59 protein-coding genes (2 of these 59 running past the window's edge) are annotated in these 56145 nt (G+C 64.8%); 34 read left to right on the plus strand and 25 right to left on the minus strand.

Annotation, left to right across the window (positions count from 1 at the left end):
- The 10 genes from DC363_RS15350 to DC363_RS15395 form a co-directional block, all read right to left on the minus strand.
- Nucleotides 1-7 carry the 5' end (the start) of a hypothetical protein gene (locus tag DC363_RS15350; protein WP_108642037.1) on the minus strand. It extends 977 nt beyond the left edge of the window, so 7 of the gene's 984 nt are visible here — the first part of the coding sequence; it begins with the start codon at nt 5-7; its stop codon lies beyond the left edge, outside the window.
- Nucleotides 8-29: 22 nt separating this feature from the next.
- The gene (locus DC363_RS15355) at nt 30-248 is read right to left on the minus strand and encodes a formate dehydrogenase subunit delta (protein WP_108642038.1); all 219 of its coding nucleotides are present in this window, start codon (nt 246-248) and stop codon (nt 30-32) included.
- On the minus strand, nt 238-1047 hold the full coding sequence (gene fdhD, locus DC363_RS15360; RefSeq protein ID WP_422396415.1) for a formate dehydrogenase accessory sulfurtransferase FdhD: 810 nt from the start codon (nt 1045-1047) through the stop codon (nt 238-240). Before fdhD ends, DC363_RS15355 begins: the two co-directional genes overlap by 11 nt.
- A complete protein-coding gene (gene fdhF / locus DC363_RS15365) occupies nt 1044-3980 on the minus strand; it encodes a formate dehydrogenase subunit alpha (RefSeq protein WP_108642039.1) in 2937 nt (978 codons plus the stop codon). Before fdhF ends, fdhD begins: the two co-directional genes overlap by 4 nt.
- Nucleotides 3981-4068: 88 nt before the next feature.
- Nucleotides 4069-5586 carry a formate dehydrogenase beta subunit gene (locus DC363_RS15370; protein ID WP_108642040.1) on the minus strand — a complete coding sequence of 506 codons (1518 nt, stop codon included), beginning with the start codon at nt 5584-5586 and terminating at the stop codon, nt 4069-4071.
- Entirely contained in the window at nt 5583-6050 is a 468-nt protein-coding gene (locus tag DC363_RS15375; RefSeq protein WP_108642041.1) for a formate dehydrogenase subunit gamma, read from the minus strand. Before DC363_RS15375 ends, DC363_RS15370 begins: the two co-directional genes overlap by 4 nt.
- Before the next feature lie 96 nt (nt 6051-6146).
- The gene (locus tag DC363_RS15380; protein ID WP_196778439.1) at nt 6147-7037 is read right to left on the minus strand and encodes a LysR family transcriptional regulator; all 891 of its coding nucleotides are present in this window, start codon (nt 7035-7037) and stop codon (nt 6147-6149) included.
- A 58-nt stretch (nt 7038-7095) separates the two neighbouring features.
- Nucleotides 7096-8604 (minus strand): tripartite tricarboxylate transporter permease, encoded by a 1509-nt coding sequence (locus DC363_RS15385; protein WP_108642042.1) that lies wholly within the window; start codon nt 8602-8604, stop codon nt 7096-7098.
- Nucleotide 8605: 1 nt separating this feature from the next.
- Nucleotides 8606-9088 carry a tripartite tricarboxylate transporter TctB family protein gene (locus DC363_RS15390; RefSeq protein WP_108642043.1) on the minus strand — a complete coding sequence of 161 codons (483 nt, stop codon included), beginning with the start codon at nt 9086-9088 and terminating at the stop codon, nt 8606-8608.
- Between the two features lie 79 nt (nt 9089-9167).
- Complete coding sequence (locus tag DC363_RS15395; protein ID WP_108642044.1) at nt 9168-10154, minus strand: Bug family tripartite tricarboxylate transporter substrate binding protein; 987 nt, start codon at nt 10152-10154, stop codon at nt 9168-9170.
- A gap of 105 nt (nt 10155-10259) precedes the next feature.
- Between DC363_RS15395 and DC363_RS15400 the strand changes: the two genes are divergently transcribed.
- The 7 genes from DC363_RS15400 to DC363_RS15430 all read left to right on the plus strand — a co-directional run bounded on the left by DC363_RS15400 (nt 10260) and on the right by DC363_RS15430 (nt 18566).
- Complete coding sequence (locus DC363_RS15400; protein WP_108642045.1) at nt 10260-10928, plus strand: response regulator transcription factor; 669 nt, start codon at nt 10260-10262, stop codon at nt 10926-10928.
- Nucleotides 10918-12288 carry a sensor histidine kinase gene (locus tag DC363_RS15405; protein ID WP_108642046.1) on the plus strand — a complete coding sequence of 457 codons (1371 nt, stop codon included), beginning with the start codon at nt 10918-10920 and terminating at the stop codon, nt 12286-12288. The genes DC363_RS15400 and DC363_RS15405 overlap by 11 nt, the downstream gene beginning before the upstream one ends.
- Complete coding sequence (locus DC363_RS15410; protein WP_108642047.1) at nt 12267-13277, plus strand: ABC transporter substrate-binding protein; 1011 nt, start codon at nt 12267-12269, stop codon at nt 13275-13277. The genes DC363_RS15405 and DC363_RS15410 overlap by 22 nt, the downstream gene beginning before the upstream one ends.
- Before the next feature lie 336 nt (nt 13278-13613).
- A complete protein-coding gene (locus DC363_RS15415; protein ID WP_108642048.1) occupies nt 13614-14582 on the plus strand; it encodes a TAXI family TRAP transporter solute-binding subunit in 969 nt (322 codons plus the stop codon).
- A gap of 115 nt (nt 14583-14697) precedes the next feature.
- On the plus strand, nt 14698-17307 hold the full coding sequence (locus tag DC363_RS15420; RefSeq protein ID WP_108642049.1) for a TRAP transporter permease: 2610 nt from the start codon (nt 14698-14700) through the stop codon (nt 17305-17307).
- Nucleotides 17304-17741, plus strand: coding sequence for a universal stress protein (locus tag DC363_RS15425; protein ID WP_108642050.1), 438 nt, complete (start codon nt 17304-17306; stop codon nt 17739-17741). The genes DC363_RS15420 and DC363_RS15425 overlap by 4 nt, the downstream gene beginning before the upstream one ends.
- Nucleotides 17742-17834: 93 nt before the next feature.
- Nucleotides 17835-18566, plus strand: coding sequence for a Crp/Fnr family transcriptional regulator (locus DC363_RS15430; protein WP_108642051.1), 732 nt, complete (start codon nt 17835-17837; stop codon nt 18564-18566).
- On the opposite strand, the gene DC363_RS15435 is transcribed toward DC363_RS15430, so the two are convergent.
- The gene (locus DC363_RS15435) at nt 18557-18772 is read right to left on the minus strand and encodes a DUF1858 domain-containing protein (RefSeq protein WP_108642052.1); all 216 of its coding nucleotides are present in this window, start codon (nt 18770-18772) and stop codon (nt 18557-18559) included. The two genes, DC363_RS15430 and DC363_RS15435, sit on opposite strands and share 10 nt — an antisense overlap.
- A gap of 147 nt (nt 18773-18919) precedes the next feature.
- Between DC363_RS15435 and DC363_RS15440 the strand changes: the two genes are divergently transcribed.
- Nucleotides 18920-20113: an NnrS family protein gene (locus DC363_RS15440; RefSeq protein ID WP_108642053.1), complete on the plus strand. Its 1194-nt coding sequence runs from the start codon at nt 18920-18922 to the stop codon at nt 20111-20113.
- Nucleotides 20110-20778, plus strand: coding sequence for an NnrU family protein (locus tag DC363_RS15445; protein WP_108642054.1), 669 nt, complete (start codon nt 20110-20112; stop codon nt 20776-20778). Before DC363_RS15440 ends, DC363_RS15445 begins: the two co-directional genes overlap by 4 nt.
- Nucleotides 20779-20793: 15 nt before the next feature.
- Here the strand turns inward: DC363_RS15445 and hemN are convergent, their stop codons facing one another.
- Nucleotides 20794-22149 (minus strand): oxygen-independent coproporphyrinogen III oxidase, encoded by a 1356-nt coding sequence (gene hemN, locus DC363_RS15450; RefSeq protein ID WP_108642055.1) that lies wholly within the window; start codon nt 22147-22149, stop codon nt 20794-20796.
- A 166-nt stretch (nt 22150-22315) separates the two neighbouring features.
- Here hemN and DC363_RS15455 point away from each other — a divergent pair, with 166 nt between their 5' ends.
- Both DC363_RS15455 and yczE read left to right on the plus strand, forming a co-directional pair.
- Entirely contained in the window at nt 22316-22897 is a 582-nt protein-coding gene (locus tag DC363_RS15455) for an NADPH-dependent FMN reductase (protein WP_108642056.1), read from the plus strand.
- Nucleotides 22898-22960: 63 nt separating this feature from the next.
- Nucleotides 22961-23632: a membrane protein YczE gene (gene yczE / locus DC363_RS15460; protein ID WP_108642057.1), complete on the plus strand. Its 672-nt coding sequence runs from the start codon at nt 22961-22963 to the stop codon at nt 23630-23632.
- A gap of 72 nt (nt 23633-23704) precedes the next feature.
- Here the strand turns inward: yczE and DC363_RS15465 are convergent, their stop codons facing one another.
- The 3 genes from DC363_RS15465 to DC363_RS15475 form a co-directional block, all read right to left on the minus strand.
- Entirely contained in the window at nt 23705-26227 is a 2523-nt protein-coding gene (locus DC363_RS15465) for a membrane-bound PQQ-dependent dehydrogenase, glucose/quinate/shikimate family (protein WP_108642058.1), read from the minus strand.
- 141 nt (nt 26228-26368) lie between these two features.
- Nucleotides 26369-27250 carry a DMT family transporter gene (locus tag DC363_RS15470; protein ID WP_108642059.1) on the minus strand — a complete coding sequence of 294 codons (882 nt, stop codon included), beginning with the start codon at nt 27248-27250 and terminating at the stop codon, nt 26369-26371.
- Between the two features lie 55 nt (nt 27251-27305).
- Nucleotides 27306-28307: a LacI family DNA-binding transcriptional regulator gene (locus DC363_RS15475; RefSeq protein ID WP_108642060.1), complete on the minus strand. Its 1002-nt coding sequence runs from the start codon at nt 28305-28307 to the stop codon at nt 27306-27308.
- 172 nt (nt 28308-28479) lie between these two features.
- Between DC363_RS15475 and DC363_RS15480 the strand changes: the two genes are divergently transcribed.
- The 13 genes from DC363_RS15480 to DC363_RS15540 all read left to right on the plus strand — a co-directional run bounded on the left by DC363_RS15480 (nt 28480) and on the right by DC363_RS15540 (nt 41301).
- Nucleotides 28480-29538, plus strand: a complete 1059-nt coding sequence (locus tag DC363_RS15480; protein ID WP_108642061.1) for a sugar phosphate isomerase/epimerase family protein — start codon at nt 28480-28482, stop codon at nt 29536-29538.
- A gap of 1 nt (nt 29539) precedes the next feature.
- A complete protein-coding gene (locus DC363_RS15485; protein ID WP_196778440.1) occupies nt 29540-30670 on the plus strand; it encodes a Gfo/Idh/MocA family protein in 1131 nt (376 codons plus the stop codon).
- Entirely contained in the window at nt 30667-31518 is an 852-nt protein-coding gene (locus DC363_RS15490) for a sugar phosphate isomerase/epimerase family protein (RefSeq protein WP_108642063.1), read from the plus strand. Before DC363_RS15485 ends, DC363_RS15490 begins: the two co-directional genes overlap by 4 nt.
- Complete coding sequence (locus DC363_RS15495; RefSeq protein ID WP_108642064.1) at nt 31515-33026, plus strand: sugar ABC transporter ATP-binding protein; 1512 nt, start codon at nt 31515-31517, stop codon at nt 33024-33026. The genes DC363_RS15490 and DC363_RS15495 overlap by 4 nt, the downstream gene beginning before the upstream one ends.
- A 111-nt stretch (nt 33027-33137) precedes the next feature.
- Nucleotides 33138-34016, plus strand: a complete 879-nt coding sequence (locus DC363_RS15500; RefSeq protein ID WP_241963039.1) for an ABC transporter permease — start codon at nt 33138-33140, stop codon at nt 34014-34016.
- On the plus strand, nt 34013-34996 hold the full coding sequence (locus tag DC363_RS15505) for an ABC transporter permease (RefSeq protein WP_108642066.1): 984 nt from the start codon (nt 34013-34015) through the stop codon (nt 34994-34996). The genes DC363_RS15500 and DC363_RS15505 overlap by 4 nt, the downstream gene beginning before the upstream one ends.
- A gap of 40 nt (nt 34997-35036) precedes the next feature.
- Nucleotides 35037-36155, plus strand: coding sequence for a substrate-binding domain-containing protein (locus DC363_RS15510; protein ID WP_241963040.1), 1119 nt, complete (start codon nt 35037-35039; stop codon nt 36153-36155).
- A gap of 219 nt (nt 36156-36374) precedes the next feature.
- Complete coding sequence (locus DC363_RS15515; protein ID WP_108642067.1) at nt 36375-36827, plus strand: c-type cytochrome; 453 nt, start codon at nt 36375-36377, stop codon at nt 36825-36827.
- Nucleotides 36828-36848: 21 nt separating this feature from the next.
- Nucleotides 36849-38198 carry a cbb3-type cytochrome c oxidase subunit I gene (locus tag DC363_RS15520; protein WP_108642068.1) on the plus strand — a complete coding sequence of 450 codons (1350 nt, stop codon included), beginning with the start codon at nt 36849-36851 and terminating at the stop codon, nt 38196-38198.
- A gap of 2 nt (nt 38199-38200) precedes the next feature.
- Nucleotides 38201-38995 carry a CbbQ/NirQ/NorQ/GpvN family protein gene (locus tag DC363_RS15525; RefSeq protein WP_108642069.1) on the plus strand — a complete coding sequence of 265 codons (795 nt, stop codon included), beginning with the start codon at nt 38201-38203 and terminating at the stop codon, nt 38993-38995.
- A 5-nt stretch (nt 38996-39000) separates the two neighbouring features.
- Nucleotides 39001-40887: a nitric oxide reductase activation protein NorD gene (locus DC363_RS15530; RefSeq protein ID WP_108642070.1), complete on the plus strand. Its 1887-nt coding sequence runs from the start codon at nt 39001-39003 to the stop codon at nt 40885-40887.
- 1 nt (nt 40888) lies between these two features.
- On the plus strand, nt 40889-41065 hold the full coding sequence (locus DC363_RS15535; RefSeq protein WP_108642071.1) for a protein NnrT: 177 nt from the start codon (nt 40889-40891) through the stop codon (nt 41063-41065).
- Nucleotides 41062-41301, plus strand: coding sequence for an NnrT protein (locus tag DC363_RS15540; RefSeq protein WP_108642072.1), 240 nt, complete (start codon nt 41062-41064; stop codon nt 41299-41301). The genes DC363_RS15535 and DC363_RS15540 overlap by 4 nt, the downstream gene beginning before the upstream one ends.
- A gap of 42 nt (nt 41302-41343) precedes the next feature.
- On the opposite strand, the gene DC363_RS15545 is transcribed toward DC363_RS15540, so the two are convergent.
- A complete protein-coding gene (locus tag DC363_RS15545) occupies nt 41344-42270 on the minus strand; it encodes a LysR family transcriptional regulator (RefSeq protein WP_108642073.1) in 927 nt (308 codons plus the stop codon).
- A 149-nt stretch (nt 42271-42419) separates the two neighbouring features.
- Between DC363_RS15545 and wrbA the strand changes: the two genes are divergently transcribed.
- The 3 genes from wrbA (at nt 42420) to DC363_RS15560 (ending at nt 44585) form a co-directional block, all read left to right on the plus strand.
- The gene (gene wrbA, locus DC363_RS15550; RefSeq protein ID WP_108642074.1) at nt 42420-43010 is read left to right on the plus strand and encodes an NAD(P)H:quinone oxidoreductase; all 591 of its coding nucleotides are present in this window, start codon (nt 42420-42422) and stop codon (nt 43008-43010) included.
- 97 nt (nt 43011-43107) lie between these two features.
- On the plus strand, nt 43108-44070 hold the full coding sequence (locus DC363_RS15555; protein ID WP_108642075.1) for a pirin family protein: 963 nt from the start codon (nt 43108-43110) through the stop codon (nt 44068-44070).
- 152 nt (nt 44071-44222) lie between these two features.
- Nucleotides 44223-44585 (plus strand): MliC family protein, encoded by a 363-nt coding sequence (locus DC363_RS15560; protein WP_158270893.1) that lies wholly within the window; start codon nt 44223-44225, stop codon nt 44583-44585.
- A gap of 14 nt (nt 44586-44599) precedes the next feature.
- On the opposite strand, the gene DC363_RS15565 is transcribed toward DC363_RS15560, so the two are convergent.
- The 7 genes from DC363_RS15565 to DC363_RS15595 all read right to left on the minus strand — a co-directional run bounded on the left by DC363_RS15565 (nt 44600) and on the right by DC363_RS15595 (nt 50520).
- The gene (locus DC363_RS15565; RefSeq protein WP_108642077.1) at nt 44600-45697 is read right to left on the minus strand and encodes an FUSC family protein; all 1098 of its coding nucleotides are present in this window, start codon (nt 45695-45697) and stop codon (nt 44600-44602) included.
- Nucleotides 45698-45743: 46 nt separating this feature from the next.
- Nucleotides 45744-46463 carry an urease accessory protein UreG gene (ureG, locus tag DC363_RS15570; RefSeq protein ID WP_108642078.1) on the minus strand — a complete coding sequence of 240 codons (720 nt, stop codon included), beginning with the start codon at nt 46461-46463 and terminating at the stop codon, nt 45744-45746.
- A 12-nt stretch (nt 46464-46475) separates the two neighbouring features.
- Nucleotides 46476-47306 carry an urease accessory protein UreD gene (locus DC363_RS15575; protein WP_108642079.1) on the minus strand — a complete coding sequence of 277 codons (831 nt, stop codon included), beginning with the start codon at nt 47304-47306 and terminating at the stop codon, nt 46476-46478.
- Entirely contained in the window at nt 47284-47955 is a 672-nt protein-coding gene (locus DC363_RS15580; RefSeq protein WP_108642106.1) for an urease accessory protein UreF, read from the minus strand. Before DC363_RS15580 ends, DC363_RS15575 begins: the two co-directional genes overlap by 23 nt.
- A gap of 15 nt (nt 47956-47970) precedes the next feature.
- On the minus strand, nt 47971-49680 hold the full coding sequence (locus DC363_RS15585) for an urease subunit alpha (RefSeq protein WP_108642080.1): 1710 nt from the start codon (nt 49678-49680) through the stop codon (nt 47971-47973).
- The gene (locus DC363_RS17000) at nt 49667-49987 is read right to left on the minus strand and encodes an urease subunit beta (protein ID WP_196778446.1); all 321 of its coding nucleotides are present in this window, start codon (nt 49985-49987) and stop codon (nt 49667-49669) included. Before DC363_RS17000 ends, DC363_RS15585 begins: the two co-directional genes overlap by 14 nt.
- A 242-nt stretch (nt 49988-50229) precedes the next feature.
- Complete coding sequence (locus DC363_RS15595; RefSeq protein WP_422396416.1) at nt 50230-50520, minus strand: urease subunit gamma; 291 nt, start codon at nt 50518-50520, stop codon at nt 50230-50232.
- A gap of 204 nt (nt 50521-50724) precedes the next feature.
- On the opposite strand from DC363_RS15595, the gene DC363_RS15600 reads away from it, so the two are divergent.
- Nucleotides 50725-50925, plus strand: coding sequence for a hypothetical protein (locus DC363_RS15600; RefSeq protein WP_108642083.1), 201 nt, complete (start codon nt 50725-50727; stop codon nt 50923-50925).
- Nucleotides 50926-51033: 108 nt separating this feature from the next.
- Nucleotides 51034-52296 carry an MFS transporter gene (locus DC363_RS15605; protein ID WP_108642084.1) on the plus strand — a complete coding sequence of 421 codons (1263 nt, stop codon included), beginning with the start codon at nt 51034-51036 and terminating at the stop codon, nt 52294-52296.
- An 86-nt stretch (nt 52297-52382) separates the two neighbouring features.
- Here DC363_RS15605 and DC363_RS15610 read toward each other — a convergent pair whose 3' ends face one another.
- A complete protein-coding gene (locus DC363_RS15610; protein ID WP_108642085.1) occupies nt 52383-53420 on the minus strand; it encodes a histone deacetylase family protein in 1038 nt (345 codons plus the stop codon).
- Between the two features lie 85 nt (nt 53421-53505).
- Nucleotides 53506-53859, minus strand: a complete 354-nt coding sequence (locus tag DC363_RS15615; RefSeq protein WP_108642086.1) for an acyl-CoA dehydrogenase C-terminal domain-containing protein — start codon at nt 53857-53859, stop codon at nt 53506-53508.
- 23 nt (nt 53860-53882) lie between these two features.
- Between DC363_RS15615 and DC363_RS15620 the strand changes: the two genes are divergently transcribed.
- The 5 genes in view from DC363_RS15620 to DC363_RS16730 are tightly spaced (at most 54 nt apart) and all read left to right on the plus strand, a layout consistent with a single transcriptional unit that may run on beyond the window.
- Entirely contained in the window at nt 53883-54632 is a 750-nt protein-coding gene (locus tag DC363_RS15620; protein WP_108642087.1) for an AAA family ATPase, read from the plus strand.
- A gap of 13 nt (nt 54633-54645) precedes the next feature.
- Nucleotides 54646-54843 carry a hypothetical protein gene (locus DC363_RS16905; protein WP_158270894.1) on the plus strand — a complete coding sequence of 66 codons (198 nt, stop codon included), beginning with the start codon at nt 54646-54648 and terminating at the stop codon, nt 54841-54843.
- A 12-nt stretch (nt 54844-54855) separates the two neighbouring features.
- Complete coding sequence (locus DC363_RS15630) at nt 54856-55845, plus strand: recombinase family protein (RefSeq protein WP_146180801.1); 990 nt, start codon at nt 54856-54858, stop codon at nt 55843-55845.
- Nucleotides 55846-55853: 8 nt separating this feature from the next.
- On the plus strand, nt 55854-56048 hold the full coding sequence (locus DC363_RS15635; protein ID WP_146180802.1) for a hypothetical protein: 195 nt from the start codon (nt 55854-55856) through the stop codon (nt 56046-56048).
- A gap of 54 nt (nt 56049-56102) precedes the next feature.
- Nucleotides 56103-56145 carry the 5' portion of a transposase gene (locus DC363_RS16730; RefSeq protein ID WP_146180803.1) on the plus strand. It continues 362 nt past the right edge of the window, so the window shows 43 of its 405 coding nt (coding positions 1-43); the start codon lies at nt 56103-56105; its stop codon lies off the right edge, out of view.

Here is a 56145-nt window from a genome sequence, read left to right on the forward strand (position 1 = left end):
CAATCATCGGAGGACGCGCGCCGGACCGCTCATACCGTCGCGCCGACCGCCCGTTCGCAACCTGCGCGCGCCAGCGGCGTCAGGCCGTCGCCCCCCGCGGCAAGATGCTCGCCCATCTGCGCAAGCATCCGCGGCTCCCAAAAGGCGCGCAGGTGGTCCGCGACGCATCCGGCCTTGTCCGCGTCGGGCTGGCTTTCGAAGAAGGTTGCGATCTGGTTCGCCATGCGGACGAGCTTGTCATGCGACATCGGTGGCCTCGCTCAGTTGGATGCGGTGGGGATGGGTGAAAATTTCGAACCGGTCATCACGGGCCAGCGCGACCAGCGTGACCTGCGCGGCTTCGGCCGTGGCAACGGCCAGCGTCGTGGGCGCGGATACAGCCAGAATGATCCCGCAGCCAGCAGCCGCAGCTTTCTGGACCATCTCCACCGACACGCGCGAGGTGAGGACGAACGCCCCCGTGGCACACTCCGGCACCGCGCCGATCAGCTTGTCGAGCGCATTGTGCCGGCCCACATCCTCACGCACCGTGAAAAGCCCGCGCCCGGCGCTGTAGAACCCCGCACCGTGAACCGCGCGCGTGCGGTCGTGCAGCGCTTGACCCGCGCGCAGGGCCTCCATCGCGGCCACAACCTGCGCAGAGGTCAAGGACACATCGGCGGTCACGGGCGACACAGGCCGCAGCGCCTGATCCAGACTGTCGATGCCGCACAGCCCGCAGCCGACCGGACCGGCCATCGCGCGGCGCCGCGCGGCGAGCTTCCCGGCCATTGCCTCGGGCAACCACATCCGCACCTCAAGGCCTTGCCCGTGGGGCACCACCTCAACGCTGTCGGGCGCGCCCCAGCCTTCGGTGCGGGTGAAGCCGCGGCCGAAGTCCTCAAGATCGCGGGGCGTGGCCATCATCACCGCCTGCGTCGTGCCGTTGTAGACCAGCGCGACGGGCACCTCATCGGGCAGGCTGCGCGGCTGCACCGTTGCCCGCCCCGCGACCACAACGCGGGCCTGCGCGGTCTGATAGCCCTTGCGCACCGGTGTCACGCTCACTCGGCCGCGGGAAGGATGCGCCGCGACTGCTTTGCCTGCGCCGCATAGTCCTCCTGCCACTCGCTTGGCCCGTTGGACAGCGCCACCTGCACCGCCGTCACCTTGTATTCGGGGCAGTTCGTCGCCCAGTCCGAATAATCCGTGGTGATGACATTGGCCTGCGTCTCGGGGTGGTGGAAGGTCGTATAGACCACCCCCGGAGAGACGCGATCGGTCACCTGCGCGCGCAGCGAGGTCTCGCCCGAGCGCGACGAGAGGCGGACGAACTGTCCGTTCTGAATGCCGCGCACCTCGGCGTCGTGGGGATGGATCTCAAGCACGTCCTCATCATGCCAAGCCACGTTGTCCGTCCGCCGGGTCTGCGCGCCGACGTTATACTGCGACAGGATCCGCCCGGTGGTCAGCAACAACGGGAAGCGCGGGCCGGTCCGTTCGTCCGTGGCGACATATTCGGTGACGATAAACTTGCCCTTGCCACGGGCAAAATCATCGATGTGCATGATGGGCGAGCCATCGGGATGGTCGTCGTTGCAGGGCCACTGGACCGAGCCGCGCGTCTCCAGCATCTCGTAATTCACATTGGCGAAGCCCGGAGTGGTGGCGGCAATCTCGTCCATGATCTGACTGGGGTGCGTATAGGTCCAGTTCGACCCCATGGCATTGGCCAGCATCATGGTGATTTCCCAATCCGCATAGCCGTTCTTGGGCGCCATCACCTTGCGCACCCGGTTGATCCGCCGTTCCGCGTTGGTGAAGGTGCCGTCCTTTTCCAGAAAAGTGGACCCGGGCAGGAAGACATGGGCGTAATTCGCCGTCTCGTTCAGGAACAGGTCGTGCACGATCACGCAGTCCATCGCTTCCAGCCCCGCCTTGACGTGCTTGGTGTCCGGGTCCGATTGCAGGATATCCTCACCCTGACAATAGAGCCCCCGGAAGGTGCCGTCGACGGCAGCATCAAGCATGTTGGGGATCCGCAGGCCCGGCTCGGGGTCGATCTTCGTGCCCCACATCTTCTCGAAAATCTCGCGGGTCGCATCTTCGGCTACGTGACGGTATCCGGGCAACTCATGGGGGAAAGAGCCCATGTCGCAGGCGCCTTGGACGTTGTTTTGCCCGCGCAAGGGGTTCACGCCGACGCCGTCCTTGCCCAGATTGCCCGTCATCATTGCAAGGTTGGCAATGGCCATGACGGTGGTCGAGCCTTGGGAATGTTCCGTGACACCCAACCCGTAGTAGATCGACCCGTTGCCGCCGGTGGCGAAGAGCCGAGCGGCCGCACGCAGCTCCTGCGCGTCCACACCGGTCAGGATCGCGGTCGCTTCCGGGGAATGCCGTGGGTCGCTGATGAACTCGGCATAGTGCTGGAACTCGTCCCAATCGCAGCGCGTGCGAATGAACTCTTCATCCATCAACCCTTCGGTGACGATGACATGGGCCAGCGACGACAACACCGCCACGTTGGTGCCCGGCCGCAGCGGCAGATGGTGCTGCGCCACGATATGCGGGGATTTCACCAGCCCGATGCGGCGCGGATCGATGACGATCAACTTCGCCCCCTCGCGCAGACGCTTCTTCATGCGGCTGGCGAACACCGGGTGCGCGTCTGTCGGGTTGGCGCCGATCACCATGATCACATCCGTCGCCTCAACCGAGTCGAAGTTCTGCGTGCCCGCACTGGTGCCAAAGGCGGTCTTGAGCCCGTAGCCCGTGGGCGAATGGCACACCCGAGCGCAGGTGTCGGTGTTGTTGTTGCCAAAGGTCGAACGGATCAGCTTTTGGACGAGGTAGGTTTCCTCGTTCGTGCAACGGCTTGAGGTGATCCCGCCGATGGCCTTCACCCCGTATTGCGCCTGAATGTCCTTCAGACGCTGGGCCGTATGGGTGATCGCCTCCTCCCACGTGACTTCGCGCCACGGATCGGTGATCTTGTCGCGGATCATCGGGTTGAGGATTCGGTCCGAATGTTCCGCGTAACCATAGGCGAACCGGCCCTTGACGCAGGAATGGCCGCGGTTCGCCTCGCCATGCTTGTAGGGCACCATGCGCACGACCTGATCGCCGTTCAGTTCGGCCTTGAACGAACAGCCCACGCCGCAATAAGCGCAAGTGGTCACGACCGAGCGTTCCGGCGTGCCCATTTCGATCACGGATTTTTCCTGCAGGGTGGCGGTTGGACAGGCCTGCACACATGCCCCGCAGGACACGCAATCCGAAGACATGAAATCGTCAAAGCCCGCCCCCGCCGAAACGCGGCTGTCGAACCCCATGCCTTCGATGGTCAACGCAAAGGTGCCCTGCACCTCTTCGCAAGCGCGCACACAGCGCGAACAGACGATGCATTTCGCCGGATCATAGGTGAAATAGGGGTTGCTGTCGTCCTTGGGAATATAAAGCGGGTTCTCGGCCCCCTCGGGCGCGCGCCATTTTGCCTCCGCCTGACTGCGCGCACCGATGCCCGCCGGATCATAGTGATTGGCCCCGGGTTTGTAGCGCACGTCGCGCAAGCCGACCATTCCGGCCATATCCTGCAATTCGCAATCGCCATTGGCCGCGCAGGTCAGACAATCCAGCGGGTGGTCCGAGACATAAAGCTCCATCACCCCGCGGCGGATTTTCTTCACCTTGGCGGACTGGGTCTGCACCACCATCCCGTCGGCTACGGGCGTCGTGCACGACGCCGGCGTGCCCCGCCGCCCCTCGATCTCAACCACGCAAAGCCGGCAGGACCCGAACGCTTCGATGCTGTCGGTCGCGCAAAGCTTGGGCACCTTGATCCCCGCCTCTGCACTGGCCCGCATGACGCTGGTCCCCGCAGGCACGGTGACGTCGAACCCGTCGATCGTCAGCTGCACCATCTCGTTAGACTTCGACGCCGGGGTGCCCATGTCGATCTCGCCGTTCTCCAGTCGGGTCGGAAGGATGAAATCTTTCATGACGCGGCTCCCTTGTTCTTTGGTTCAAAAATACCTCGGGGGTATGGGGGCTGGCCCCCATGACTGTTTGGCTTCGCTGGCCCCAGGGTCATTCCGCAGCCTCTTCGGCCGGCAGGAACTCCTCGGGAAAGGCCCGCAGGGCGCTCATCACCGGATAGGGGGTGAAGCCCCCCAACGCGCAGAGCGAGCCGTCCTTCATGGTCTCGCACAGGTCCTCCAGAAGCTCCACGGCCCCGGCCTCTCCGGCGGCGATCCGGTCAATGGTCTCGACCCCGCGCACGGCCCCGATGCGGCACGGGGTACATTTACCACAACTTTCGACTGCGCAAAACTCCATCGCGAACCGGGCCATGCCGCGCATGTCGGCGCTGTCGTCGAAGACGACCAGCCCGGCGTGGCCGATCAGCCCGCCCTGCCCGTCGAATTCCTCATAGCCGAAGGGTGTGTCGAAGGCAGCGCGGGGCATATAGGCACCCAAGGGGCCGCCCACCTGCACCGCCTTCACCGGCCGCCCGCTCAGCGTGCCGCCCGCCACCTCGTCCACCAATTGCCCCAAGGGCATCCCGAAGGCCGTCTCATACAGGCCGCCATATTTCACATTGCCGGCAATCTGGATCGGGATCGTGCCACGGGACCGGCCCAGCCCGAAGTCTGCGTAGTGCTGCGCGCCCTTCTCGAGCACGACCGGAACCGTGGCGAGCGATATGACGTTGTTGACCACCGTGGGCTTGCCCAGAAACCCTTCGAGCGCGGGCAACGGCGGCTTGGCGCGGACCACGCCGCGCTTGCCTTCGAGCGAATTGAGAAGCGAGGTTTCCTCGCCGCAAACATAAGCCCCCGCACCGACGCGAATTTCCATCTCGAAGGCCCGGCCCGACCCGAGCACATCCGCACCCAGCATCCCTGCCCGCTGCGCCAGACCAACGGCTTTCTCCATGATATCAATGGCATCGGGATACTCCGAGCGCAGATAGACATAGCCCTGCGTCGCTTCGACCGCCAATCCGGCGATCACCATGCCTTCGATCAGGGTGAAGGGATCGCCTTCCATGATCATCCGGTCGGCAAAGGTGCCGCTGTCGCCTTCGTCGGCGTTGCAGACGATGTATTTTTGCGACGCGGGCGCGGCCAGAACCGTGTTCCACTTGATCCCCGTGGGAAAGCCCGCCCCGCCCCGGCCCCGCAGGCCCGAGGTGGTGACTTCGTCGACGATCTCCTGCGGGGCCATCGCGATGGCCCGGCGCAGGCCCGCCAGCCCGCCGTGGGCCTCGTAATCGGCAAGGTCGAGCGGGTCGATCACGCCGCAGCGCTGGAAGGTAAGCCGCGTTTGCCCCTTCATCCAGTCGAGGTCTTCGACCAAACCAAGCCCCGCCAGTTTTCCGTCCAGCAGCGCGGGCACGTCCTCTACCGCGACCGGTCCATAGCCCACGCGGCCGGCATCGGTTTCGACCTCGACCAGCGGTTCCAGCCAGATCATCCCGCGTGAGCCAGTGCGGATCACCGTCACATCCAGATCGCGCGCGGCGGCGTCCTTAGCGATTGCTTCGGCCACGTCGTCTGCGCCCACGGCTTTTGCTGCGGAATCGAGGGGAACATAGATCTTCATGCCTGCACCTCCGCCAGCAGCCGATCGAGCTTATCCGCGTCCAACCGACCGACCACCTTGCCATCGATCATCGCAGCCGGACCGCACGCGCACAGGCCCAGACAATAGACGGGCTCGACCGTGACGGTGCCATTGGCGGTGGTGCCATGCCAATCCACGCCCAGCTTTTGCAGCGCCGCTTGCGACAGCGCCGCACCCCCGACCGACTGGCAGGCCTCGGCGCGGCACAGTTTCACCACATGTCGGCCCGAAGGCGCATCGCGGAAATCGTGATAGAAGGTGATGACGCCGTGCACCTCGGCGCGGGTGATATTCAGGTCGTCGGCGATGATCTGGATCACATCGGCGGGAATATAGCCGAACTCGGCCTGCACCGCGCGCAGGATCGGCAGCAACGGCCCTTCGCGCCCCTTATGGGCGGCCAGAATGCCTTGCATCGTTTCTGTCGTCGCCGCATTGGCCATGGAACACTCCCTTTGCTCCGGTCAGTCCCCCGAGTTGTCGCGCCGATTGCGCGGGCAATCAATATCGTTTTCTCGTCTATTGATAGGGAATACCTATCAAACACCCGACACGTCTGAAAGCGTCCGTGCGCGATCCAAAAGCGTCGCCAAGACCGGTGTGAGGGGTTCGCGGTGCGGGGCCACAAGCCCGACGATGTGGCTGGCGTCCGGGCTGATGAGCGGAACCGATTGCAGATCGTCACCCTTGAGGAAGATTTCGGCCGCGCGCACAGGCAGAATCGTCGCCAGATTGCTGCGCACCACGTGGCTGACCAGCACCACCACCGAAGAGGCTTCGATCCGCGGCGTGACCTCGACCCCCGCTTCCAGCAGGTGCTGGTTGATGATCCGGCGGTTCTGCATGTCCGGCGTGAGCAGGCACAGCGGCACCTGCTCCAGTTCCGCCCAGCGCACGGGGCCAGACAGCAACGGATGCCCCGCCCGCGCCACCAGCACATAGCGTTCCGCATAGATCGGCACTGTGGTCACGCGGCCCAGCGGTTCGTTGTCGAGGTAGGTCAGCCCGGCGTCGATCTCGAGGTTTTCCAGCATCTGCAGGATCTCGACCGAGGTCTTCGATTGCACCGAGAAGCGCACGTTGGGGTGCGCCTCTCCGTAGCCCGCGGTCAGATCGCTCACCACCGTAAGCGCGGTGGGGATCACGGCCAGCCGCAGATCACCCGACAGCCCCTCTCGCGCGACGCGCATCTCCTGTTTCAGCGACCGCGCGTCGCCCACGATCCGCCGCGCCCAGTCCAGCGCGCGCTGCCCTTCGGGGGTCAGCCCGCGATACCGCGAGCCACGCCAGACCAGCATCACGCCCAACTGGTCCTCAAGCTGTTTGATCGCCGCCGATAAGGTGGGCTGCGTCACGCCTTGGGAAATGGCCGCGCGGCCGAAATGCTCTTCCCGGGCGAGCGCGATGAACATTTCCAACTTGTCGATCATGAGGCAGGCTTTCGATAGGGATGCCCTATCAGACGCCATGCCCCCTGCGGGCGCAAGGCTAGTTCTTCTCCGCCCGTTCGGCGACGCGCCGCGCCCTTTGTGCCTGCAGGATCGGCAGAACGATCAGCGCCACGGCGATCAGCAGCAGCACCAGCGTCATGGGCCGTTCCCAGATGAACCGCACGCCGCCGTAAAGCTGCATCGAGCGCGAGAAGTTGTCCTCCATCATGCCGCCAAGAATGAAGCCGATGAGCAGCGGCGGCAGGGGATAATTGGCAAATTTCAGCGCGATACCGCAGATGCCGAAGCCCACGAGGATCAGCAGTTCGGTCGCGTTGTTCTGCCCGATATAGGCCCCCATGAGGGTGAAGAACAGGATGAAGGGGATGAGGTAATTGCGCGGAATCGCGAGCAATTTCGCGATATAGGGGATCAGAGGCAGGTTCAGGATCAAAAGCACCAGATTGCCGATGAACATGGACATGATGACCGCCCAGAAGATCTGCGGCTCATCCACCATCAGACGCGGCCCCGGTGTGACGTTGAGCGCGATCAGCGCCCCCAAAAGGATCGCCGTGGTGCCCGACCCGGGAATGCCCAAGGTCAGCAGCGGCACGAAGGACCCCGTGCAGGCCGCGTTGTTGGCGGTCTCGGGCGCGGCCAGCCCCTTGACCGAGCCCTTGCCGAATTCGGCCTGCTCTGCTTTCGGTGCGATATTGCGCTCAACCGCGTAGCCAAGGAACGACGCGATCGTCGCCCCCGCGCCGGGCAAGACACCGATAAAGAACCCCTGCACCGACTGGCGACCGATCACGGGCGCGATGGCCCGCGCCTCGGCCCCGGTGATGCGCAGATCCTTGATCTCGCCCCCATCGTCGCCAAGGTTCTTGGGCTTGAGCACAAGGAACACCGCTTCGGGCAAGGCGAACATCGCCATGGCCAGCGTGATAAAGCCGAAGCCTGACTGCAGGTCCATGATCCCCATGGTGAAACGCGGCAGGTTGAACAGTGCCCCCTCACCCACCGTGGCCATGATCAGCCCCAGCACGGTCATCAGCAGCGCCTTGATCACCTGCCCCGGTCCGGCAAAGGCCGCGATGGCCGACAAGCCCACGATCATCAGCGCGAAATACTCGGCCGAGTGGAACAGCAACGCCACCGAGGACAGCATGGGCGCGAAGATTACCAGAAGGATTGCACCGATGGTGCCGCCGGCGAAGCTCGAGATTGCGGCAATGGTCAGCGCCTTGCCCGCCTTGCCCGAGCGCGCCATGGGGTAGCCGTCGAAGCTGCTGGCCACGGTGCCGGCCACGCCCGGCGCATTGAGCAGGATCGAGGAAGTCGAGCCGCCGAAGATCGCGCCATAATAGACGCCCGCCAGCAGGATCAGTGCGGCCGAGGGATCGCCCATGGTGATCGCGACGGGGATCATGATGGCGATGATCGACATGGGCCCAAGGCCCGGCAACATGCCGATAAAGGTGCCGATCAGGCAGCCCCCGATGACCACCAACAGGTTTTGCAGCGACAGGGCCGTTTGCAGGCCGATGAGAATTCCTTCGAGCATGTCAGTTCACCAACGCAAGGGGCCAGGGCCGCAGGAAAATGCCCAGCACCTCTTCCACGAGATACCAGACGGCAAAGGTCGCGATCAGGGCAACGGGCACCATGATGTACCACTTGCGCTCTCCGAGGATGACGCCGCCGATGACAAGGAACGAGGCCGTCGAGATCATGAAACCCACGGGCCGCAGGCAGAGCGCATAAACCACCATCAGCCCCAGCAGCAGCAGCGCCTGGCCGTAGAAATACTGCCCCAGTTTTCGGTGATCGATGTCGCCCACGGTCTGCTCGCCCTTCTCGAGCCCCAGCAGAATGGCGAGCGAGGCGAGGATGCCCAGAACCGACAGGACCTTGGGAAAGGTGCTGGGCCAGATCGGATTGCGGCGCATGAAGGGGGCAAGGGTTGCGTCCATCATGAACCAGGCGGTGTAGCCATAGGCCAGACAGACCCCCAGCAATATCAATGCGATCCAGCGATCCAGCGTCATTCTTTGCCCCTCCCCAAGGCAGATGTGAAAAAATCAGGCGGAGCGGTTGGCCGCTCCGCCCTTGTGTCATGGCGGGGGCCTAGAGGAAGCCCAGCTTGCGCATCAGATCGCCGATGGTCTGTTCCTGCTCTTCCAGGAACGTCAGGAAATCATCGCCTGAGTTGTGGATGTTGACCCAGCCGTTGCGGGCGCGGACCTCTTCCCACTCCTCGGTCTCATACATCTTGGCCAGTGCGTCCTGATAGGTGGCAATCTTGTCGTCGGGCAGGCCCGGCGCACCGAAGAAGCCGCGCCAGTTGACGAAAGAGGTGTCGATGCCCTGCTCCATCATGGTCTGTGCTTCGGGGGCGGCGTCCACGCGCTCTTCAGCGGTGATGCCGATGATCTTCACCTCGCCCTGATTGGCCAGATCGACCGCTTCCGACAGCCCGGTGGAAAGCGCCTTGATCTCACCGGACAAGAGTGCCGCCATGGCCGTGCCGCCCGCGTCATAGGCGATGTAGTTCACGTCGAGTGCATCGCGCCCCGAGGCTTCCATCACCATCGCGGCAACAAGGTGGTCCATCCCGCCGGGGACCGAGCCGCCGCCGATGGGCGTGCCCGCCGGGTCTTCGTCATAGACCGCAAGGAACTCTTCCATGGTGTCGACGTCGCTGTCGGCTGGCACCACCAGTGCTGCATAGTCGCCGATCACGCCCGAGACGAGCGTCAGATCGCGGAAGTTGTGTGGGAACACCCCGGTGAGCGAGCGGATCACGATGGGGGTCGAGTTGACCATCAAGGTGCCGTGGTTGCTGTCCGCGTTCTCGATCAGATAGCCGATCGCCGTGCCGCTGCCCCCACCGGACATATTCTCGTAAGAGGCCGAGCCCACAAGCCCGGATTCCGTCAAAGCCTCGCCCACGCCGCGCGCGGTGCCGTCCCAGCCGCCGCCAGCGCCGCCGGGGATCAGAAAGTGGATGCTGTCCACGACCTGATGGCCCTCTGCGAAGGCCGGTGTGCCCAGACCCAGCGTTGCCACAGCCGTCGCAATCAGGGCCCGTCGGCCCAGTTTCATCGTTGTCATCGTATTCTCCCTTTTGGTAGCCGTTTGCATCACGGCTTGGTGAACACAGACAAGCACGGCAACCTGACATTAACCTGTCACGGGGGCAAAGATGGGGGACGGGATGTGAAATATCTGTTGGTCGAAGACAACGTCGATTTGGCCGACGCCATCGCCGCCCGCATCAAGTTCGACGGACATACCGTTGATCACGCTGCACGAATCGATGAAGCGGTGGCCTTTGTCCAGACCAACGAATACGATCTCATCCTGCTGGACATCATGTTGCCCGACGGCGATGGGCGCAGCTTTCTGCGCCAGCATCGAGCCACCGCGAACACCACGCCGGTCATTGTTCTGACCGCACGCTCGCAGGTCTCGGACAGAATCAGCCTGCTGGATCTGGGGGCCGATGACTATCTGACCAAGCCTTTCGATCACGCCGAGTTGCAGGCCCGCTGCCGCGCGGTGCTGCGCCGCAACGCAGGCGCCGCGCACAGCACGCTGCGGCTGGGGGATGTGGAGTTTGACAGCGTCGGCGGCGTTCTGAAGGTCGGCGGTGCCGTCATCACACTGCGCAACCGCGAGCTGCGCCTGCTCGAATTGCTGATGACCGCGCGGGGGCAGGTGTTTTCGAAGCAGAAACTTGTGGACCGGCTGTTTTCCTATGACGACGACGTCTCGGAGAACGCGATCGAGGTCTATATCGCCCGGCTGCGCAAACATCTTGAGGGCTCGGCGGTGCAGATCACCACCTTGCGCGGGCTGGGCTACAGGCTGGACCATGACCGCTGAGGTCCATGTCCATGGATCGCTGCGCCGCAGGCTGGGGTTGATCCTGACCGGCGGGGCGGCGGTGCTGGCGGTGATCCTGTATCTGGCGGTGCGGACCTTCGCCGCGCAGATCGCGCAACAGGGGCAGGACAGCATCCTGAACGCCTCCGTGACCTCGATCCTCGATACGGCGGTGCTGCGCGACGGTGAGGTGCTGCTCGACTTTCCCTATGCGTCCCTGTCGATGTTGGGAACCTCGGCTGACGACCGCGTGTTCTATGCCATCCACGCCGACGACAGGCTGCTGTCCGGCTATGACAGTCTGCCTGCGCCGGGCGCGTCGCAAGACAGCCTGCCCCGGTTCCGCACCACCGATCACGGGGGCGAGCCTGTGCGCATGGCCACCGATGCGCGGACCCTGATCGGCGCCCAGGGGCAAACCACCGTCACCGTGAGCGTCGCACAGACGCAGGACGCGCTGTCCGAGACCTTGAACGCGATCTCGCGGCGGGTGGCGCTGTTCGGCATCGGCTTTTTCGCCTTGTCCACGGCGCTGGCGCTCTGGGCGGCGGCCACAACAAGCCGCCAGTTGCGCCGGTTGACGACCTCGGTCACGCGGCGCGGCCCGCAGGACTTGCGCCCGGTCGCCCAGCCCGTGCCGTCGGAAATGGGGCCGCTGGTCGCATCGCTGAACACGCTGATGGGGCGGCTGGATCACGCCCTGACCCGGTCGGAAGAGTTTCTGGCCGAAGCTGCGCACCGGGTGCGCACGCCGCTCGCCACCGTGCGCGCCTATGCGGAGACCACGCTGCAGCGGGTGGACAATCCCGACAACCGCAAGGCGCTGCACGCGATGATCCGCGCCATCGACGAAAGCAGCCGCGCGGCCAGCCAGCTTCTGGATCATGCGATGGTGACCTTCCGGGCCGACACGCTGACCCGTGAGGATCTGGAACTGAGCGAGCTCTTGCGCGATCTTGTGGACCGGATGCGTCCGGTGGCCGACATGAAGGACATCACCCTGTCGCTGCGCGCGGAGGGTCCGGCCGTCCTGCACGGGGATGCGATCCTGTTGCAGAACGCCCTTCGCAACCTGATCGACAACGCGCTGAAATACGCGCCGGCGGAAACCCGGGTCGAAGTGGCGGTGCGTTCTGAGGGCGCGGGGCCCGTCGTGACCGTGATCGACGAAGGCCCGGGCTTTGACGCGGCCGAGATCGACACCCTTGCCACGCGGTTTGTGCGCGGCAAGGCCATGGGCCACACCATCGGCTCTGGTCTGGGTCTGACCATCGTGCAGGCGGTCGTGCTGGCCCATGGCGCGACGATGACCCTGAGCAACACAGCGGAGGGCGGCGCATGCGTTACCTTGCAGTTCTGATCGTCGCGCTGTGGCCCGCGCTGCTGGCCGCGGCAGAGTGGGAGGATCACCAGACCTTCGGCGACACCGAGGCATCGGCCCCGCTGCGCATCCTGTCGAGCACCGACACCTCGTTCTTTGCGCCGATCATCGCCGCCTTCGTCGCACGCCAGCCCGGGGTCGCCGTGGAATACCTTGTCACCGGCACCGCCGATCTTGACGCGCGGTTCCGCGATGCGCCCGCAGCCTATGACGTGGTGATCTCAAGCGCCATGGACCTGCAACTCAAGCTGGCCAACGACGGCTTTGCCGCACCGCTGGACATGCCCGAGCATCCCGACCGCGCGCAATGGCACAAACGCCTTTTCGGCTTCACCACCGAACCTGCGGCCATCGTCGTCAACAAGGAGCTTTTCGCCGATCTGCCCTTGCCCCGTTCGCGGCAGGACCTGATCGAGGTGCTGCGCGCCAACCCCGAGCGCTTCACCGGAAAGGTCGGCACCTATGACGTGCGCGACTCCGGTCTGGGCTATTTGTTCGCCACACAGGACGCCCGCTCGTCCGAGACGTTCTGGCGGCTGATGGAGGTTATGGGCCGGCTTGATGCGCGGCTCTATTGCTGCTCGGGCGAGATGATCGACGATCTGGCCACGGGGCGGCTTGCGGTGGCCTACAACGTGTTGGGCAGCTATGCCGAGGCCCGCGCGACCGAGGCTGGGGCGCTGACGGTGATCCTGCCGTCCGAGTTTCCCACCGCGATGATGCGCACGGCGCTTATCTCGCGCGCGGCGCCACAGCCCGAGGTCGCCAAAGCCTTCCTGCGCCACCTGATCCAGATGCAGGCCGGCGGCGGCGACGCGGGCTTTCCCCTGCCCCCGCTGGCCACGTCCAATGATGCCACGGGCGGCACCTCGATCTCGCTCGATCCGGCCTTGATGACCTATCTTGATCGCATGAAACGGCAGATGTTCATTCAGGAATGGGAGAACGCGATCGTGCAGCAGGATTAGGCTTGCCCGGTGCGCGAAACACGCCGCCCAGCCGCCTTTGGGGGATTTTTCTTGGGCGAACCAAACGCTTGCACGGTTGACAACCCGGCACGCAGGCCAGAATGTCGCAGGTGTGTTTCCTGGGGGTAATGCATGACGGAGGATTGTCAGACAGCGAATAACGCCACGAACTGCGCACGGCTGCATGCTGCAGGGCGCTTCGCTGCATGGCCGGAACCGCCTGATGATATCGGGCGGCCTGATGCCTTCCATGCTGCGTCCCACGGGGAAAAATGACGGACCGCGGATGTCATCCCGGTCCGTGATACGTCTGGAACATACAACAAGGAGAGTCCTATGTTCGCGAAATTGAAGTTTACGGCAGTCGCTGCGGCCACCACCGCACTGATGGCCCCGGCCGCCATGGCCGAGGAATTCATCACCATCGGCACCGGCGGCGTGACCGGCGTTTACTACCCCACCGGCGGCGCGATTTGTCGTCTGGTCAACAAGGGCCGCCGCGACCATGGCGTGCGCTGCTCGGTCGAATCCACCGGTGGTTCGGTCTACAACATCAACACGATCCGCGAAGGCGAGCTTGAGTTCGGCGTCGCGCAGTCCGACTGGCAGTACCACGCCTACAACGGCACCTCGCGCTTTGAGGAAGACGGTGCGTTCGAAGGTCTGCGGGCCGTGTTCTCGGTCCACCCCGAGCCCTTCACCGTCGTCGCCCGTGCCGACAGCGGCATCCAGAGCATCGAGGACCTTGAAGGCAAGCGCGTGAACATCGGCAACCCCGGTTCCGGCCAGCGCGGCACGATGGAAGTGCTGATGGAAGCCCTGGGCTGGACGACTGACGATTTCGCCCTCGCAACCGAGTTGAAGGCCGCCGAGCAGTCCGCAGCGCTGTGCGACAACCAGATCGATGCGATGGTCTACACCGTGGGCCACCCCTCGGGGTCGATCCAAGAAGCCACGACGGCTTGCGACTCGGTGCTGGTGAACGTCTCCGGCGATGTGGTCGATGGTCTGGTTGAAGAGAACTCCTTCTACCGCACCGCCACCATCCCCGGCGGCATGTATCGCGGCAACGATGAAGACGTGCAGACCTTCGGCGTCGGTGCGACCTTCGTGACCTCGGCGGATGTATCCGAAGACGTGGTCTACACGCTGGTCTCCTCGGTCTTCGAGAACTTCGACGACTTCACCGGCCTGCACCCTGCCTTCGCCAACCTCAAGCCCGAGGAAATGGCCACCGCAGGTCTGTCCGCGCCGCTGCACCCCGGTGCCGAAAAGTACTACCGTGAGCAGGGCTGGATCGAGTAAACGGTCCGCCTGCACCACTGTCGGGGGCGGCGCGCTGCCCCCGGCGCACCGGTTGTTGGGGACAACCGGACAAATCTGAAAAGATGCGCCGGCCCACCGGCAAAAAGGGGGACAGATGTCACAATCCGAAAGCCGCGCTCTGAGCGAGCAGGAACTACAGGACCTCGTTGCGGCCAGCGACAGCGGAGCCCGCAGCCCGACCGGGGCCGTGGGCCTTTTTATTGCCGCCGTGGCGCTGATCTGGTCGATCTTTCAGGTGCTTCTCGCCTCACCGGTGGCGCCCTACATCCTGCCCGCCGATGCGATCAACAACTCGCGCCAGATCCATCTGGCCTTTGCGATGTTTCTGGCCGCGATGGCCTATCCCCTCTTCAAACACAGCCCGCGCAGCTACATCCCGTGGTATGACTGGGCGCTCGGTCTCGCCGGCGCCTTCCTCGCGCTGTATGGCTATTTCTTCTACGACAAGATCGTGCAGAACGGCGGTCTGGCCGACACGCAAGACGCCTATTTCGCACTCGCGGGCCTGATCATCCTGTTCATTGCCTCCTACCGGGTGCTGGGCCCGGTGATGGTGATCCTCGCCGTGGTGTTCCTCGCCTACGTCTTCTTCGGCGCCTCGGACTATGTGCCCGACCAGATCCGTTGGGCGGGCGCCAGTCTGCGCAAGGCGATGAGCCATATGTGGATCACCTCGGAAGGGGTCTTCGGCATCGCGCTGGGGGTCTCGACCAAGTTCGTGTTCCTGTTCGTGCTCTTCGGCGCGCTGCTAGATAAGGCGGGCGCGGGCAATTACTTCATCAAGATGGCCTTCGGCGCGCTTGGTCACCTGCGCGGCGGTCCGGCGAAAGCCGCCGTTGTCGGATCGGCCGCTACCGGTCTGATCTCGGGCTCGTCCATCGCCAACGTGGTCACCACCGGGACCTTCACCATTCCGCTGATGAAACGGGTCGGGTTCTCGGCAGAAAAGGCAGGCTCGGTCGAGGTCGCCTCTTCGGTGAACGGCCAGATCATGCCCCCGGTCATGGGGGCCGCGGCCTTCCTGATGGTCGAATACGTCGGCATTTCCTATGTCGAGGTGATCACCCATGCCTTCCTGCCCGCGGTCATCAGCTATATCGCGCTGGTCTATATCGTTCACCTTGAAGCGGTGAAGAACAGAATGCCGACCATCGGCAATAAGGTGGTGAACCTGTTCAACACCGTGCTGGGCATGTTCGGCTTTTTCGCCGGTTTCGCGCTGCTGTGCTATGCCACGCAATATCCCGTGGGCTGGATCGTGTCCCTGTTCCCCGAGGGCGCGGGTTGGATCCTGTCGGCGCTGCTGGGGGTGATCTATCTCGGCCTCGTCTATCTCGCGGCTCAAGGCCCCGATCTTGAGCCCGACGATCCCAACGCCGAAGTCGTGGAACTGCCCGACGTGGCGGTGATCTACAAAACCGGGCTTTATTACCTGCTGCCCATCGTGGTTTTGGTCTATTTCCTGATGATTGAGCGCAAGTCGCCGGGCCTGTCGGCCTTTTGGGCGACCTTCCTTTTGTTCTTCATCCTGCTGACGCAGAAACCGCTGAAAGCGCTGTTCCGGGGAGAGGGCAACTTCGGCGCGCGGCTCAAGGACGGGGTTCTCGACCTTGTGGGCGGCATGATCGACGGGGCGCGCAACATGATCGGCATCGGTCTGGCCACAGCCACCGCCGGCATCATCGTCGGCACCGTGTCGCTCACCGGCATCGGTCAGGTGATGGCGGACTTCGTCGAGTTCCTCTCGGGGGGCAACCTGATCCTGATGCTGATCTTCGTGGCGATCCTGTCGCTGATCCTTGGCATGGGCCTGCCGACCACGGCGAACTACATCGTCGTGTCGTCGCTGATGGTCGGCGTCGTGGTCGAACTCGGCGCGCAGAACGGGCTGATCGTGCCGCTGATCGCGGTGCACCTGTTCGTGTTCTACTTCGGCATCATGGCCGATGTGACACCGCCCGTGGGGCTCGCCAGTTTCGCCGCTGCCGCCGTATCGGGTGGCGATGCAATCCGCACAGGCTTTACCGCCTTCTTCTACTCGCTGCGGACCGTCGCCCTGCCCTTCGTGTTCATCTTCAACACCGACCTGTTGCTGATCGACGTGACATGGACCCAAGGCATCATCGTCTTCATTGTGGCGACCATCGGTATTCTGGTGTTCACGGCCGCGACGATGAACTGGTTCCTGACCAAGAACCGCATCTGGGAAACCGTGGCGATGCTGCTCATCGCCTTCGCGCTGTTCCGGCCGGGGTTCTTCATGAACCAGATCCAGCCCCCGTTCGAGAACGTCGAACCGGCCGCCTTCGCCCAAGCCGTGGGGGAAGCGCAGCCCGGCAACCAGTTGCGACTGGTCATCTCCGGCCCCGACTTCGACACGCTTGAGGTCAAAGAGGTCACAGTGCCCGTCACCGTGCCCGAGGGCGCCGACGCGCAGGCCCGCCTCGATACGCTGGGCTTCATCATCTACGATGAGGACGGCGTGCAGCGGCTGGATGAGCCGATGTTCGGAACCGAGCTGGGCGACGCCCTGTCGTCCTTCGACTTCTACGGCGACGAACCGGTGCAGATCGCCAGCGTGCAGGCCACGGCGGACCAGCTCCCGAAAGAGCTGATCTTCATCCCGGCGCTGCTGCTGCTTGGCCTGATCGCGTTTTTGCAACACCGCCGCGCGGAACCAGACCTGCAAGGAGAGCCCGCATGACCCAGACGATCCTTTGTGCCATCGACATCAACCGCCCCAAGGAAGAGGCGCACGTGCTGGAAGCGGCCAAACGGCTGGCCGATCTGGACGACGCGCAGCTTGACGTGATCACGGTTATGCCCGACTTCGGGTCCGGCGTCGTCGGGGTCTATTTCAAGGACCATCAGGTGAAGGCCGCCAAGGACAGCGCGAGTGAAGCGCTTGAAAAGCTGGTGAGCAACGTGCTCGGGCCGGACCACAGCAAGAAGGTGCGCCATGTGGTGGCCGTGGGCAAAGCCTATGAAGAGGTGCTGCACGCCGCCAAGGTGTCGCAGGCGGACCTGATCGTGATCGGCGCCCAACGGCCCGACTTCAAGGACTACCTGCTTGGCCCGAACGCCGCGCGGGTGGTGCGCCATGCGACCTGTTCGGTCTATGTCGTCCGCGCGGACTGACCGCCGCCGGCAGGGCCTGCCTGTCACCGTGCCGCAGGGGGGAACCGACGCTTCACGGTGGCAGGGCGCGCAGGACTGTGCCATTCTGCGGCCATGAACACCGCCGCCTCCCGCAAGCCCGCGTCCCGCCGGACCCTGCCCCGACTTGATGAAAGCCTGCTGACGCACATGGCGCCCTTCGAGAAGCTCGATAAGGCGCAGATCCGCGCGATCCTCGATCATGCGGTCTCGCGCCGTTATGCCGCTGGCACGGCCCTGTTCGACGAAGGCGCGCCCGCCGACCGGTTCTTCATGTTGCTGGACGGCTACGTGCGCGTGGTGCGCATCACCCCCACGGGCGAACAGGTCACCGCGCTGCACATCCCCGCGGGGCAGCTTCTGGGCATCGCCAAGGCGCTTGGCCGCGACACCTATCCCGCCTCGGCCATCGCCGCCACGGATTCGATTGCGCTGAGCTGGCCCATGCGATTGTGGGACAGTTTCGTGGAAACCTACGACGGGTTTTCCACCGCCAGCAACAAGACCGTCGGCCAGCGCGTGGGCGAGATGAACAACCGCATGGTGGAAATGGCGACGCAGCAGGTGGAACAACGGGTCGCCAATGCGCTTTTGCGTCTGATCAACCAGACCGGCCGCAAGGTCGACGACGGGATCGAGATCGACTTTCCGATGACCCGGCAGGACCTGTCCGAGCTGACCGCGACCACCCTGCACACGGTCAGCCGTCTGCTCAGCAAATGGGAAAAACAGGGGCTGGTGCAAAGCAAGCGCAAGCGGATCACGGTGACCGACCCCCATGCGCTGGTGGTGATCGGTCAGACCTGACCCGTCACCGCCGCCGTGAGCTCCGACAGGAAGCTGTCCTCGTCCAGATCGTATTCGGCGCAGGCATCAACGATGGTATGGAAGGGGCTCACCAGACAGCCCACACACAGCATCTTGTGGCGCATGAAGACCTCGACCGTGTCCGGCCAGAGCGTCATCATGTCCGCCAGTGGCAGATCGGGATCATCCAGTCGTGGCTTGCCCATGGTGTTTGGTCCTCCTCCTTGCGATCCTAGGGCGGCAAGTGTCGCGGACTTTGTGCCAGATCAAACTTCGACGCGGTCGGATGCCCTAGATCGGGCACATCAAGATCCACGCGGCAGATCCTGCCGGTTTCAGAAAGACGTGTTCCCATGGCACAAACTTCCGCAGAACAGATGCGCGCCTGGACGGGGCCCGCGCTGTTCAGTTTCGGCTTCCGTCCGTTCTTCCTTTTCGGCGCGCTTTGGATGGCGCTGGCGATGCTTCTCTGGCTTGCCGCCCTTGCCGGTGTGATCGAACTGCCCACGCGGCTTGACCCGATCTCATGGCACGCCCATGCCTTCCTGTTTGGCTACCTTGGCGCGGTGATCGCGGGCTTCCTTCTGACCGCCGTGCCGAACTGGACGGGCCGCCTGCCCATGGTTGGCTGGCGGCTGGCCGCCCTTTTCGGCCTTTGGGTGGCCGGGCGCGTGGCGGTGCTCACGTCGGCCCTGCTGCCCGCGGGGCTCACCCCGTTGATCGGCGTGGCCTTTCCGGTGGTGCTGGGGCTGATGATCCTGCGAGAGATCGTCGCCGGCAAGAACTGGCGCAACCTTGTGGTGCTGGCGCTGCTGGCGGTCTTCGCGCTGGCCAATCTGATGTTCCACATCGAAGCCGCAAGGGGCGATTTTGCCGCCCAGGGTTACGGGCTGCGCCTTGGGGTCGCGACGGTGGTGATGATGATCGCGGTCATCGGCGGGCGCATCATCCCGTCGTTCACGCGCAATTGGCTGGCCGGCCAGGGTCATGCCGCCCGACCCGAGCCGCCCATGCAGCGCTTTGACAAGGCCTGCCTGATCGCGAGCGTTCCGATCTTGGGGCTTTGGGTCTCTGCGCCCGCGGCGGCGGTCACGGCGGCGGGGCTGGCGGTGTTCGGGCTTCTGCATCTGGCGCGTCTGCTGCGCTGGCAGGGCCAGCACACGGGGGGCGAAGCGTTGGTCTGGGTGCTGCATCTGTCCTACCTGATGGTCCCCCTGGGCGCCTTCGCTCTGGCGTTCGAGGCGGCCTTCGGCGGCTTGGGCGCGGCTGCGGCGCAGCACGTCTGGATGGCTGGCGCTCTGGGGGCGATGACGCTGGCGGTGATGACGCGGGCGACGCTGGGCCACACCGGCCAGACCCTGCACGCGAATGCCGCGACCGTGGGGCTTTACCTGTGCCTCTTCGGCTCGGTGGTGCTGCGGCTGCTTGCAGGCGGCCTGCCCGCGCTTCTGACCTTGTCGGGGCTGCTGTGGATCGCGGCTTTCGTAGTCTTTACAATGATATACGGGCCGCTCTTGATGCGGCCAAAACAAAGGAAAACCCTATGAGCTGGCTCGGCTTCGGCGGCGTATTCGCCGCGTTCTTCCTGACCCATTCGATCCCCGTGCGCCCCGCGGTCAAATCCCGCCTGACCGCGTGGCTCGGACCCCGCACCTTCACGATTGGCTACTCGCTGCTGTCGCTGGCCATGCTGGCGCTGCTGATCTGGGCCGCCGGTCGCGCGCCTGCGGTCTCGCTCTGGCCGCAGATGATGTGGCAACGGCACCTTGCGCATCTGGGCATGCTGGCGGCCTGCCTGATCCTCGCGGCCTCTTTGGGGCGGCCGAACCCGTTCTCGTTCGGGGGCGCGCGAAATGACCGCTTCGACCCCGCGCACCCCGGTATCCTGCGCCACCTCCGCCATCCGGTGCTGGTGGCGCTGGCGCTCTGGGCGGGGGTGCATCTGGCGGTGAACGGCGATCTGGCCCATGTGATCCTGTTCGGCGTGCTGGGCGGTTTCGCGGTGCTGGGGCGCAAGGTGATCGACCGGCGCAAACAGCGCGTGCTGGGTCCGGACAGGTGGCAAGCACTGCTGCACGCAACCCAAGCCGCCCCACTCTTCCCCGCGCCGCAAAGCTGGGCCGGGGCCGCGTTGCGCCTGCTGGCGGGGCTGGCGGCCTTTGTCGCGCTGCTGGCGCTGCACCCCATCGTGATCGGGGTAGCGGCGCTCTAGCGCCGCCACCCTTCGTCAGGACGCGCGAGAGTATCGCACCCCGTCAGGCACATGCTGGTCCAGCGTCGCGGCGATTAACCGGGTGAGCGCCTGCCCCTTCGGTGCGATGCGGACCTGGGTGCCGTCGAAGGTCACGAAGGGTGCGAAGGCCTCGGCCATCTTCGCAAGCTCCGGCGCAAGGCTGCGGGCCTGCGGGCCCATCTCGGCCTCTAAAACCGCAAGATCGAGACCGAAGTCGCACATCAGGCATTCAATCGCCCGCGCGCGCAGCTTGTCCTCCTCAGCCAGCGCATAGCCCCGGGCGCCGGCCAAGGTGCCAGCCGCGATGCGCTGCTTATAGGCCGCCGTCGCGGTGGCATTCTGCACGTAGCCTTCCGGATAGCGCGAGATCGACGAGGCGCCGATGCCGATCAGCGTCGCGCAGCTGTCCACCGTATAGCCCTGAAAATTGCGCCGCAGCGTGCCCGAGGCCGCAGCCTGCGCAAGATCATCGCCGGGGCGTGCGAAATGGTCGATCCCGATCCGGTCCAGACCCGCCGCGCCGAACATGCCGGCGGCCAGCTCCGCCAGCCGGTAGCGCGCCAGATCGCCTGGCAGGGCCGCCTCATCGATCAGCTTCTGCCGTTTGGACGCCCATGGCACATGGGCATAACCGAAGAGCGCCACGCGGTCGGGTGCGAAGGTCAGCACCTTTTCCACCGTGTCGGCGATCCGCGCCTCGGTCTGGTGCGGCAACCCGTAGACCAGATCCGTGTTGAGCGAGGCGACGCCGGCGGCGCGCAGATCCTCGACACAGGCGCGGGTGACGTCGAAGGGCTGCAACCGGCCGATGGCCTGCTGCACCTCGTCGTTGAAATCCTGAATCCCGATCGAGGCGCGGTTCATGCCTTCGGCCGCAAGGGCGGTGATCTTGGCGCGGTCCACCATCGTCGGGTCGATCTCGACCGAGAATTCGCAGGTCTCCGTCGGCGGAAACACGGCGCGGATCGCGGCGGCCAGCCGGTGGATCAGCGGCGGCGGCAGGATGGTCGGCGTCCCCCCGCCCCAGTGCAGCCGCCCCATGCGCACGCCCTCCGGCAAACGCTCTTTGAGCAACGCAAGCTCTGCCTCAATGCTTTCGAGGTAGCTTTCCACCGGGCCCAGCGTCTGCGTGCCTTGCGTGTGACAGGCGCAAAACCAGCACAGCCGTTCGCAAAACGGAATATGCACATAGACCGACACCGGATCGCGCGGATCAAGCGCGCCCAGCGCCCTGTCCTGAAACGCGCCGTCCACGCGCGGCGTGAACACCGCAGCGGTCGGATATGAAGTATAGCGCGGCACGCGCGCATCGAAGAGGCCAAGCGCCTTGAGCTGTTCAATATGTTCCATGCCCGTCCTGTGCCACGGATGCAAAGCCGCGACTTTGTTCTGGATCAACAAGCGCGGATCGGTCGTGCGAAACTGCGAATTTTCCGCGTGCCGTTGAAACTCGCCCGGTTCCCGATACCATTGCTGCAAGCCACGGACGACGTCCGTCCCTCAAAAAGGAAATGCCATGACCAACACGCTCAAGATCATCACCACCTCGACCCGCCCGGGCCGCGTGGGCCCCACCGTTTCAGACTGGGTGGCACGGGTCGCGCGGGACGTGGATGTTATCACCGCCGAACCGGTGGATCTGGCGGACATGGAGCTGCCGTTGCTGGATGAGGCGCAGCACCCGGCCAAGCAGCAATACGAACACGCGCACACAAAACGCTGGAGCGCGCAGATCGCCGGGGCCGATGCCGCGATTTTCGTTCTGCCGGAATACGACTATTTCGCGCCCGCCAGCTTCGTCAACGCCGTGCAATGCCTGATGCTGGAATGGAAATACCTGCCCGTGGGTGTGGTCTGTTACGGCGGTGTCTCGGGCGGGCTGCGCTCTGCGCAGGAGGCCCGCCAGCTTCTTGGAAACGTGGGCGCCTATGCGATCCCGCAGACCGTGCCCGTGCCCTTTGTCGCCAATGCCATCGGCGCGGATGGCGCCCTTGAGACCAACGACAAGATGGACCTGGGCCTTGCGGGGATGATCAAGGAACTTGCCAAACTGGCCGAGGTGATGAAACCTTTGCGCAGCGGGATCGAAGCGGGCTAGGCCCGCCGCACAGGCCCGGCCCATCTTCGGCGCAGGACGCCCCAAACTTCCGGAGCCTTCCCCATGAGCTTTCTGTCGGTCACCTCGGTTCCCGTTCTATCGTGGAGTTCGCCGCGAGCCTTCACCCTCACCCCGCCTCTGGCTTCGGTGGTCTATCTCATTTTAGGGCTGGTGATCTTCGGGCTGGGCGAAGCACTGCTGGTGACGGCAGGCGTCGGGGTCAGCCCCTGGACCCTGTTCGCCGAAGGGGTGACCCATGTGACAGGCTGGAGCCTTGGGTTCGCGACCTTCATCATCAGCGCCGCCGTGCTGGCGCTTTGGGTGCCGTTGAAGCAGACGCCGGGGTTGGGCACGATCCTGAACGCCATCGTCGTGGCGCTGGTGTTGGAGTTCATGTTGCCGGTCCTGCCCACATTCGAGACCTATGCCGCCAACGCGCTGCTGGCGCTTTGCGGGGTCTTCGTCACCGGCTTTGGCGGGGCGATCTATCTGGTCGCCAACCTTGGACCCGGGCCCCGCGACGGGCTGATGACCGGCTTGCAGCGCCTGACGGGGCAACCCATCGCGCTTGTGCGGATGGGGATCGAACTGTCCGTCGTCGTCATCGGCTGGGCGCTGGGGGGCACGCTGGGGCTTGGCACGGTGCTTTTCGCCATCGGGATCGGCCCGGCCATGGCGATCGGGATGCAGATCCTGCAGGCCGTCGGGAACCGCCAGCGCCGCGCCCGGCACTGACCGCGCTTACCCCACGAAAAAGGCCGCCGGACAACTCCGGCGGCCTTTGTGGTTCTCACCGCTGTGGCGCGATCACTCTTCAGGCAAACGGTAAGCGATCACCGCATCGCCCAGCTTGGTGCCTACGTAGCCGTGCCCACCGGCCACGACGACCACATATTGCCGGCCATCGCGCCCCAGATAGGTTGCGGGCGTGGACTGTCCGCCCGCAGGCAAGCGGGATTTCCACAGCACTTCGCCGTTGGAGAGGTCATAGCCGCGCACGTAGTAGTCCACCTGCCCCGACAGGAAGGCCACACCGCCGCCGGTGACGATCGGCCCGCCGATGCCCGGCACCCCGGTCTCAAGCGGAAGCGGGATCGGTGCCATATCCTCAACCGTGCCGTTGACGTGCTGATACACGGTCTCGCCGTTGGTGAGGTCAATCCCGGCCACAAAGCCCCACGGCGGCTGCTGGCAGGGCAGACCCAGCTTCGACATGAACGGACGCAGGACGGCCGCATAAGGCGTGCCGAAGTTTTCGTTCCCCATGGGATAGCCCGGTGCCGAGACGATGGAATCCAGCGTGTCGGGGCGCGGGTAGAGCGTTGAGGTGAAGCCCAGATAGACCGGCATGGCAAAGGCCACCTGTCGCGCCGGGTCAACGGCGACGCCGCCCCAGTTGAACACGCCGAAGCTGCCCGGATGGGTCAAGGTGCCCTCAAGGCTGGGGGGCGTGTAGCGGCCTTCGTAGTTCAACCCTGCGAAGGCGATGCGGCACATCATCTGGTCCACCGGGGTCAACCCCCACATCTGCGCACCCGTCACATGGGGGGGCGCAAACGAGATTTCGGACACCGGCTGCGTTGGCGCGGGCCGCTCTCCGGGCACTGCGTTCTGCGAGACCTCGATCTCGCTCACCGGCAGCACAGGTTCACCGGTTTCACGGTTCAGCACGAAAATCTCGCCCTGTTTGGTGGCCTGCACCAGTGCGGGCACGGTCTCGCCATCAATCGTTAGGTCCACAAGCGTCGGCTGGGCCGGCACGTCGTAGTCCCAGATGTCGTGGTTGACCGTCCGGAACACCCATTCCAGCGCGCCCGTCTCCCCGTCGAGCGCCACGATGGACGCGGTGAACCGGTCGACATTCTCGCTCCGGTCGCCGCCATACTGGTCCGGCGAGCCGCTGCCGAAGGGCAGAAACACCAGATCCCGTTCAACGTCATAGCTGCCCGGGGCCCAGCTGTTGGGCACGTTCTGGGTGAAGGTTTCGCCCGGCTCGATGGGGCTTGTGTCGTCCGGATTGCCCGGATCGAAGTTCCATGTCAGCCGTCCGGTGCGGATGTCATAGGCGCGCACGGCGCCCGAGGGCAGCGCGTCGGACAGGTTGTCGTTGACCGACCCGCCGACGACCAGAACGTCACCCGCGATGGTTGGGGGCGAGGTCGAATAGAACGCCGTGGGCGAGACGTTTGGCATCCCGATCCAGAGGTTGACCGTGCCGTCCGGGCCGCCAAAGCCCGGGCAGATCGTGCCGGTCTCGGCGCTGACCGCGATCAGGCGGGCATCGCGCGTCGGCAGGAAGATACGGCGCAGACAATCGGCGCGCATGGGTTCGGGCGTCTCGGGGGCCTGGTCAAGAATGATCGGGTTCGGGTCGCCTTCCTGTGCGGTGCCCGCGACGATGTTCTGGGCCACACCGGCGGCCTGCGTGGTGGCGCTTTCCATGCTGGCACGGATCAGCGCTTCGGCCTCTTGCTCAGTGGGTGCAGGTTCGTCCGAAACCTCCCATCCCAGGTCGCTGCCGTCGTGATAGGTCAGCCCGCGACAGGTGGCATAGGTGGACAGGGCGGGCGTGAGTTCGATCAGCGTGGGCGAGAAGCGCCAGCGCTCTTCACCGGTGACCGGATCAAGGGCGATCACTTCGCTTTTCGGGGTGCACAGATACATCGTGTCATCGACGATCAGCGGCGTGGTCTGCAGCGCGGTGCCTGGCAGATTCACGTGCACATCCCCGGCGTTGTATTGCCAGGCGACTTCCAGATCGGCGATGTTCTCGGGCGTGATCTGCGCCAGCGGCGAATAGCGCTGCCCGGCGGCGGTGCGCCCGTAGGACGCCCATTCCCCATCAGCCACATCGGCGTCGGTCACCGGCGGCGTCGCGACCCGGTCGCTCGCCAATCGGCCTGCGGTGTCATAGGGCTGCGTGACCATCGAGATGACCGCGACAACGGCGGCGACGGCAATGCTCGCCACCAGCACCATGCCCTCGGCCCCGTAGCCGCGGAAGCCTTCGGTGCCGTGGGTCAGACCGCGCGGAATCGGCGGCAACAACAACACCAGCCCCAGCAGGACCAGCAAGCCGCCACGGGGGGCAAGGCCCCACCAGTAAAGGCCAACCTCAAGCACGCCCCAGACCAGCGCGAACAGCACGGCCACGCCATAGACTGCAAGACCGGATTTGCGCCGGGCGAACATCAGCACCGCCGAGAGGACCAGCAGCGCGCCCAGCGCCACATAGCCCCAGGCGCCACCGAGCGAGATCAGCTCGACCCCGCCGACGGCGAGAACGCCCCCGAGCGCAAGAATTAGAATTGATAGTATGATGCGCAGCATGGGATTCTCCTGAAGGGCCACTCGTGATGTCTTCCCTGTGTATCACCCTGAACCGGTTATGCGACCCCGGTGGGGCGATCTTCGGATTAGACAGACGGGATATGCAGCGGGCGCAAGGCTAGCAGCGGTGGCGCACAAGGCCTACTTCGCCTGCCCCTCGCGGAAGATGATGAACAGGCCGCTCGATACGATGATCGCGGCCCCGATCACCGTGGTCGCGTCCGGCACCGTGCCCCAGATCCACCAGCCCAGCAAAGTAGCCCAGACAAGGCCGGTGTATTCGAACTGCGCCACGATGGACGCCGCGCTGAAGCGGAAAGCCTGGGTAATCAAGGTCATCCCGGCGGTGCCGAAAAACGCGATGCCCAGGAACAACCAGATGTCTTCGGCGCGGATCGGGGTCCAGAAGAACGGGCTGATCGCGCCGCTGATCAACGCCCCTGCCCCCACCAGATAAAGCATCATCGTCCAGCCGCTTTCCCCCGGATCAACCCAGCGCGCGCCGATCATCATCAGCGCGTAAAGCGCGGCCGTGCCCACCGGGAACAGCGCCACGACCTGAAAGACCTCGCCCCCCGGGCGGACGACGACCAGCACGCCGATAAACCCCACGCAGGCCGCGCCCCACCTGCGCCAGCCCACCTGTTCTTTAAGGAACAGGCTGGACAGGGCGATGATGAAAATCGGTGCCGCGAAAATCAGCGTCGTCGCCTCGGCCAGACCCAGCGACCGCAGCCCGGTGAAAAACAGAATTGCCGCCCCGGTCCAGACCGCGCCACGCAGCAGGTGCGCCATGGGCTTGCGGGACTGCAGCGCCGGCCAGCCCCCCGCGAAATAGGCGATCAGAAGCGCGGGGATGAGGGCGATAGCGTTGCGCAAAAACAGGATCTGTACCGGCGCATAGCTGGTGGTGAGGGTCTTGGCGATGGCGTCATTGACGCTCAGACAAGCGATGCCGATGCACATGAGCAAGACGCCCCGACCGGCGGAACGCGATGTCGCGATATTGGTTTGCGCGGTCATGAAGTCCTCCACCCCCGGTTGAACCAGAAAGGCCGCCGCCGGGCAAGCCGCACCCTCACCCCGTCACAGCGCGGGTCGAGGACCGCTCGATCAGGGTCGGCGCGATGGGCGGGTCCGTGAGGTCCAACGCGGATGGCGCGCTGTCGGCCCCGGTCATCCGCTCGATTAGATACCGGGTCGCTGCCCGGCCCATCTTGTTGCGCGGCTGGTGGATCGTGGTCAGGGATGGCACAAAATGATCGGCAAAATCAATGTCGTCGAAGCCCATGACCGAGACATCGCGGGGAACGTGGACCCCCAGATGTGCGCATTGCGACATGAAGCCCAGTGCGCATTCATCGGACGCACAGAACACTGCCGTGGGGCGGGTGTGCAGCGCCGCCCAGTCCCGCGCCGCCTGCGCCCCCGCCGCAAGGGTGAAATCAGCGTCGAACACCAGCGGATCGAAGCCCCGCTCGGCCGCTGCATCCAGAAACGCGCGGCGGCGGGTCTCGGCCAGAACGTTGCCGGCCGGGCCGCTCACATGGGCGATGGCGCGATGCCCGAGGTCAAGAAGATGCGCGACCGCAAGCTGGGTTGCCGCGCGGTTGTCGATCCCCAAACGGGGCGCATCGTAGGCGTCATTCCATTCACTGACCTGCACCAGCGGCACCTGCCAGCCGTTCACCACCTCGGCAGGCAGGCTCCCGTCAAGCAGGATGATCCCGTCCGCGCGCCCGTCATGCCCTAATGAAACCAGCCGGTCCCCCTCAATCCGGCTGTCGGAGATCTGCACCGTCAGCCCGGCCTTGCTTGCCTCGTCCTGAACGGCGGCGAAAATCTGGCTGAAGAAGGTGTTGGACAGGTTCGGCGCAAGGATCAGGATCGAACGGGACCGTCTTTGCCGAAGATCGCGGGCGGCGGCGTTTATCCGATAGCCGGTCTGTTTCACCGCCTCCATGACCTTTTCACGGGTCGCGGGCCCGACGCTTTCGGGCGTGGACAGCGCGCGGCTGACCGTGGCTGTCGATACGCCCGCCAATGTGGCGACGTCTTTGATCCGTATGCGCTTGGACATTCAGGCTCCTGCGTTCGCCCAGCTTTGTAATCGATTTCATTTTGATTGCAATCGCGATCCGAATCGGATGTAATCGATTTCATAAGGTGTCGAACCGCGCGGTGGGGACCGCGGGACGGGCGACGTCGGCAAGCGTTTCGGCGTCCGCAGGGGCGCACGAGTGGGAGGTTCTATGAAGACGATCAAGGGTCCGGCCCTGTTTCTGGCACAGTTCGCGTCGGACGAAACGCCGTTCAACGATTGGGACTCGATCACGAAGTGGGCTGCTGACTGCGGCTATGTCGGGGTGCAAGTGCCCAGTTGGGACGCGCGGTTTCTTGATCTTGAGACCGCCGCCACCTCGCGCGATTATTGCGACAGCTTCAAGGGCCGCGCCGCCGAAAACGGCATCACGGTAACCGAATTGTCCGCCCATCTTCAGGGCCAGCTTGTCGCCGTGCATCCGGCTTATGATGTGGCTTTTGACGGGTTTGCTGCCCCTTCGGTGCACGGCAACCCCAAGGCACGGCAGGAGTGGGCGGTGCGTCAGGTCAAACTCGCGCTCGATGCGTCGCGCAATCTGGGGCTTTCGGCGCTGGGGGCGTTTTCCGGCGCGCTGGCTTGGCCCTATGTCTATCCTTGGCCCCAGCGCCCTGAAGGGCTGGTCGAGATGGCGTTTGACGAACTCGCCACGCGCTGGCGTCCGATCCTTGATCACGCGGAAGAGGCTGGCGTCGACATCTGCTATGAAATCCACCCGGGCGAGGACCTGCACGACGGGGCGAGCTTCGAGATGTTTCTCGACCGCGTGGACCAGCACGCGCGCGCCAAAATGCTTTACGACCCTTCGCACTACGTCCTGCAATGCCTTGATTACATTGCAAACCTTGACGACTACGCCGAGCGGATCGGCATGTTCCACGTCAAGGATGCCGAGTTCAACCCCACGGGCAAACAGGGCGTCTATGGCGGCTTTCAGCCTTGGGCGCAGCGCGCCGGACGGTTCCGCAGCCTGGGCGACGGTCAAGTGGACTTCAAGGCGGTGTTCTCGAAGCTCACGACCATGGGGTTTGACGGTTGGGCCGTCGTGGAATGGGAATGCGCGATGAAGCACCCCGAGGACGGGGCCCGCGAGGGCGCGCAGTTCGTCCGGGATCACATCATCCGCGTGACCGACCGCGCTTTCGACGATTTCGCAGATGGCGGGGCGGACGATGCCGCCAACCGCAAAATGCTTGGATTGGAGCGATAGGATGGCACAGGCTCCGATCAGATTGGGCATGGTGGGCGGCGGCAGCGATGCCTTCATCGGCGGTGTTCACCGCATGGCCGCGCGGCTTGACGGACACTATACCCTCCTTGCGGGTGCGCTGAGTTCGACCCCGGCCAAGGCACAGGCCAGCGCCGATGCGCTGGGGCTGGCACGCTCCTACGGGTCGTTCCACGAGATGGCCGAAGCCGAAGGCGCGCGCGACGATGGGATTGAGGCCGTTTCTATCGTGACGCCGAACCACGTCCACGCCGACGCCGCCATCGCCTTTCTCGAGCGTGGCATTCACGTGATCTGCGACAAGCCTCTCACCTCGACCATGGAAGACGCCCAACGACTGTCCGATGCGGTACGCGCCTCGGACGCGCTGTTCATGTTGACGCACAATTACACCGGCTATCCGATGATCCGGCAGGCGAAAGAGATGGTTGCCGCCGGCGATCTGGGCCACCTGCGGCTGGTGAACGTCGAATATGCGCAGGACTGGATGACCGGCCCGGCGGACAGCAAACAGGCCGAGTGGCGCATCGATCCGGCACGGTCAGGGGCCGGCGGGGCCATTGGCGACATCGGAACCCATGCTTACAACCTGGCCTGTTTCGTCTCCGGTCTGACGTTGGACCGGCTCGCCGCGGACCTCGACGCCTTCGGCAGCGGGCGCACGCTGGACGACAACGCCCACGTGATGCTGCGCTGGAAAGGCGGCGCGAAGGGCATGCTGTGGTGCAGTCAGGTGGCCCCGGGCAACGAGAACACGCTTCGACTGCGGATCTATGGCGACAAGGGCGGGCTGGAGTGGTCACAGGAAGACCCCAACGTGCTGTGGTTCACCCCGCTGAACGAGCCCAAACGCATGCTCACCCGCAACGGCGCTGGCGCGACCGGCGGCAACACCAATGCCAGCCGCATCCCCGGCGGTCACCCCGAAGGCTACCTTGAAGCCTTCGCCACGCTCTATTCCGACACGGCGCGGGCGATCCACGCGCACCGCAGCGGCGCCCCTGCCCCGTCCGATCTGCTGGTCCCGACATTGGACGACGGGCTGGACGGCATGCGGTTCATCGCCGCTTGCGTGGCCTCCTCGGACCGTGACAGCGCCTGGGTGACACCATGAAACTCGGCATCAATCTGCTCTGTCTGGGCGGCCATATCGACGACAGCCACATGCCGCAGCTCGAACGGATCGCGGACATCGGATACGATCACGTCGAGGTGCCGGTCATGCACGGCACGCCAGAGCATTACGAACAGCTCGGGCGTCGGCTGGCAGACCTGGGTTTGGGCCGGGCGCAAACTTCGATCGTGCCTGATCCCGCCGCGAACCCGCTGTCGGACGATCCCGATGTGCGCCAACGCGGGCTTGCGCATCTGGCGTGGATTCAGGATTGCGCCGAGGCCTTGGGCTCGCAGACCGTGGGCGGCCCGTTCCATGCGCCGATCGGTGCGTTCACCGGACAGGGCCCGACCGAAGACGAGCTTGCCCGCGGGGCCGAGGCGCACCGCACCATGGCCGAGCGCGCGGCGCGGCATGGCTACACCTTGGCCCTTGAGCCGCTCAACCGGTTCGAGACCTATTTCCTCAACACCGCCGCACAGGCCCGCGCCTATGCCGACCGCGTGGATCATCCGGCCTTCGGCATCATGTATGACACGTTCCACAGCCATATTGAGGAACAGGACCAGCACGCCGCAATCCAGCATCTGGGCGCAGCCATGCGGGTTCTGCACGTCTCAGAGAATGACCGCGGCGTGGTCGGGCGCGGGCAGATCGACTTTGCCGGCATCCTGAAAACCGTGCGCGACACGGGTTTTGACGGGCCAATTGTAGTTGAGGCGTTCGGCGCGGGCGTGCCCGAATTGGCCGCCGCCACACGGGTCTGGCGGCCGTTGTTTCCCGACGTCGAGACGCTGTTCCGCGAATCCCACGACACCATCCGCACCCTTTGGGAGGCCGCAGCATGACCGAACCGGTGATCGAAATGGAAGGCATCAGCAAATCCTTCCCCGGCGTGCGCGCCCTGTCCGATGTGAGCTTCGACGTGCGCCCGGGCGAGGTGCAGGCGTTGGTGGGCGAGAATGGCGCGGGCAAATCGACGCTGATCAAAATTCTCTCTGGCGTCTATCACGCGGACGCGGGCACGGTGCGGATGCACGGGAAGGCGGTGCATTTCACCCACCCCGTGGACTCGCTAAAGTCCGGTATCGCAGTGATCTATCAGGAATTTTCCCTGCTGCCGGAACGCACGGTCGCGCAGAACCTGTTTCTGGGGCGCGAGCCCCGGGGGCGGTTCGGGCTGATCGACACGGCCCGGATGCGGCGCGAAACCCGCGATGTTCTGGCGCTTTTCGCCGCCGCAGGGCGCATTGACCCCGATCAGACCGTCGGTTCTTTGGATGTGGCCACGCAACAGGTGGTCGAGATCGCCAAAGCCGTCTCGACCGGGGCCCGCGTGATCGTCATGGACGAGCCGACCGCCGCGCTCAACGAAGCCGAATGCGAAGAGCTGTTCGAGACGGTCGACACCCTGCGCGAGCGAGGGGTGGCGATCATCTACATCTCGCACCGCATGCGGGAAATCACCCGTCTTGCGGACCGGGTGACCGTGTTGAAAGACGGTGAGATCGCGGCGCGGTTCGACGATCTGCCGCCGCCCGACGCCATCGTGCGCGCGATGGTGGGCCGCGACATCGCCGATTTCTACGCGCCGCCGGCGACCGAGGCCGAAATCGGCGCGCCGGTGCTGACCGTGCGCGGCGCGGGCAACGACCGGCTGGACGGGATCGACCTTGACGTGCGCGCCGGGGAGATTGTCGGGTTGGCGGGCATTCAGGGCGCGGGCCGTGTGGCACTGGCCATGGCGCTCTTCGGTCACGCGCCCTTTACCCATGGCGAGGTTACGCTCGATGGCGCGCCGGTGGCCTTCAAGACCCCGCGCGAAGCGATCCGCGGCGGCATCGGCCTGTTGCCCGGCGACCGCAAAAGCGAGGGGCTTGTCCTGATGCAATCGGTCCGGGACAACGGCATGCTCACCTCGCGCGCCTTCGCGCCGCTTTGGGGCCGCGCCAAGCGCAACCGGCACACGGACGAGACCGCGATGGACGGGCTGCTTGATGCCATGGAAATCCGCGCGGCCTCTTATGACCAAGAGATCCGCGGCCTGTCCGGGGGCAACCAGCAAAAGGCGATTGTGGCGCGTTGGCTGTCCATGCGGCCGCGCCTGTTGATTTTCATCGAACCCACGCGGGGCATCGACGTGAACGCCAAGGCGGGGATCTATCACCTGATGCGCGACCTCGCACGGGACGGCGCGGGCATCCTGATGATCTCGTCTGACCTGCCTGAGGTGATCGGCGCCGCCGACCGCATCCTTGTCATGCAGAACGGCAAGATCGCCGCCGAATTCCCCCACGGCGCGACCGAGCCCCAAATCATGCACGCCGCGACCGGCGAAACAGAGGTGGCCGCATGAGCGTTTCCAGCACCCCCCCCGCCCAAAACCCGCAAAAGCGGTTTCCGTTTCGAACGCTGGGCGCCGCTGATCCTTCTGGGCGCGGCCTTCGCGATCTACGTGGTGATCGCCGTGGCGACCAACCAGACGCAATACCTCAGCCTTGAGAACCTGATCGCCATTCTGGGCCGCTCCATCGCGCTGGGGATCACGGCGATTGGACAGACCTTCGTGATCCTCGTCGCCTCGATCGACCTAAGCGTGGCAAGCCTGATTTCCGCCACTTCGGTTCTGGCCTCGGTGATCATGGACGGCGCGCCGGCGATGATCGTCCCGGCGGTGCTGGCCTGCCTTCTGCTTGGCGCTTTCGTGGGTGTGCTCAACGGGCTGATCGTCAGCGCGCTCAAGGTCAATCCGCTGATCGCCACGCTGGGGATGAGCCTGATCATCCAGGGCTGCCTGTCGGCCTTCGTGTCGAACTTCGCAGGCTCGGTTCCGGAAGCTTTCCAGATCTTCGCCTATGGCCAGATCGGCGGCGTCCCCGTCGCACTGGTGTTTCTTGTGCTGCTGGCGCTGCTGGCGTGGGGGATCTTGCGGTTCACCAAGTTCGGCTCGGACATCTATGCGGCGGGCGGCAACGACGAAGCCGCGCGGTTCGCCGGGATCAAGACCGGCCGGATCGTCGTACTGACCCATGTGATCTGCTCGGTCTGCGCCGCGATTGCCGGGCTCTATCTTGCGTCGCGGCTGCGCTCGGGCGCGCCGTGGATCGGGGCGGACGGTGTCTATGACCTTGAAAGCATTGCAGTTGTCGTCATCGGTGGCACCGTGCTGGCCGGGGGGCGCGGCGGCATCTGGGGCACCATGGCGGGCATGCTGATCTTCTCGCTCATCGACTCGGCCTTCAACATCGCCGGGGTCGACAGTTTCGCCAAACAGGTGCTGCGCGGCATCATCATCGTCGCCGCCGTCGCCTTCTACGCCATTCGCTCAAAAAGGATTGTCGCATGACCGACGGGGCTGACATGCAAACCGCAAGGCGGTTGCGCCTGCCGCAGATCAACCCGGTGTGGGTGCTGCTGGCCGTGCTGATCGGCGCGATCATCTTCATGAACCCCGGGTTCACGCAACCGACCGGCTATATGAACTTCCTCAAGCGGGCGGCACCTTTGGCCATCCTCGCTGCGGGGCAAGTCTATGTGATCACGTCGGGGGGGTTCGATCTGTCGGTGGGTTCGCTGATCACGCTGGTGGTCGTGGGCGCTTCGATGCTGACCAACAACGACCCCGCCGCGACCTACTGGGTGGTGCCCCTGATGCTGGGGATGGGCCTTGGCGTGGGGCTGCTCAACGGGCTGATCGTCTGTTTCCTACGGGTGCCATCGCTGATTGCAACGCTGGGCATGATGATCACGCTGACCGGTCTGGCCTTCATGTGGTCGGGCGGCGCACCGCGTGGCTACCTGCCCGACACGTTCCGCTTTTTCGGGCGCGAGCTGATCCGCGACGTGCCGCTTGTCCGGTTTATTCCGATCTCGGTGATCGTGCTGCTGGTTGTCGTGGGCCTTCTGGCGTGGCTGATGCACCGCACAAATCTGGGCCGTCAGGTCCATGCCATCGGCGACAACCCCGTTGCTGCCGGGTTGGCGGGTGTGCCGGTCAACCGGGTGCGAATCACCGCCTTTATGCTGTCGGGTCTGTCCGGTGCCATTGCCGGCATCCTGCTGGGCGGCTTTGCCGGCGTATCCACAGACGTGGGCTCGGGCTATGAGTTGCAGGCGATCACCGCCGCCGTTCTGGGCGGGGCGCAGCTTCTGGGTGGGCGGGGATCGGTTCCGGCGGCCGTGGGCGGCGCGCTGGCCCTGACCGCCATCTTCACGCTTTTGAATTTCCTAGGCCTGCCGCAACCCGTCCGGCAGGTGGTGCAGGGCCTGATCCTGATCGCAGCCGTCGCGCTGGCGATGCACCGGAGACAACAGACGGGAACCTGAGGAGGCCGCAGCGGCACCCTCAACAACAAGGAGTAGAACAATGAAACGCATGATTATGGCCACCGGCGCGCTTGCGCTGGGACTGTCCCCGGCCTGGGCCCAGAACTTCAACGACCCTGAAGAATTCGCCAAGCAGCAAGAGCAGTTGCAGGCGACCGCCGAGGGGCCCGAGGGCCAGCCCTGGGTCGAGAACATCGGCGGCGACATGGTCGAGATGCCGGGCCTTGACCTCGCCTCCGGCGCGACGGTCTGCTTCTCGAACGCGGGCGTCAACAACCCGTGGCGCGTGGTGGGCTTCACCAACATGACCGAAGAGCTCAAGAACCACTCGTCAATCGAGAACTTCATCCACGTGGACGCCGAAGGTTCGGACGACAAGCAGATCGCCGACATCGATGACCTGCTGGCCGGGGGCGATTGCGACGTGATGATCGTCTCGCCCAACACCACCGCCGCCCTGACCCCCGCGGTCGAGCGCGCCTGTGAAGCGATGCCGGTGATCGTGTTCGACCGTGGCGTGAACACCGACTGCCCCGAGACCTTCGTGCACCCCGTGGGCGGCTACGGCTTCGGCATTCAGGGCGCGGAATTCATCGTCGACCAGCTTGACGAAGGTTCCAACGTGCTGATGCTGCGCATTCTGCCCGGGGTCGACGTGCTCGAAACCCGCTATTCCGCGGGCCGTCGCATTCTTGACGAAGCCGGCATGAACGTCGTCGGGGCCGAATTCACCGACGGGGACAACGCCAAGACGAAATCCATCGTCGAGGACTACCTGATGCGCGGCACGATCGACGCGGTCTGGATGGACGCCGGCGCCACGGCGGTCGCAGCCATCGAAGCCTTTGAGGATTCGGGCTACGACATCCCTGTTTTCGTGGGCGAGGACCAGCAGGACTTCCTGCGCAAGTGGCAGGATGAGGGCATGACCGCCATCGCGCCGACCTATCCAGCCTACCAGTGGCGCACCGCGATCATCGCCGCGTCCCGCGTGATCGAAGGCGGTGAGTTGCCCGCGCCCGAGTGGGTCCTGCCGCAGCCGGCCATCACGCAAGACACCCTTGCGGACTACGTGAACCCGGCCATGCCACCGCTGCACTATGCCATGTGCGGCTGTGAAGAGATGGAAGGCTACCCCGAGGCCTGGGGCGGCAACTAAGCCCCCCTCGCCGTACTGAACGGACGGATGTCCAGCGAACCTGCCGCTTGAAAAAGCGGCAGGTTTTTTTGCGTGCGCACGTCCGGCCCGGCACCGGCCAATCTTGAGAAAACCCGCCCTGCCCCCACCCTCTTCGCGCCGAATTTGCGCTAGAGCAAACTTCGCGCGGCGCCCGCAGCCTAGACCTTGGGGATCACTGGCCCAAGGAGAGCAACCAGAATGGCTGAACTGTTAACCAAGTCGCGGGCGCGCAACATTTTCTACGGGGGCTCGATTTTCTTCGTCGTCGTCTTCGTGGCGATGACCGTCCATTCCCATAGATACGTCGTCAACACCTCCACCGCCGGCATGGAGCTGAGCGAAGAGGTCGTGCGGGGCAAACACGTCTGGGAACGCGAGTCCTGCATCAACTGTCACAGCCTGCACGGCGAAGGCGCCTATTTCGCGCCCGAGGTCGGCAACGTCATGACCCGCTGGGGCGTGCTGGACGACCCCGAAGGCGCGTTTGAAATCCTCAAGGGCTGGATCGAGGCCCAGCCAAGCGGCATCCCCGGCCGCCGCCAGATGCCCGCCTATGAGTTCACGGACGAAGAGCTGCGCGGCCTCGCGGAATTTCTGCGGTGGGCCGACCAGACAGACACGCAGGGCTGGCCGCCCAACGACGCCGGCTAAGCGGCACGAAAGGACAATACTATGAAATATCAATCACAACGTGTGGCCTACTGGTATATTCTGGCGGCCCTTGGTCTGTTCGGGATTCAGGTTCTGGGCGGGCTTCTGGCGGGCTGGATCTATGTCGCGCCGAACTTCCTGTCAGAGATCCTGCCCTTCAACGTCGTGCGCATGATCCACACCAACGCGCTGATCGTCTGGCTCTTGCTGGGCTTCTTCGGCGCGGCCTATTTCCTTGTGCCCGAGGAATCCGAGCGCGAGCTTTATTCCACGAAGCTGGCCTATCTGCAGTTGATCATCCTTGTGGTCGGCACGCTGGGGGCCGTGGGCAGCTATCTGGTCGGCATCCACGGCGGGCGCGAATTTCTCGAACAGCCGCTCTGGGTAAAATTCGGCATTCTCGTCGCCGCGCTGATCTTCCTGTTCAACATCTCGATGACCGTGCTGGCGGGCAAGAAAACCGCGATCACCAACGTGCTGCTCATGGGGCTGTGGCTGCTGTCGCTGTTGTGGATCTTCGCCTTCATCAACCCCGACAACCTGAGCCTGGACAAGATGTACTGGTGGTTCGTGGTGCACCTGTGGGTCGAAGCCACGTGGGAGCTGGTGATGGCCGCGATCCTTGCCTTCCTGCTGCTGAAGCTGACCGGCGTGGACCGGGAAGTCGTCGAAAAATGGCTTTACGTCATCGTCGCCACGGCGCTCTTCTCGGGGATTCTGGGGACCGGACACCACTTCTACTGGATCGGCCTGCCGGGATACTGGCAATGGGTCGGCTCGATCTTCTCGACCTTCGAAGTCGTGCCCTTCTTCCTGATGATGTCGTTCGCCTTCGTCATGGTCTGGAAGGGCCGCAAGAACCACCCCAACAAGGCCGCGCTTTTGTGGTCGCTGGGGTCGAGCACGGTGGCCTTCTTCGGCGCCGGTGTCTGGGGCTTCCTGCACACGTTGCACGGGGTGAACTTCTACAGCCACGGCACGCAGATCACCGCAGCCCACGGGCACCTGTCCTTCTACGGCGCCTATGTGGCCCTGAACCTCGCGCTGTTCAGCTATGCGATGCCGATGCTGCGTCAGCGTGCGCCTTATAATCAGGTGCTGAACATGGCGTCCTTCTGGCTGATGACCGGCGGCATGGCCTTCATGACCTTCGTGCTGACCTTCGCGGGCACCATCCAGACGCACATGCAACGGGTGGTCGGCGACTATTTCATGATCGTGCAGGATGATCTGCAACTGTTCTACATCATGCGCTTTGGCGCGGGGGCAGCGGTCGTGATCGGGGCGCTTCTGTTCATCTATTCGATGCTGGTGGTCCGCAAGGACGAGATCATCGAACCCGGCCCCGCCAACCCCGTCCCAGGAGAGTGATCATGAACATCGCAACCCATCCCGAACTGCCGTTCTACCAACCGACGGGCCGCGAATGCGATCTGTTCGAGACGGCCTACACCAACGGTTTGCCCCTTCTTTTGAAGGGGCCCACCGGCTGCGGCAAGACGCGCTTTGTCGAACACATGGCCGCCCGCATGGGCAAGCCGCTCTACACGGTCGCCTGTCACGACGACCTCTCGGCGGCGGACCTGATCGGGCGTTATCTGCTGAAAGGCGGGGAAACCGTCTGGGTCGACGGCCCCCTGACCCGCGCGGTGCGCGAGGGCGGGATCTGCTATCTGGATGAGGTGGTCGAGGCCCGCAAGGACGTCACCGTCGTACTGCACCCGCTCACTGACACGCGGCGCACGCTGATGATCGACCGCACCGGAGAGGAACTGGTCGCGCCGAAGGATTTCATGCTCGTGGCGAGCTACAATCCGGGCTACCAGAACGTGCTGAAACGTCTCAAACCCTCTACGCGTCAGCGGTTCCTTTCCGCCTCGTTCGACTTTCCCAAGGCCGAGACCGAGATCGCCGTGGTCACGCGCGAAAGCGGGCTTGAGGCCGGGCGCGTGGCCCCCCTTGTGCGGCTGGCGGGGCATATCCGCAAGCTGTCGGGCATGGACCTTGAAGAAGGCGTCTCCACCCGCCTGCTGATCTACGCGGCGACCCTGATGGCCGGCGGCATGGGGGTCGAACCGGCGCTGGAAGCGGCGGTGATCGAACCCTTGAGCGATGAGCCGGACGTGCAGCAATCTCTGCGCGACCTTGTCAGCACGATCTACGGATAAGCCAGATGCACCTTCTCGATCTCATGGAGCCCGAAGAAACCGTCGGCAACCTGTGGCACGACATGGCCAAGGGGATCGGGGCGCAGGTCTCCTATCCCCAGGCCGGGGTCACGCTCGCCTCGGTCCGGCCCAGCCTTGCGGTGCTGTTTCGCGCCTTGGGCGGGGCTGCGGGGGTGGAACTGGCCGAGGCCCCCGCCACCGTCATGCAGCACCGCCGCCCCGCGCGGCGCAAGCTGGGGGCGGATCAGGACCACGAATGGATCGCCCGCTTCGATGGGGAGCGGCTGACCCTGCCCCCCGTGATGGCAAGCTTCCCCGAGGCTGAGTTGAACCGTGCGGCCTACTTCTGGCTCACAGCGCTGGCGGCCCGCGCCGAGCTGCCGCAAGACCCGCTGCCCCAAGGCGGAGCGGCGGCGGACTGCGCGCAGATCCGGCTCAACGCGGCGGCCGCCGATGCGGCCTATGCCGCCTGTCCGGGGTTGCGCGTGGCCTATGACCAGATGGCGGAACTCTGCGTCGCGACCCGCCCCGCACTCACCCGTCCGGCCCCTGAAGCAGCGATGGAGGCGGCGGTCGTCGATCAGCTGTGCGGCACGCGCAGCGATGCCCGCGCCACGGAAAGTCACCGCAAACATATGCCCTTCGCGCCGGTGCCGATCTGGTTGCATTTTGCCCAACCGGGCAGCGGCGCTTCCGCGCTTGAGGAGGAGGACGCCGACCCCGCCGCCCCGCCCCCCACTGCCGCGCACACCAGCCGCAAACTGGGCGAGCGCAAGGACAACGAACAGAACCGCCGCACCGACAGCTTCATCATCCACCGTTTCGAGTCGATCCTGTCGTGGGTCGAGTCCATGAACATCAACCGCAGCGTCGATGATGACGACGACGAGAACGCCCTGAAAGCCGCCGACGATCAGGACAAGATCACCCTGTCGAAACACGACCGGAAGGCCGCGACACGGCTGCGGCTGCATCTTGACCTGTCTCCGGCGGATGCGGATCACGAGGCGCTGGCCGGCCTGCACACCTATCCCGAATGGAACCACCGCAGCCGCAGCTACATGGCGGATCATTGCCGGATTCTGGACGCGCCCGCCCGCCCCGATGGCAGCACCTTCACCCCCGATCCCCGCCGCATGCGCGAAGTGCGCCGCCAGTTCGAGGCCCTGCGCCCGCGCCGCATTCTCCAGCCGCGCCAGATCGACGGGGGCGAGCTTGACCTTGATGCGCTGCTGACCGCGCAGGCCGATTTGCGGGCCACGGGGCGTGGCTCTGACCGGATCTGGCAATCGGCGCGGCAGGTCGAACGGGACCTGTCCGTGGCCTTCCTGATCGACACCTCGCGCTCGACCGAGGCGGCGATCGGCGACACCAGCGTGATCGAAGTCGCCCGCCACGCCATGGCCGCGCTGGCCACGGGGATCGACGCGGCGGGCGACCGGCTGGGCATCTGGGGCTTTTCGTCCCTGCGCCGTGACCGCGTGTTTCTGACCCGGTGCAAGGACTTCGATGCACCCATGTCGCCCGAAGTCACCGCCAATATCGGCGCGCTCAAGCCCGGGCATTACACCCGCCTTGGCGCCGCGATCCGCCACGTGAACGCGCAACTGGCCGAGCAACCCAGCGCCCGCAAGCTGTTGATCGTGCTCACCGATGGCAAGCCCAACGATCTGGACCACTACGAAGGCCAGCACGGTATCGAAGACAGCCACATGGCCGTGCGCGAGGCCCGCGCAGCCGGTCTTAGCCTGCACGGCATCGTCATCGACGAGGACGGCCAAGACTGGTTCGCGCGCATCTTCGGGCGGGGTGGTTTCACGCTGCTGCCCGATGCCAACCGGCTGACCCGCGCCCTTCCCGACATCTACCGCACCCTGACACAGGAGACCTGACATGCGCTTTTTCCTTCCCCTTATCGCCTTGACCGCCGCCTCGCCCCTCGCGGCCGAGGCGTTCGAGCGCCCGGTGCCGCAGGCCCAGACGGCCACGGCGGAATTCTGGTTCGCCCTTGGCAGTATCGGCCTGATCGCGGCGCTGGTGCTGGTGCAACGGCTGGTCGCGCGGTCATGAGCCGGACGGGCTGGCCCACGGCAAAAATCGCGGTGGCGCTGTATCCCTTCGGGGCCGGGGCCGCCGCCGTCAACGTGTTCTTCGCCTCGCTGATCTGGAGCTGGCTGGGCGGGCCGATTGCGTCAACCGCTTGGTCCCTCGGTCTGGGGGGCCTGATCGGCGCCCCCGCCACGTGGTATTTCGCCCGCCATATCCGGCACCTGATGGACGTCTCCGACGCGCGTGATGCGTCTTAAGACTGCCTTGACCGGTCCTGCACCGGACCCGAGGGGACGCCGTCACCCGCCCCCTGAAATCCCGTGATCCGCGCCGAAACTGTCCCCGCCCACATGGGCCTCGAAAAAGTCCGAGAAGGCCGCGACGCGCAGGGGCAATTGCTCATAGGGCGGATAATAGAGGGTGAGCCAGATCTCCGGCGTCGTCCAGCCGGGCAGCACCGGCACCATGTCCCCCGCCGCAAGCGCGTCCTTGATAATGAACTGCGGCAACAGGGCGATGCCCTCACCCTTGCGGACGAGCTGGGCCAGAAGATCGCCGTTGTTGGTGCAGACATGCCCCGCCGCCTTGTGACTGTGCCGCTGCCGCCCCCGGGACAGGTGCCAGACCTCTTCGGGCAGGTCATCGCGGTATCCAAGGCAGACATGATCGGCCAGATCCTCGGGGTGCTCGGGCCGGCCGCGCGCGCGCAGGTAAGCCGGAGCGGCGACCAGCAGCCGTGGCACCTTGCAGATCTTGCGCCAGATCGTGGATTTGTCGCGCGGCGGCGGCGAGATGCGGATTGCCAGATCGAACCCACCCTCGACGATGTCGACAAAACCGTCAGACAGGCTGACCTGCAGATCGGTCCGGGGATGGAGCGCCGCGAAGCGCGGCAGCACCTCGGGGAGGATCTTGACCCCCAGCGACAGCGGCGCGCTGATGCGCAAGGACCCCGAGATGATGCCCTCGGCCTCGCGGGTTTCGTTCGCTGCCTCGGCCAGCTCATCGGCCAACGGTCCTGCACGGGCGGCATAGATCGCACCCGCCGAGGTCAGTGAGACTTGCCGCGTCGTGCGCACCAACAATTGCACACCCAACCGCGCCTCAAGCCCCGCGATGGTGCGGGTGACCGATGCCGGTGTGATGCCCAACTGCCGCGCGGCGCCGGCAAAGCTCCGCTGTGAGGCGACGGCCAGAAAGACGCGGATGGATTCGAGTTCGCCCATGGGTGATTATTACGCCATGCGCAATAGTGAATGCAACATTATCACCCTTCACGACAGTATGGTCGAGTCCTATGTCGAAGTGAGTGAAACCCGAACGCTCGGGCGGCACGGCGCTGTCGCTCGAGACCAACACACCTACGGAGGACCGAATGTCTGTCAAACTCGCCATTATCTTCTATTCCACCTACGGCACCAACCACCAGATGGCCACCATTGCCGCTGACGCCGCCAAGGCTGCTGGCGCCGAAGTGCGCCTTCTGAAGGCGCCGGAAACCGCCCCCGGTGACGTGGTCGCCGGCCAGGATGCCTGGAAAGCGCAGGCCGAAAAGATGTCCGACATTCCCGAAGCCACCGTCGAGGATATGGAATGGGCGAACGCCTATCTCATCTCCGCGCCGACGCGTTTTGGTGTCATGGCCAGCCAGATGCGCGCCTTTATCGACACGCTGGGCGGTCTTTGGGGCAAGGGCGCTCTGGCGAACAAGCCGGTCTCGGCCATGACCTCGGCGCAGAACGCGCACGGCGGTCAGGAAACGACCCTCACGTCCTTCTATACCACAGTGATGCACTGGGGCGGGTTCGTCGTGGCGCCGGGCTATACCGACGAAGTGATCTTCAAGACCGGCGGCAACCCCTACGGCTACAGCCACAACGCCGGGGACGACTTCTCGGATGAGGCGAAAACAGCCATCGGCCATCAGGCACGTCGTCTGGTTGAGGTGGCCGGCAAGCTGAGCTGACCCTTGGGCCCCGGGTGCGGCGCAAGCTGTCGCCCGGGGCTTCCTCTCCCTTTAAACTGACGCGAGCAGACGCCCGGAAAAAAAAGGATCACCGAACATGAGCTATTCCCCCTGCCCCGATCCCGTGTTGGGTGACGCCGAGGGCGTCAACGCTATCGAGACCCTGATCGTGCCCCGTGCGGTCGATCTGGGCGAGATGGAGGTGCGCCGCGCTTTGCCGTCGGTCAAGCGGCAAATGGTCGGCCCGTTCATCTTCTTCGACCAGATGGGACCGGCCGAATTCCTGACCGATCAGGGGATCGATGTGCGCCCGCACCCGCACATCAACCTTGCCACGCTCACCTATCTGTTCGAGGGAGAGATCCTGCACCGCGACTCTCTGGGCACCGAACAGACGATCCGCCCCGGCGCGGTCAACTGGATGAAGGCCGGCAAGGGGATCGTTCACTCCGAGCGGACGTCGGAAGAGAAGAAGAAAAACGGCCAGCGACTGTTCGGCCTGCAGACGTGGATGGCCCTGCCCGAAGCGGACGAGGAAAGCGCGCCGGACTTCATTCATTACGGCTCGGACCACCTGCCGATGCTCGACAGCGACGGGATCAAGGCGCGGATCATCGCCGGTGAGGCTTTCGGCAAGAAGAGCGGTCTGAAGACGGCGTCGGAAACGCTTTACGGCGATGTGGAACTGCAAGCCGGACGCAGTATGCCGATTGACGCCACCTATGAGGAACGCGCGCTCTACACGATCTCGGGCGAGATCGAGATCGCCGGCGACCGGTTCGAGAAAGGGCAGCTACTGGTGCTCCGCCCCGGCGATGCGATCACCGTCAAAGCAAATGAAACCGCACGGTTCATGCTGTTCGGTGGCGCGCCAATGAGCGGCCCGCGCTATATCTGGTGGAACTTCGTCTCCTCCCGCCCGGAACGGATCGAGGCCGCGAAACAGGAATGGGCCCGGGGCCGGTTCGACACCGTGCCGGGTGATGAGGCCGATTTCATCCCCCTACCCGAGGATATCGGCAAACCGCGCCGCGCGGTCGGTGGGGTTTATTATCCCTGACCCCACCCGAGCATAGTGCCCTGCGGGGGTCGGCCCCTTTCCGCCTGCGGGCACGCGCGGGATTGAGATTGGCCGCCCGCAGGCTACATCGATACCAGACAGTCACCCGCCGGACGATGATGCCCGGCCCGACACGATCAAGGAGATCTATTATGCGTATCAGCCTCTTGCCGCTTGCCGCCGTTGCCTTCGCGGGAACCGCGTCCGCCGACGTCGCCCTGTCCGTCCCGCTCAATCTGGGCACCAACGGAAGTGTGGAAGCCCAGACCTATGCCTGCGGCGATGATGCGCCCTTTGCTGTTCAGTATGTGATCACAGACGCCAACACGCTGGCCATCGTCCCCGTCGACGGCGAAGACCGGATTTTCGTCAATGTGGTTTCGGGGTCCGGCTCGAAATACGTCTCGGGCGCCCATGTCTGGTGGAGTAAGGGCGACAGCGCCACGCTTGAGAACACGATGGACGAGACCTCTGTCATGGAGTGTCAAGCACAGGGCGGCGCCGCGTCCGAGTGACCGGCCCCGCCGCCCTAACCGCGGCCCCGTAACCCCCCTTGCAGGGCGGTGAGTAGCCCGGGTCGCGGTTTCGGCACCTCTTGCGCGATCTCGATCATGTCGCCGATGTCCCGGCGGAACTGATCCAGCGTGAACCCGATCCCGAACATGCGCCGAAGGGTGGCGGGCGGCAGTGTGGCCGTCTCGCCGCTTTTGCGGATCTCTTCGAGCGTACCGAGATAAGCGCGCACGGCGGGGGTGAGCGTGTCGAAATCCTCGGACACCTTCTCTCCGGCCAGAAGGGCAGCGATGCTGTTCAGGGTCTGAGCCGCAGCCCCGGCGGCATGGCACCATGGGGCCGCGATACTCTCGGGCAGCGCATCGTCACCGATGTCGCGCCCCGCCCGACGCAGCATGTCGGTGTTGTGCCGCAGACGCCGCAACGTGCGCAACAGCCGCGGCGCGCCGACGTGGCGCTTGGTGCGCCCGCGCCGTTCATGTTCGGCCGCCTCGGTCAAATCGGCAAGCTGCATGATCTGTTCACGCACCTGTGCGGCCAGCCGACTGTGCTGCCCCCGGGCTGTAGGTGCCCGCTGTGCCAGCACCGCCAGTTGCCGCGCCAGAAGTGAACAGATGCCCGCCGCCGTATCCACCGCCGCCGGAAAGGCGCGCGATGGCAAGACCGTGAGCGAGACCAGAACCCCCATGGCACACCCCAGCGACACGCCAAGCACCCGGTCCAGCGCCAATGTGAGCGTATCAAGCTCGAGGATCGGGCCGTTCAACAGGATGATCACCGCGCTGATCGGCGCCACGCGAAACCCCGGGGACAGCGCGCCCAGCAAAGCCAGCGGCGTCAGCGCCACGACCAGTGCCAGCGACATCCACATCGGATCCTGCGGCAGGATCAACGCCGCCGCCCCGGCCCCGCAAACCGCCCCGGCGATGGCCGCGAAGAACTGCTCGACCGCCACACGATAGGACCCGCCAACGTTGCTTTGGGTGACGAAAATGGCGGTGATCACCGCCGAGAAATCCACCTGAAGGCCCAGCAGGAATACCAGCAAATAGGCGCCCGCGCCGGACACCACCATGCGCAACGCGTGTTTGATTTGCCAGTGCAAGCTGTCCATGGGGCCCTTTCCGATTGCTGCCGGTTCGCGTGGCCCAGCCTAGCGGTCAATCGTGGCGATGGGTATGGCCGTCGTCGTGGGCGTGATGATGCGGCGCCATCGGGCCGGGATCGACGGGCACGTGGTCACCGCCTGCATAGGTCTTGTGCATCTCGCGCACCCAGTCGCACAGCTTCTCAACCGTGTCGGCCTGCTTGCGCGACAGCGGCAGGACCGGCCTGCCGTCACGGGCCTTTTGCGCGTCGGCCACCATCCGATCCACGTCCACATCCACATGGGGGCCAAGGTCGATCTTGTTGATGACCAGAAGATCGGCGCCGCTGATCCCCGGCCCGCCCTTGCGCGCCACATCGCCGCCGCCGGCCACGTCCAGCACGAACAGTTGCGCGTCCACCAGCGCCGGAGAGAACGTCGCCGTGAGGTTGTCTCCGCCGCTTTCCACCAGCACGATGTCGAGCGGAGCGAAATCGCGCTCCAGATCCTCGACCGCCATCAGGTTCATGGTCACGTCGTCGCGGATGGCGGTATGGGGGCAGGACCCGGTCTCGACGGCGCGGATCCGCTCTTCCGGCAGCACGCCGGCAGATTTCAGGAACCGCGCATCCTCGTCGGTGTAGATGTCGTTCGTGATGACCCCAAGGGCGAATTCGTCGCGCAGGTGGCGACAGATCGTGGCAATCACCGAGCTCTTGCCGGTGCCCACGGGGCCGGCCACGCCAAGGCGCAGGGCACGGGTCTTCGGGGCTGTCGTGTGGTCATCATGCATGGGATGTCTCCTTCAAGTGGCCCAAGGCGGGCCGAGTTCATTCAAGCCGCGCATCAGAAGTTGACGCAGGGACAGGCTGTCGGGCGCGACCGCGCCGATGGCGACGCCCGGTCCGGCCAGCGGTGTCAGCGCGGCGGTGGGCGCATAAGGTTGGACGGATGGCGCAGCGTCGATCCAGTCGGGGTCGACCGCAATCACCGATCCGACCGCACGGTGCCGATCCAGAACCGCAGCACCCTCCCAGCCATCGCTGGCGGGTCCGAACGCGATTTGCTGGTCATAAAGCGGCGTACCGTCCCGGGTGACGCGCAACCGGCTGGACAGATCGCCCGCAGGCTCACCGTGACGGCCCAGCAAAGTCTCTTCGCGCAGGATCATCCGGGCGTCGGGCGCGAGCGTCACGCGCACCTCGTGGCGGTGGTTGCAGCGATGGGCGGCGATGATCGGCTCGGCGAGCCAGACGAAGGTGGCGCCGTCTTCGACCTCTACCCGGATCGTCATGCGCGAGGCCGCGCCGGACAGGCCCGGCAGGATCAGCATGGCCGAAACCTCTTGCAGGACCAGTGTGCTTCCCGCCCCGACCCGCACATCGAGCGCGTAATCGTCCCCGCCCAGCGGTCCAGCCGTCCCCGCGGCAAGGGCCACGCGGGCCACGTCGGGGCTGCGGTGGGTCAATGGCTCGGGCCCCTTGGGGTTGCTCTTGCGCAGCACCAAAGGCCCGTCGGACCGCAACGTCTGGATCAGGCTGCGGCCCCGCGCGTCAAGCGCGCTTGTCAGCACGGCCCGCGCGGACATCGCACCGATGGGACCGGCGGGCGGTTTATGACGCGAAAAGTCGTACATCCCGCCTCCTGTGGTGTTCGGCGGCGATGTCCGACAGCGGCGCGCCGGTGGATGGCAGATCGGAAGGCGGCCCTTCAGCCGCAGCCGCCGCCTGCGCCGCCAGCGTATCCAGCCGCGACGTCATCCGGGCCAGAATGGCATGCACGTTGAACGGATCAACCGGCATCAGCTTGGCCGCCGCTGCCGCCGCGCCGGAGTTGCTCTCGTGCAGGCTCGCCATGGCGGCCTCTTGCGGGGCAAGGCCCAGAACCGCCGCCGCGACCCCCATCACGATCGGCTGATGGGGGGCCGCGCCCAGCGCTTCGAACCTTGGATCGGGGTGAATGCTGCTTAACGCGCGGCGCAACTGCCGCCCCAGATCGCGCGAGATCTTGCGCAGCTCGGGCGAAGGCGTGCGCGCGTCCAGCTCGGCTTCAAGGTCCGGCAGATCGCTGAAATCGCCCCGTCCTGCCCGCGCGCAGGCAGCAGCGGCGAAAGCAGCGGCGATCAGGCCGGTGGTCTGCGCCCGTCCGATAAGGAACCGCTCAAGCCCCGGCATATCGGTGACCCGGCCCGCAGCGACAGCAGGTTCCAGCCCACCGGAATGGGCATAGCCGCCCGCCGGAAGGCGTCCGTCCGCCAGCAGCATAAGTGCCGCCTGTCTGTTCATCCCGTCCGTGTCCATTCAGAACAGGAAGTAGCGCTGCGCCATCGGCACTTCGCTGGCCGGCTCATGATCCGCGATTTCGCCGTCGATCTTCACCGAATAGGTGTCGGGATCGACCTCAATCCGTGGCAGGGCGGTGTTTTCAGGCATATCCTCTTTGCCGCGTCCGCGCGTGCTTTCGATGGCGACGAAGGCGCGGTTGGTGTTGATGCGGTCCGCGATGCCGTCATCGATGGCCGCCTGCGACACAAAGGCAAGGCTGGTCGCCCCCGAGGCAGTGGAATGCACGTTGAACCCGGTCCGCTCCATCACCGGCTGCGGCGTCGGGATCGAAGCGTTGGGATCGCCCAGCGCTGCCGTGGCCACCATGCCGCCGGTGAAGACCGTATGCGGCCGCACCCCGAAAAGCGCGGGCTGCCACATCACGATATCGGCCTTCTTGCCCACCTCGATCGAGCCGATCTCGCGCTCCATCCCGTGGGCGACGGCAGGGCAGATGGTGTATTTCGCCACGTACCGCCGCGCGCGGTGGTTGTCGGCGCGGTCATCCCCGGGGAGCGATCCGCGCAGCTTCTTCATCTGGTGTGCGGTCTGCCACGTGCGCATCACCGTCTCGCCGATGCGGCCCATGGCTTGTGCGTCCGACGACATGATGGAAATCGCACCCATGTCCTGCAGGATATCCTCGGCGGCGATGGTGCCCGCGCGCACGCGGCTTTCCGCAAAGGCCAGATCGTTGGGCACCTGCGGGTTCAGGTGGTGGGCCACCATGACCATGTCGAGGTGTTCGGCCACAGTGTTCTTGGTGAACGGCCGCGTGGGATTGGTCGAGGCGGGCAGCACGTTACGCTCACCGGCGATGGAGATGATGTCGGGCGCATGGCCGCCCCCTGCCCCTTCGGTGTGGAAGGCGTGGAAGGTGCGGCCATTCACGGCCTTGAGCAAATCTTCCACAAACCCCGCTTCGTTCAACGTGTCCGAGTGGATCGCCACCTGCACGCCGGATTCTTCGGCCACGGACAGGCAGGCGTCGATGGCCGCCGGGGTCGCGCCCCAATCCTCGTGCACCTTGAAGCCGCCGACGCCGCCGCGCAATTGCTCCCACATCGCTTCTTTCGACATGGTGTTGCCGCGCCCCAAAAACAGCACGTTCACGGGCCAGGGGTCGAAGCCTTCCAGCATCCGCTCCATCCACCAGGCGCCGGGGGTCGCCAGCGTGGCCTTTGAACCCTCGGTCGGGCCGGTGCCGCCACCGGTCACTGTTGTGACGCCGGAGGCCAGCGCCACCTGCATCATCTGCGGCCCGACGAAATGCACGTGGGTGTCGATGGCGCCTGCCGTGGCGATCAAACCGTTGCCGGCCATAACTTCCGTTGATGGCCCGATCACCAGCGCCGGATCGACCCCGTCCATCGTGTCCGGGTTGCCGGACTTGCCGATGCCCACGATGCGCCCGTCGCGCACGCCGATGTCGGCCTTGATGATGCCCCAGTGATCCAGAATGACCGCGCCGGTGATCACCAGATCGGGGGTGCCTTCGGCGCGGGTGTGCGAGGATTGGCCCATCGACTCACGGATCGACTTGCCGCCGCCGAAGACGGATTCATCCCCCCCGCCCGAGCGGTCCTCTTCGACCTCGATGGTCAGGCAGGTGTCGGCGAGCCGGATCCGGTCGCCCTTGGTCGGCCCGTATGAGGCCACGTATTCGCGGCGATCAACCTTTTGCATTGTCGAGCTCCCCTTTGCACAATCCACGCAACCCCAGAACGATGCGCTTGCCCTGAATGGGCACCAGTCCCACCTCGGCCACGGCGCCCGGCTCGAACCGTTCCGCCCCGCCGGACAGCACCGCAAGGCGCTTGCCCCAGGCCGCATCGCGGTCGAATTCAAGCGCTGCGTTCACTTCGGCGAAATGGAAATGCGAGCCGATCTGGATCGGACGGTCCGAGGTGTTGGCGACGCGGATCGTCGTCACCTCCAGACCTTCGTTGATCACCACATCCCCCTCGGCATAAAGGATCTCGCCGGGGATGATCGGATCGCTGTCATGGTCCAGCGCCTCTTCGGTCTGGCGGCGCGGGGCTTGCCGCGTGCCGCCGCCCGGGCGGCGCGGCTCACTGGGGCTGCTGGTGCCTGACGATTTCGTGCGTTCGGACGCGTCCGAACTGGTCTGGTCATAGTCGCGGCCCGGATCGTCCGTCGGATGCGCGGCGCGCTCGCTTGCGGCGCGGGTCGCGTTGTCGGCCGCCAGTTGCGCGAAGGGATTGAGTTTGCGGGTCATCGGATCGGCTCCATCACTGTGACAAGTTTGGTGCCGTCGGGGAACGTCGCCTCAACCTGAATTTGCGCGATCATCTCGGGCACGCCTTCCATCACGTCGTCGCGGGTCAGCACGTTGCGCCCGGACTCCATCAGGTCGGTCACGGACTCGCCGTCGCGGGCCCCTTCCAGAAGGTAGGATGTCAGAAGCGCCGTCGCCTCGGGCAGGTTCAGCTTCAGCCCCCGCTCCTTCCGCTCAAGTGCCAGCTTGCCGGCCGTATAGACCATGAGCCGTTCCTGTTCGTGCATGCTGAGTAACATCGACACCCTCCGAGTTTTTCATTCGCCACAGGTCATGGTGCCGCATGACCCGCGACATGTCACGTGGAAAACCAAGGCGACGCCCTTCCGGCCCTTTGCCCTTTCGCAGGCCACCGCCAATCCCGCGCCCCTTGTTGCTTTCCGCGCCGCGCGCATTACCCTTCCCCCAAACTACACAGAAGGAGGCCTGCCGTGCCGTATTTCGGAAAATATGACACCCCCGACGAGCTGTTGCGCGACGATACGGTGAGCCGGGAGGAGAAGATCGCGATGCTTGAACAATGGCGCGACGACAAGAAAGACTACATGCGCGCCACCGATGAAGGCATGGAGGGCGAGGATCGGGCCGAATTGCTAAAGAAAATTAAAAAGGCTCTGGCCGAGCTTCAGTAAGGCGCGCGGGCGGCAGGTGATACGCGTTACCGCGCGTCCCCCAGCCTCGTGCTATACAGGCCGCGGTTCCCGTCACGGTGAGGGGACGACAAAATCAGGACGAGAGCCATGGCCCAGACCCTGCGCGATACGTTGGCTTCGGTAAGATCGCTTCTGGGCGGAACGGCGGCTTTCGTCGCCGGCAACAGTTTGCTGGGCGTGGTGCTTCCGCTGCGCATGGAGGCGGCCGATTACCCCGTGGCCCTGATCGGTGTGATCATGTCGGCCTATTATCTGGGGCTGGCACTTGGCGGGTTCCGGTCGAAACTCGTGATCCTGCGGATCGGCCATATCCGCGCGTTTTCGGTCTTTGCCGCGATCACCGCCGCGACCTGCCTTGCCTATGACACCTTCTTTGGCCCCGCCGCATGGGTGATTTTGCGGGTCATCAACGGGTTTTGCATCGCCGGCATGACAACGACGGTCGAAAGCTGGCTGAATGAACGCAGCAGCAATAAGACCCGCGGGCGCGTTCTGGGGGCCTATATGCTCGCCTTCTATCTGGCGATGGCGCTGGGGCAGACGCTGGTGAACCTCGCACCGGTGGGCGACGGGGACCTTCTCGACCTGTCCGCCGTGCTGATCGGGCTGTCCCTTGTGCCCATCGCGATGACGGGTCTGGGCAAGCCGGACCTGCGCGACATCCGCGTTCTGGGCGTGCGGCAGATCTTCGCCGCCTCGAAGATCGGCGTGGTGGGGGCCGGCGTGGCCGGGGTGCTGATCGGCTCGTTCTACGGGTTGGCGATCGTCTTCGCCCGACAGATCGGGTTGAGCGTGTCCGAGGCGGCGCTGTTCATGTCGGTCGTGGTGCTGGGAGGCCTTGTGTTTCAAGTGCCCATCGGGATGCTGGCGGACCGGTTCGACCGCCGGATCGTCATGGCGAGCATCCTGCTAACCGTTGGCGCGTCCTGGGGCCTGTTGTCGATCTCGATCGCCCACGGGGTGCCGCTGACCGTGCTGATGGGCATGGCGCTGGTCTTTGGCGGCGCGATCAGCAGCGTTTATCCGCTGTGCGTGGCCCAGACCTTTGACCGGCTGGACCGCAAGTTCTACGTGGCTGCGTCGGGGCGTCTGCTCATGGTCTATTCCATTGGTGCGACGATCGGGCCGCTGCTGACCTCGGCCCTGCTCGCGGCGTTCGGGCCATCGGCCTTTTTCATCTTCGAATCCGTGATCGCGGTGGGCTATGCGCTGTTCGTGCTGTCCAACCTGCGCAAAGCGCAGCAACTGCCCGAGCCAGAGCGCGAGAAGTTCGTGCCCCTGCCCGACAGCTCCCCCGCCGCGCTGGTGCTCGACCCGCGCACCGAGCCCGAGACGTCCGATCCGACCTGACCGCCACGGCGGCGCTTGCGGTCAGCTTGGCCGTTTTTCTGGTAGAGCCTCCGGTCTGCTCCGACACACCGACACAACTTCAGCGGTCAGCTTGCGGCCTCATCGAAGCCTTGCAACACGTTCACGGTGTTCACGCCGACCTCTTCCACCGCATAGCCGCCCTCCAGCACAAAGACCGTCGGCAGCCCCAGCCCCGCCAGCGTACGGCCGCAGTCGGTGTAATCCTCGCTTTGCAGTTTGAAGAAACTGATCGGGTCGTGCTCGTAAGTGTCGAGCCCGAGTGACACGATCAACAGATCGGGGGCATAGTCCGCAATGCGCGCAAGAGCCTGATCGAGACACTCTTTCCAGACCGCATAGGGCGTATCGGGCGGAAGCGGATAGTTCACGTTGAAGCCCTGCCCCGCGCCGGTGCCGGTTTCATCCGCATGGCCCAGAAAATGCGGGAAAGCGTCCATCGGGTCGCCGTGGATCGACAGAAACAGCACGTCATCGCGGTCGTAGAAAATCTGCTGCGTGCCATTGCCGTGGTGAAAGTCCAGATCGATGAGCGCGACCCGCTGTGCCCCGGTGTCGCGCGCGTATTGTGCGGCGATGGCCGCGTTGTTGAGGAAGCAATAGCCGCCGAACTGGTCGCTTGCGGCGTGATGGCCGGGGGGGCGGCACAGGCCGAAGGCCGCCCGCTCCCCGTTCATGACAAGGGCGGTCGCGGTCAGGGCCACGTCCTTGCTGGCGACTGCGGCCTCATAGGTGCCGACCGATATGGTCGTCTCGCAGGCCAGTGCGTAGTAGCCGATCTTGCCTTCGATGAACCGCGGGATATGCGGAGAATTCATCGTGCGCGTGGGCCAGCAATTGGCGATGGCCTCACCCCCGAAACCGGCGGCGGCCCATTCATCGGCGCAGGTCCGGAGGAATTCGACAAATCCCGCATCATGAACAGCGAGCACAGGGTCGAGCCCGAAATCATCGGGGGCCACGACCTCCCCCAGGCCAGTCTCCATGATCCGCTCAAGAATGATCTCCGCCCGGCGCGGACATTCGAACGGTGCCACAAGCCCGCCTTCGTGGATCTCGATCTTGGCGTCGCGCAGTTTGTGCTTGTCGGTATAGACCGTCTTCATCGAACCCTCCTGATGGACCGTTGCGGCAATCCTTCTGGCAAGCAGGCCGCAAGATCAAGCGGCCGCGGACCTTATCAAAGCCGAGCTACGCCAGACTGTTCGCCCGCAGCGCTTCGGGCGCAAGGTCAAGAACGGCGTCTGCACCGGTCACGACAGCGCTTTGACAGGCCTTCGCCTTCGGCAACAGATGGGTCGCGTAGACCTGCGCGAGCGCCAGCTTTGCGTCAAGATGGGGCGAGCCCTGCCCCGCCTCGGTCCGTGCAGTGGCCGCCCGCACCGTGTCGCCCATGATCCATGCGCCAAGACACAGGCCGAAAACCTCTTGTATATTGGTCGCCGCCGAAAGCGCTTTCGGCGCGTCTTGTGCCATGGCCCAGTCAACGCAGGATTGCATCAGGTCCGCCGCGCCTGTGACGTGGTCGGCCCAGTCTTCGGGCAAATCCGCGGCCGACCCTCAACGACGTGAAGGGGCTCCCCGAAGTCTGCACCCAACTGCACGACATCATCGCCGACCTGTCCGACTGGAAAGCTGACTGCGTCCGCTCGAAAGATGTCAGCGACAGCGTCCTGCTGCACGGCCCACCGGGGACGGGCAAAACCATGCTGGCCGAAGCACTCGCGGGATCAGCGGGGGCGCACTTTATCGCCACCTCCTACACTGACCTGCAAGCCGCAGGCCACTTGGGCGACTACTTGAAGGCCATGGCGATGGTCGTGGCCGAAGCTATGGCTCGGGCGCCGTCAGTGATCTTCTTCGACGAGCTCGACAGCTTCGGCACGCGAACCCGAGATCCAAGCTCGGGGAACAGCCGCTACATGACCGCTGTCATCAATGACCTGCTGCAACAGCTCACCCGGTTGAACGCGGCCGAAGGCGTCATTGTCATCGCCGCAACGAACCACCTGGACCACATCGACCCGGCGATCCTGAGGGCGGGGCGCTTCGATATGACGCTGCGTGTGCCGATGCCGGACAAGGCCGGTGTCCGCGATATCCTGGCGCATCACTTCGGCACGGAGATCGAGGTCGAAGAGGCTATTGTCACAACCCTTCTCGGCAAATCCGGCGCAGATCTCGCCCACATCGCCCAAGACGCAAAGGCCCGCGCGACGGGCGCGAACATCCCTGACCGCAGAGCACCTCCACCAGACAGTTGCAGACCACGCCCCGCCGGTTTGCGCAAAGCATCTCCGCCGAATCGCTGCCCATGAGGCGGGTCATATCGTGGCCGCCGCGGTCCTCGACCTCGCCCTGCCCGTTCGTGCTCGCATCACCCCTACAGGCGCCGAGGTCCTACGCCCCGCCCGCACAAGCTACACCGCCGATATCATCAAGGCAGAACTCGTCTGTCTCATGGCCGGCCGCGCCGCCGAACAGCTCCTGATCGGCGATATCTCCTCCGGGTCTGGTTTCTGGCCGTAAAGCGACCTTGAGTTGGCTACCGCACTGCATATGGCGCAGGAATATCAGTGGAGGCTTGGGGAGAGCAGTCTGATCTACACGCCGATGGCGACGTCCCCGTTGGCACGGACGCACCGCGGTCTAGAGGGCCGTGTGAAGGCCGGCAAGTCAGCAGGAGGTAAGAGCTACGGCTATGATATCAATCGCAGCCCCCTGCCCGACGGCACCTTCACCACCGGGGACCTTGTCATCAATGAAACAGAGGCCGAGATCATCCGTCGGATCTTTACCGACTACGCGGCTGGCCTCAGTGCGCGGCGCATCGCCACTGCATTGAACGAAGTAGGTGTCCCTGCCCCACGCGCGCCAACGTGGTCGTTCTCAACCATTTCTGGAAACTGGAAGCGAGGTACAGGGATCCTGAACAACGATCTCTATATCGGAGAAAGGATCTGGAATCGCCAACGCTTCGTCAAATGCCCACAATCGGGCAAGCGCCAAGCACTCCCGAACCCAGCGGAGACTTGGCTGCGCGAGCCGGTACCCGAGCTGCGTATTATTGATGAAGAACTCTGGGACGCGGTCAAGGAACGTCAGGGCGCCACGCGCAGCGCGATCCTTGAGGCCCGCTGTGACGGTGATGGCCCGCAAGCGCACAATGGCCGCCGCGCGCGTTACCTGCTGTCGGGGACTGCCGAATGTGGAAACTGCGGTGCGGGCTATATCATGATCAGTGCCGATCGGATGGGATGTTCTGCCGCGCGCAACCGCGGCACCTGCCAGAACCGCAAGACGATCAAACGGCTCGACCTCGAGGAGCGCGTGTTGTGCGGTCTACGCGAGCGCCTGATGACGCCCGAGATGACCTCGACCTTGTGGAGACCTATCAGGCCGAAAGCCGCAAAGAACGGCGCGCCGCCCAAGCGGCCTGCGACCAAGCCGAACAGGACCTCGCCCAGATTACGCGTGAGATCGACAATATCGTTGAAGCGTTTGCGCAGGGCATGTTTCAGGCGAGCATGAAGGAGAAAATGGATGCGCTCGAAGCCCGCAAGGCTGAGCTGGAAGGCACCATCGCGGCCCACACCGAAGAGAATACGGTTCTGCTGCATCCTGGTCTTGCCAATCAGTTTCGCTGGCAGGTCGAGGATCTGGTATCCAGCCTCAACGATCCGGCGCTCAAGACGGAAGTAAGCGTTGCATCTGACCCCCTGATTGCGCTCTAAAACTGACCGCTTCTCTTCGGCTAATCTGCATCCGCAAGATAATCGGAGGCGACTATGGCAGAACGTGAAGTCTGGGGTTTTAAGATCGGAACATCCC

It is taken from the genome of Thalassorhabdomicrobium marinisediminis (genome assembly GCF_003072065.1).
Lineage (GTDB): Bacteria > Pseudomonadota > Alphaproteobacteria > Rhodobacterales > Rhodobacteraceae > Octadecabacter > Octadecabacter marinisediminis.

Coding starts and splice junctions, on each gene's coding strand:
- DC363_RS15355 (WP_108642038.1), bottom strand. CDS start 248: ATGTCGCATGACAAGCTCGTCCGCATGGCGAACCAGATCGCAACCTTC.
- DC363_RS15580 (WP_108642106.1), bottom strand. CDS start 47,955: ATGAACAGACAGGCGGCACTTATGCTGCTGGCGGACGGACGCCTTCCG.
- DC363_RS15565 (WP_108642077.1), bottom strand. CDS start 45,697: ATGGACAGCTTGCACTGGCAAATCAAACACGCGTTGCGCATGGTGGTG.
- DC363_RS15405 (WP_108642046.1), top strand. CDS start 10,918: ATGACCGCTGAGGTCCATGTCCATGGATCGCTGCGCCGCAGGCTGGGG.
- DC363_RS15425 (WP_108642050.1), top strand. CDS start 17,304: ATGACCCAGACGATCCTTTGTGCCATCGACATCAACCGCCCCAAGGAA.
- DC363_RS15455 (WP_108642056.1), top strand. CDS start 22,316: ATGACCAACACGCTCAAGATCATCACCACCTCGACCCGCCCGGGCCGC.
- DC363_RS15385 (WP_108642042.1), bottom strand. CDS start 8,604: ATGCTCGAAGGAATTCTCATCGGCCTGCAAACGGCCCTGTCGCTGCAA.
- DC363_RS15535 (WP_108642071.1), top strand. CDS start 40,889: ATGCGCTTTTTCCTTCCCCTTATCGCCTTGACCGCCGCCTCGCCCCTC.
- DC363_RS15420 (WP_108642049.1), top strand. CDS start 14,698: ATGTCACAATCCGAAAGCCGCGCTCTGAGCGAGCAGGAACTACAGGAC.
- DC363_RS15575 (WP_108642079.1), bottom strand. CDS start 47,306: ATGTACGACTTTTCGCGTCATAAACCGCCCGCCGGTCCCATCGGTGCG.
- DC363_RS15445 (WP_108642054.1), top strand. CDS start 20,110: ATGAGCTGGCTCGGCTTCGGCGGCGTATTCGCCGCGTTCTTCCTGACC.
- DC363_RS15395 (WP_108642044.1), bottom strand. CDS start 10,154: ATGACAACGATGAAACTGGGCCGACGGGCCCTGATTGCGACGGCTGTG.
- fdhF (WP_108642039.1), bottom strand. CDS start 3,980: ATGAAAGATTTCATCCTTCCGACCCGACTGGAGAACGGCGAGATCGAC.
- DC363_RS15370 (WP_108642040.1), bottom strand. CDS start 5,586: ATGAAGATCTATGTTCCCCTCGATTCCGCAGCAAAAGCCGTGGGCGCA.
- wrbA (WP_108642074.1), top strand. CDS start 42,420: ATGTCTGTCAAACTCGCCATTATCTTCTATTCCACCTACGGCACCAAC.
- DC363_RS15525 (WP_108642069.1), top strand. CDS start 38,201: ATGAACATCGCAACCCATCCCGAACTGCCGTTCTACCAACCGACGGGC.
- DC363_RS15605 (WP_108642084.1), top strand. CDS start 51,034: ATGGCCCAGACCCTGCGCGATACGTTGGCTTCGGTAAGATCGCTTCTG.
- DC363_RS15560 (WP_158270893.1), top strand. CDS start 44,223: ATGCGTATCAGCCTCTTGCCGCTTGCCGCCGTTGCCTTCGCGGGAACC.
- DC363_RS15430 (WP_108642051.1), top strand. CDS start 17,835: ATGAACACCGCCGCCTCCCGCAAGCCCGCGTCCCGCCGGACCCTGCCC.
- DC363_RS15520 (WP_108642068.1), top strand. CDS start 36,849: ATGAAATATCAATCACAACGTGTGGCCTACTGGTATATTCTGGCGGCC.
- DC363_RS15530 (WP_108642070.1), top strand. CDS start 39,001: ATGCACCTTCTCGATCTCATGGAGCCCGAAGAAACCGTCGGCAACCTG.
- DC363_RS15470 (WP_108642059.1), bottom strand. CDS start 27,250: ATGACCGCGCAAACCAATATCGCGACATCGCGTTCCGCCGGTCGGGGC.
- hemN (WP_108642055.1), bottom strand. CDS start 22,149: ATGGAACATATTGAACAGCTCAAGGCGCTTGGCCTCTTCGATGCGCGC.
- DC363_RS15635 (WP_146180802.1), top strand. CDS start 55,854: ATGGATGCGCTCGAAGCCCGCAAGGCTGAGCTGGAAGGCACCATCGCG.
- DC363_RS15510 (WP_241963040.1), top strand. CDS start 35,037: ATGAAACGCATGATTATGGCCACCGGCGCGCTTGCGCTGGGACTGTCC.
- DC363_RS15475 (WP_108642060.1), bottom strand. CDS start 28,307: ATGTCCAAGCGCATACGGATCAAAGACGTCGCCACATTGGCGGGCGTA.
- DC363_RS15485 (WP_196778440.1), top strand. CDS start 29,540: ATGGCACAGGCTCCGATCAGATTGGGCATGGTGGGCGGCGGCAGCGAT.
- DC363_RS15465 (WP_108642058.1), bottom strand. CDS start 26,227: ATGCTGCGCATCATACTATCAATTCTAATTCTTGCGCTCGGGGGCGTT.
- DC363_RS15595 (WP_422396416.1), bottom strand. CDS start 50,520: ATGCACGAACAGGAACGGCTCATGGTCTATACGGCCGGCAAGCTGGCA.
- DC363_RS15490 (WP_108642063.1), top strand. CDS start 30,667: ATGAAACTCGGCATCAATCTGCTCTGTCTGGGCGGCCATATCGACGAC.
- ureG (WP_108642078.1), bottom strand. CDS start 46,463: ATGCATGATGACCACACGACAGCCCCGAAGACCCGTGCCCTGCGCCTT.
- DC363_RS15495 (WP_108642064.1), top strand. CDS start 31,515: ATGACCGAACCGGTGATCGAAATGGAAGGCATCAGCAAATCCTTCCCC.
- yczE (WP_108642057.1), top strand. CDS start 22,961: ATGAGCTTTCTGTCGGTCACCTCGGTTCCCGTTCTATCGTGGAGTTCG.
- DC363_RS15585 (WP_108642080.1), bottom strand. CDS start 49,680: ATGCAAAAGGTTGATCGCCGCGAATACGTGGCCTCATACGGGCCGACC.
- DC363_RS15435 (WP_108642052.1), bottom strand. CDS start 18,772: ATGGGCAAGCCACGACTGGATGATCCCGATCTGCCACTGGCGGACATG.
- DC363_RS15410 (WP_108642047.1), top strand. CDS start 12,267: ATGCGTTACCTTGCAGTTCTGATCGTCGCGCTGTGGCCCGCGCTGCTG.
- DC363_RS15380 (WP_196778439.1), bottom strand. CDS start 7,037: ATGATCGACAAGTTGGAAATGTTCATCGCGCTCGCCCGGGAAGAGCAT.
- DC363_RS15440 (WP_108642053.1), top strand. CDS start 18,920: ATGGCACAAACTTCCGCAGAACAGATGCGCGCCTGGACGGGGCCCGCG.
- DC363_RS15375 (WP_108642041.1), bottom strand. CDS start 6,050: ATGGCCAATGCGGCGACGACAGAAACGATGCAAGGCATTCTGGCCGCC.
- DC363_RS15610 (WP_108642085.1), bottom strand. CDS start 53,420: ATGAAGACGGTCTATACCGACAAGCACAAACTGCGCGACGCCAAGATC.
- DC363_RS15390 (WP_108642043.1), bottom strand. CDS start 9,088: ATGACGCTGGATCGCTGGATCGCATTGATATTGCTGGGGGTCTGTCTG.
- DC363_RS15480 (WP_108642061.1), top strand. CDS start 28,480: ATGAAGACGATCAAGGGTCCGGCCCTGTTTCTGGCACAGTTCGCGTCG.
- DC363_RS15545 (WP_108642073.1), bottom strand. CDS start 42,270: ATGGGCGAACTCGAATCCATCCGCGTCTTTCTGGCCGTCGCCTCACAG.
- DC363_RS15555 (WP_108642075.1), top strand. CDS start 43,108: ATGAGCTATTCCCCCTGCCCCGATCCCGTGTTGGGTGACGCCGAGGGC.
- DC363_RS15540 (WP_108642072.1), top strand. CDS start 41,062: ATGAGCCGGACGGGCTGGCCCACGGCAAAAATCGCGGTGGCGCTGTAT.
- DC363_RS15415 (WP_108642048.1), top strand. CDS start 13,614: ATGTTCGCGAAATTGAAGTTTACGGCAGTCGCTGCGGCCACCACCGCA.
- DC363_RS15505 (WP_108642066.1), top strand. CDS start 34,013: ATGACCGACGGGGCTGACATGCAAACCGCAAGGCGGTTGCGCCTGCCG.
- DC363_RS15515 (WP_108642067.1), top strand. CDS start 36,375: ATGGCTGAACTGTTAACCAAGTCGCGGGCGCGCAACATTTTCTACGGG.